At 40.0% G+C, this 57,671-nt stretch carries 57 protein-coding genes, 2 riboswitches and 1 other annotated feature (2 of these 60 cut by a window edge); of the genes, 18 read left to right on the top strand and 39 right to left on the bottom strand.

From position 1 onward, the window contains the following. The 3 genes in view from R2B72_RS03355 to R2B72_RS03345 are tightly spaced (at most 2 nt apart) and all read right to left on the bottom strand, a layout consistent with a single transcriptional unit that may run on beyond the window. Positions 1 to 724, bottom strand: the 5' portion of a protein-coding gene (locus R2B72_RS03355) for an MFS domain-containing histidine kinase (RefSeq protein ID WP_318614810.1). It extends 1,586 nt beyond the left edge of the window; the window shows 724 of its 2,310 coding nt (coding positions 1-724); the start codon lies at positions 722 to 724; the stop codon falls past the left edge of the window. 2 nt (positions 725 to 726) lie between these two features. After that, positions 727 to 903: a hypothetical protein gene (locus R2B72_RS03350; protein ID WP_318614808.1), complete on the bottom strand. Its 177-nt coding sequence runs from the start codon at positions 901 to 903 to the stop codon at positions 727 to 729. Next, complete coding sequence (locus tag R2B72_RS03345) at positions 881 to 1,570, bottom strand: response regulator transcription factor (RefSeq protein WP_318614806.1); 690 nt, start codon at positions 1,568 to 1,570, stop codon at positions 881 to 883. Before R2B72_RS03345 ends, R2B72_RS03350 begins: the two co-directional genes overlap by 23 nt. 175 nt (positions 1,571 to 1,745) lie before the next feature. Between R2B72_RS03345 and R2B72_RS03340 the strand changes: the two genes are divergently transcribed. From R2B72_RS03340 to R2B72_RS03330, 3 genes are read left to right on the top strand one after another with little or no spacing between them, the layout of a single operon-like run. Next, positions 1,746 to 2,651 (top strand): hypothetical protein, encoded by a 906-nt coding sequence (locus tag R2B72_RS03340; RefSeq protein ID WP_318614804.1) that lies wholly within the window; start codon positions 1,746 to 1,748, stop codon positions 2,649 to 2,651. Continuing rightward, positions 2,644 to 3,207: a hypothetical protein gene (locus R2B72_RS03335; RefSeq protein WP_318614802.1), complete on the top strand. Its 564-nt coding sequence runs from the start codon at positions 2,644 to 2,646 to the stop codon at positions 3,205 to 3,207. Before R2B72_RS03340 ends, R2B72_RS03335 begins: the two co-directional genes overlap by 8 nt. Before the next feature lie 26 nt (positions 3,208 to 3,233). Next, positions 3,234 to 4,127 carry a type II CAAX endopeptidase family protein gene (locus R2B72_RS03330; RefSeq protein ID WP_318614800.1) on the top strand — a complete coding sequence of 298 codons (894 nt, stop codon included), beginning with the start codon at positions 3,234 to 3,236 and terminating at the stop codon, positions 4,125 to 4,127. A 12-nt stretch (positions 4,128 to 4,139) separates the two neighbouring features. On the opposite strand, the gene R2B72_RS03325 is transcribed toward R2B72_RS03330, so the two are convergent. Both R2B72_RS03325 and R2B72_RS03320 read right to left on the bottom strand, forming a co-directional pair. Continuing rightward, positions 4,140 to 5,018, bottom strand: a complete 879-nt coding sequence (locus tag R2B72_RS03325) for a DMT family transporter (RefSeq protein WP_318614799.1) — start codon at positions 5,016 to 5,018, stop codon at positions 4,140 to 4,142. A 290-nt stretch (positions 5,019 to 5,308) separates the two neighbouring features. Then, the gene (locus R2B72_RS03320) at positions 5,309 to 5,938 is read right to left on the bottom strand and encodes a nitroreductase family protein (RefSeq protein WP_318614798.1); all 630 of its coding nucleotides are present in this window, start codon (positions 5,936 to 5,938) and stop codon (positions 5,309 to 5,311) included. Between the two features lie 134 nt (positions 5,939 to 6,072). Between R2B72_RS03320 and R2B72_RS03315 the strand changes: the two genes are divergently transcribed. Then, entirely contained in the window at positions 6,073 to 6,405 is a 333-nt protein-coding gene (locus R2B72_RS03315) for a helix-turn-helix domain-containing protein (RefSeq protein WP_318614797.1), read from the top strand. A 117-nt stretch (positions 6,406 to 6,522) separates the two neighbouring features. On the opposite strand, the gene R2B72_RS03310 is transcribed toward R2B72_RS03315, so the two are convergent. After that, the gene (locus R2B72_RS03310; RefSeq protein ID WP_318614796.1) at positions 6,523 to 7,794 is read right to left on the bottom strand and encodes an MFS transporter; all 1,272 of its coding nucleotides are present in this window, start codon (positions 7,792 to 7,794) and stop codon (positions 6,523 to 6,525) included. 351 nt (positions 7,795 to 8,145) lie between these two features. Here R2B72_RS03310 and R2B72_RS03305 point away from each other — a divergent pair, with 351 nt between their 5' ends. Further along, on the top strand, positions 8,146 to 8,466 hold the full coding sequence (locus tag R2B72_RS03305) for a helix-turn-helix domain-containing protein (protein WP_318614795.1): 321 nt from the start codon (positions 8,146 to 8,148) through the stop codon (positions 8,464 to 8,466). 130 nt (positions 8,467 to 8,596) lie between these two features. Here the strand turns inward: R2B72_RS03305 and R2B72_RS03300 are convergent, their stop codons facing one another. The 5 genes from R2B72_RS03300 to R2B72_RS03280 form a co-directional block, all read right to left on the bottom strand. After that, a complete protein-coding gene (locus R2B72_RS03300) occupies positions 8,597 to 9,589 on the bottom strand; it encodes an oligopeptide/dipeptide ABC transporter ATP-binding protein (RefSeq protein ID WP_318614794.1) in 993 nt (330 codons plus the stop codon). Beyond that, the gene (locus tag R2B72_RS03295) at positions 9,582 to 10,610 is read right to left on the bottom strand and encodes an ABC transporter ATP-binding protein (protein WP_318614793.1); all 1,029 of its coding nucleotides are present in this window, start codon (positions 10,608 to 10,610) and stop codon (positions 9,582 to 9,584) included. Before R2B72_RS03295 ends, R2B72_RS03300 begins: the two co-directional genes overlap by 8 nt. A 12-nt stretch (positions 10,611 to 10,622) precedes the next feature. Next, complete coding sequence (locus R2B72_RS03290) at positions 10,623 to 11,546, bottom strand: ABC transporter permease (protein ID WP_318614792.1); 924 nt, start codon at positions 11,544 to 11,546, stop codon at positions 10,623 to 10,625. Further along, entirely contained in the window at positions 11,543 to 12,481 is a 939-nt protein-coding gene (locus tag R2B72_RS03285) for an ABC transporter permease (protein WP_318614791.1), read from the bottom strand. Before R2B72_RS03285 ends, R2B72_RS03290 begins: the two co-directional genes overlap by 4 nt. Positions 12,482 to 12,607: 126 nt before the next feature. Beyond that, positions 12,608 to 14,299 carry a peptide ABC transporter substrate-binding protein gene (locus R2B72_RS03280; RefSeq protein WP_318614790.1) on the bottom strand — a complete coding sequence of 564 codons (1,692 nt, stop codon included), beginning with the start codon at positions 14,297 to 14,299 and terminating at the stop codon, positions 12,608 to 12,610. Positions 14,300 to 14,531: 232 nt separating this feature from the next. Then, positions 14,532 to 14,577: riboswitch (PreQ1 riboswitch) on the top strand. A 7-nt stretch (positions 14,578 to 14,584) separates the two neighbouring features. On the opposite strand from R2B72_RS03280, the gene R2B72_RS03275 reads away from it, so the two are divergent. Continuing rightward, entirely contained in the window at positions 14,585 to 15,067 is a 483-nt protein-coding gene (locus R2B72_RS03275) for a QueT transporter family protein (protein WP_318614789.1), read from the top strand. A gap of 208 nt (positions 15,068 to 15,275) precedes the next feature. Next, on the top strand, positions 15,276 to 15,506 hold the full coding sequence (locus tag R2B72_RS03270; RefSeq protein WP_318614788.1) for an excisionase family DNA-binding protein: 231 nt from the start codon (positions 15,276 to 15,278) through the stop codon (positions 15,504 to 15,506). A 268-nt stretch (positions 15,507 to 15,774) separates the two neighbouring features. Here R2B72_RS03270 and R2B72_RS03265 read toward each other — a convergent pair whose 3' ends face one another. The 3 genes from R2B72_RS03265 to R2B72_RS03255 are packed head-to-tail and all read right to left on the bottom strand — an operon-like array spanning position 15,775 to position 18,958. Further along, positions 15,775 to 16,758 (bottom strand): homoserine dehydrogenase, encoded by a 984-nt coding sequence (locus R2B72_RS03265; RefSeq protein ID WP_318614787.1) that lies wholly within the window; start codon positions 16,756 to 16,758, stop codon positions 15,775 to 15,777. After that, positions 16,716 to 17,633, bottom strand: a complete 918-nt coding sequence (locus R2B72_RS03260) for an alpha/beta fold hydrolase (protein ID WP_318614786.1) — start codon at positions 17,631 to 17,633, stop codon at positions 16,716 to 16,718. The genes R2B72_RS03265 and R2B72_RS03260 overlap by 43 nt, the downstream gene beginning before the upstream one ends. Before the next feature lie 35 nt (positions 17,634 to 17,668). Next, positions 17,669 to 18,958, bottom strand: coding sequence for an O-acetylhomoserine aminocarboxypropyltransferase/cysteine synthase family protein (locus R2B72_RS03255; protein ID WP_318614785.1), 1,290 nt, complete (start codon positions 18,956 to 18,958; stop codon positions 17,669 to 17,671). Between the two features lie 125 nt (positions 18,959 to 19,083). Next, positions 19,084 to 19,199, bottom strand: a riboswitch (SAM riboswitch). 144 nt (positions 19,200 to 19,343) lie between these two features. Between R2B72_RS03255 and R2B72_RS03250 the strand changes: the two genes are divergently transcribed. After that, on the top strand, positions 19,344 to 19,970 hold the full coding sequence (locus R2B72_RS03250) for a glycerol-3-phosphate acyltransferase (RefSeq protein ID WP_318614784.1): 627 nt from the start codon (positions 19,344 to 19,346) through the stop codon (positions 19,968 to 19,970). Positions 19,971 to 19,984: 14 nt separating this feature from the next. Here R2B72_RS03250 and R2B72_RS03245 read toward each other — a convergent pair whose 3' ends face one another. Next, entirely contained in the window at positions 19,985 to 20,248 is a 264-nt protein-coding gene (locus R2B72_RS03245) for a metal-sensitive transcriptional regulator (protein WP_318614783.1), read from the bottom strand. Positions 20,249 to 20,520: 272 nt separating this feature from the next. Between R2B72_RS03245 and R2B72_RS03240 the strand changes: the two genes are divergently transcribed. The 3 genes from R2B72_RS03240 to pepT all read left to right on the top strand — a co-directional run bounded on the left by R2B72_RS03240 (position 20,521) and on the right by pepT (position 22,812). Next, positions 20,521 to 20,742, top strand: coding sequence for a DUF2187 family protein (locus R2B72_RS03240; RefSeq protein ID WP_318614782.1), 222 nt, complete (start codon positions 20,521 to 20,523; stop codon positions 20,740 to 20,742). 143 nt (positions 20,743 to 20,885) lie between these two features. Continuing rightward, positions 20,886 to 21,548 (top strand): lysoplasmalogenase, encoded by a 663-nt coding sequence (locus tag R2B72_RS03235; protein ID WP_318614781.1) that lies wholly within the window; start codon positions 20,886 to 20,888, stop codon positions 21,546 to 21,548. Between the two features lie 37 nt (positions 21,549 to 21,585). Next, a complete protein-coding gene (gene pepT / locus R2B72_RS03230) occupies positions 21,586 to 22,812 on the top strand; it encodes a peptidase T (protein ID WP_318614780.1) in 1,227 nt (408 codons plus the stop codon). 444 nt (positions 22,813 to 23,256) lie between these two features. On the opposite strand, the gene R2B72_RS03225 is transcribed toward pepT, so the two are convergent. From R2B72_RS03225 to R2B72_RS03195, 7 genes are all read right to left on the bottom strand, one after another. Further along, on the bottom strand, positions 23,257 to 24,444 hold the full coding sequence (locus R2B72_RS03225; RefSeq protein ID WP_318614779.1) for a Gfo/Idh/MocA family oxidoreductase: 1,188 nt from the start codon (positions 24,442 to 24,444) through the stop codon (positions 23,257 to 23,259). Positions 24,445 to 24,641: 197 nt separating this feature from the next. Then, on the bottom strand, positions 24,642 to 27,086 hold the full coding sequence (locus R2B72_RS03220; protein ID WP_318614778.1) for a glycoside hydrolase family 95 protein: 2,445 nt from the start codon (positions 27,084 to 27,086) through the stop codon (positions 24,642 to 24,644). A 392-nt stretch (positions 27,087 to 27,478) separates the two neighbouring features. After that, positions 27,479 to 29,137 (bottom strand): extracellular solute-binding protein, encoded by a 1,659-nt coding sequence (locus R2B72_RS03215; RefSeq protein ID WP_318614777.1) that lies wholly within the window; start codon positions 29,135 to 29,137, stop codon positions 27,479 to 27,481. Between the two features lie 84 nt (positions 29,138 to 29,221). After that, a complete protein-coding gene (locus R2B72_RS03210) occupies positions 29,222 to 30,109 on the bottom strand; it encodes a carbohydrate ABC transporter permease (protein ID WP_318614964.1) in 888 nt (295 codons plus the stop codon). Between the two features lie 20 nt (positions 30,110 to 30,129). Continuing rightward, positions 30,130 to 31,110, bottom strand: coding sequence for an ABC transporter permease (locus tag R2B72_RS03205; protein WP_318614776.1), 981 nt, complete (start codon positions 31,108 to 31,110; stop codon positions 30,130 to 30,132). Between the two features lie 295 nt (positions 31,111 to 31,405). Then, entirely contained in the window at positions 31,406 to 33,706 is a 2,301-nt protein-coding gene (locus R2B72_RS03200; protein WP_318614775.1) for a helix-turn-helix domain-containing protein, read from the bottom strand. 566 nt (positions 33,707 to 34,272) lie between these two features. Beyond that, a complete protein-coding gene (locus R2B72_RS03195; protein ID WP_318614774.1) occupies positions 34,273 to 34,896 on the bottom strand; it encodes a hypothetical protein in 624 nt (207 codons plus the stop codon). A gap of 664 nt (positions 34,897 to 35,560) precedes the next feature. Between R2B72_RS03195 and R2B72_RS18615 the strand changes: the two genes are divergently transcribed. Both R2B72_RS18615 and R2B72_RS03190 read left to right on the top strand, forming a co-directional pair. Further along, positions 35,561 to 36,136, top strand: a complete 576-nt coding sequence (locus tag R2B72_RS18615) for a DUF624 domain-containing protein (RefSeq protein WP_412177791.1) — start codon at positions 35,561 to 35,563, stop codon at positions 36,134 to 36,136. 111 nt (positions 36,137 to 36,247) lie between these two features. Further along, positions 36,248 to 37,216, top strand: a complete 969-nt coding sequence (locus tag R2B72_RS03190) for a multidrug resistance efflux transporter family protein (RefSeq protein ID WP_318614773.1) — start codon at positions 36,248 to 36,250, stop codon at positions 37,214 to 37,216. Positions 37,217 to 37,285: 69 nt separating this feature from the next. On the opposite strand, the gene R2B72_RS03185 is transcribed toward R2B72_RS03190, so the two are convergent. From R2B72_RS03185 to R2B72_RS03170, 4 genes are all read right to left on the bottom strand, one after another. Further along, positions 37,286 to 38,380, bottom strand: a complete 1,095-nt coding sequence (locus R2B72_RS03185; protein ID WP_412177790.1) for an ABC transporter substrate-binding protein — start codon at positions 38,378 to 38,380, stop codon at positions 37,286 to 37,288. Between the two features lie 26 nt (positions 38,381 to 38,406). After that, positions 38,407 to 39,195, bottom strand: a complete 789-nt coding sequence (locus R2B72_RS03180) for an ABC transporter ATP-binding protein (RefSeq protein WP_318614771.1) — start codon at positions 39,193 to 39,195, stop codon at positions 38,407 to 38,409. 4 nt (positions 39,196 to 39,199) lie between these two features. Beyond that, the gene (locus R2B72_RS03175) at positions 39,200 to 39,928 is read right to left on the bottom strand and encodes an ABC transporter permease (RefSeq protein WP_318614963.1); all 729 of its coding nucleotides are present in this window, start codon (positions 39,926 to 39,928) and stop codon (positions 39,200 to 39,202) included. Between the two features lie 236 nt (positions 39,929 to 40,164). Further along, positions 40,165 to 40,518 carry a rhodanese-like domain-containing protein gene (locus R2B72_RS03170; RefSeq protein ID WP_318614770.1) on the bottom strand — a complete coding sequence of 118 codons (354 nt, stop codon included), beginning with the start codon at positions 40,516 to 40,518 and terminating at the stop codon, positions 40,165 to 40,167. Between the two features lie 197 nt (positions 40,519 to 40,715). On the opposite strand from R2B72_RS03170, the gene R2B72_RS03165 reads away from it, so the two are divergent. Beyond that, positions 40,716 to 41,387 (top strand): hypothetical protein, encoded by a 672-nt coding sequence (locus R2B72_RS03165; protein WP_318614769.1) that lies wholly within the window; start codon positions 40,716 to 40,718, stop codon positions 41,385 to 41,387. 655 nt (positions 41,388 to 42,042) lie between these two features. Here the strand turns inward: R2B72_RS03165 and R2B72_RS03160 are convergent. Together R2B72_RS03160 and R2B72_RS03155 are read right to left on the bottom strand one after the other, a co-directional pair. Beyond that, complete coding sequence (locus R2B72_RS03160) at positions 42,043 to 43,134, bottom strand: AI-2E family transporter (protein ID WP_318614768.1); 1,092 nt, start codon at positions 43,132 to 43,134, stop codon at positions 42,043 to 42,045. A 191-nt stretch (positions 43,135 to 43,325) separates the two neighbouring features. Then, positions 43,326 to 44,171, bottom strand: coding sequence for a VOC family protein (locus tag R2B72_RS03155; protein WP_318614767.1), 846 nt, complete (start codon positions 44,169 to 44,171; stop codon positions 43,326 to 43,328). A 114-nt stretch (positions 44,172 to 44,285) separates the two neighbouring features. Here R2B72_RS03155 and R2B72_RS03150 point away from each other — a divergent pair, with 114 nt between their 5' ends. Beyond that, positions 44,286 to 44,615 (top strand): winged helix-turn-helix transcriptional regulator, encoded by a 330-nt coding sequence (locus R2B72_RS03150; RefSeq protein ID WP_318614766.1) that lies wholly within the window; start codon positions 44,286 to 44,288, stop codon positions 44,613 to 44,615. 232 nt (positions 44,616 to 44,847) lie between these two features. Here the strand turns inward: R2B72_RS03150 and R2B72_RS03145 are convergent, their stop codons facing one another. The 4 genes from R2B72_RS03145 to R2B72_RS03130 are packed head-to-tail and all read right to left on the bottom strand — an operon-like array spanning position 44,848 to position 46,877. Further along, positions 44,848 to 45,366, bottom strand: a complete 519-nt coding sequence (locus R2B72_RS03145) for a topology modulation protein (protein ID WP_318614765.1) — start codon at positions 45,364 to 45,366, stop codon at positions 44,848 to 44,850. A 16-nt stretch (positions 45,367 to 45,382) separates the two neighbouring features. Then, complete coding sequence (locus R2B72_RS03140; RefSeq protein ID WP_318614764.1) at positions 45,383 to 45,949, bottom strand: nucleotidyltransferase domain-containing protein; 567 nt, start codon at positions 45,947 to 45,949, stop codon at positions 45,383 to 45,385. 2 nt (positions 45,950 to 45,951) lie between these two features. Continuing rightward, the gene (locus R2B72_RS03135) at positions 45,952 to 46,422 is read right to left on the bottom strand and encodes a GNAT family N-acetyltransferase (protein WP_318614763.1); all 471 of its coding nucleotides are present in this window, start codon (positions 46,420 to 46,422) and stop codon (positions 45,952 to 45,954) included. Next, on the bottom strand, positions 46,419 to 46,877 hold the full coding sequence (locus tag R2B72_RS03130) for an NUDIX hydrolase (RefSeq protein WP_318614762.1): 459 nt from the start codon (positions 46,875 to 46,877) through the stop codon (positions 46,419 to 46,421). The genes R2B72_RS03135 and R2B72_RS03130 overlap by 4 nt, the downstream gene beginning before the upstream one ends. Positions 46,878 to 47,384: 507 nt before the next feature. On the opposite strand from R2B72_RS03130, the gene R2B72_RS03125 reads away from it, so the two are divergent. Further along, the gene (locus R2B72_RS03125; RefSeq protein ID WP_318614962.1) at positions 47,385 to 48,827 is read left to right on the top strand and encodes an MFS transporter; all 1,443 of its coding nucleotides are present in this window, start codon (positions 47,385 to 47,387) and stop codon (positions 48,825 to 48,827) included. A 74-nt stretch (positions 48,828 to 48,901) separates the two neighbouring features. Here the strand turns inward: R2B72_RS03125 and R2B72_RS03120 are convergent, their stop codons facing one another. Further along, a complete protein-coding gene (locus R2B72_RS03120) occupies positions 48,902 to 49,237 on the bottom strand; it encodes a L,D-transpeptidase (RefSeq protein ID WP_318614961.1) in 336 nt (111 codons plus the stop codon). Between the two features lie 248 nt (positions 49,238 to 49,485). Next, positions 49,486 to 49,941 (top strand) — a binding site (T-box leader). A gap of 64 nt (positions 49,942 to 50,005) precedes the next feature. Here R2B72_RS03120 and R2B72_RS03115 point away from each other — a divergent pair. Then, the gene (locus tag R2B72_RS03115; protein WP_318614960.1) at positions 50,006 to 51,232 is read left to right on the top strand and encodes an MFS transporter; all 1,227 of its coding nucleotides are present in this window, start codon (positions 50,006 to 50,008) and stop codon (positions 51,230 to 51,232) included. A gap of 214 nt (positions 51,233 to 51,446) precedes the next feature. Beyond that, on the top strand, positions 51,447 to 52,841 hold the full coding sequence (locus tag R2B72_RS03110) for an alkaline phosphatase (RefSeq protein ID WP_318614761.1): 1,395 nt from the start codon (positions 51,447 to 51,449) through the stop codon (positions 52,839 to 52,841). Positions 52,842 to 52,983: 142 nt separating this feature from the next. On the opposite strand, the gene R2B72_RS03105 is transcribed toward R2B72_RS03110, so the two are convergent. The 6 genes from R2B72_RS03105 to R2B72_RS03080 all read right to left on the bottom strand — a co-directional run. Further along, positions 52,984 to 53,751: an ABC transporter ATP-binding protein gene (locus tag R2B72_RS03105; RefSeq protein ID WP_318614760.1), complete on the bottom strand. Its 768-nt coding sequence runs from the start codon at positions 53,749 to 53,751 to the stop codon at positions 52,984 to 52,986. A gap of 131 nt (positions 53,752 to 53,882) precedes the next feature. Continuing rightward, a complete protein-coding gene (locus R2B72_RS03100) occupies positions 53,883 to 54,029 on the bottom strand; it encodes a hypothetical protein (protein WP_318614759.1) in 147 nt (48 codons plus the stop codon). Positions 54,030 to 54,143: 114 nt separating this feature from the next. Beyond that, positions 54,144 to 54,893, bottom strand: coding sequence for an ABC transporter ATP-binding protein (locus R2B72_RS03095; protein WP_318614758.1), 750 nt, complete (start codon positions 54,891 to 54,893; stop codon positions 54,144 to 54,146). 4 nt (positions 54,894 to 54,897) lie between these two features. Then, positions 54,898 to 55,698, bottom strand: a complete 801-nt coding sequence (locus R2B72_RS03090) for an ABC transporter permease (RefSeq protein ID WP_318614757.1) — start codon at positions 55,696 to 55,698, stop codon at positions 54,898 to 54,900. After that, entirely contained in the window at positions 55,699 to 56,667 is a 969-nt protein-coding gene (locus tag R2B72_RS03085) for an ABC transporter permease (RefSeq protein WP_318614756.1), read from the bottom strand. After that, positions 56,657 to 57,671 carry the 3' portion of an ABC transporter substrate-binding protein gene (locus R2B72_RS03080; protein WP_318614754.1) on the bottom strand. 560 nt of this gene lie beyond the right edge of the window, so the window shows 1,015 of its 1,575 coding nt (coding positions 561-1,575); the start codon falls outside the window, past its right edge — the gene reads right to left on this strand; it ends in the stop codon at positions 56,657 to 56,659. The genes R2B72_RS03085 and R2B72_RS03080 overlap by 11 nt, the downstream gene beginning before the upstream one ends.

The raw sequence follows: 57,671 nt of genomic DNA, 5'->3' as shown, positions 1-57,671 counted from the left end.
TAACTTCAGTCGCAACTCTATTCTTAAATATTGAAGCACTTATCTCATAACTCTCCGGCGGATAATCATGAATATTATAGTTGCTGTCCCAATTTGACTCTGCCCGTAAATAGCCTTCCTTCGCATTGAAAGTTTTTTTATAATAGGCCGCTGCATCGACATTTCCTGATTTAAATATTTCTCCTGTTTCGATGTCCGTTAGTTCATAACTGACAGGAAAGCTAAGCCTTTCCTTAGCATTTTGAATATATTGCTGCAGCTGTTCTTCTAACTGTTTCTCTTTACTCGCACGAACCTTCGCCTCTACATATGCGTCCGATTCAAAGTTTTTTCGAATGTCCTCGATTTTCGCATCACGTTCTGCCACCAATTTCAGTTTCAGTTTTTCACTCTTCGCAGCTTCCGCATCAGCAATTTGTTCTACATATTGCTCTTCAATATTGCCAATCTGCTCGGAAAGTGTGCCATAATAATTGCGATGCTCTTCAATTTCAGAACGAGTCACTGTAATTCGTCTTTTCTCCGCTTCTATATCAGGAGGATTCAAAACCGCTACCCCTATATTTTCATAAAAGCGCCACATCTCCCATTTAAAATCACTTATATCAACATAATTTTTACCAATATGCCGAGGGCTTTCTTGAATAAATGATAATAAAGACATTAAAAATACAGCTACTAATGAAGTCCAAACAATTATTTTCAAACTATGATTGTTTTTCACCGTCACACACTCCCTTTCATCAGCCGCGTGAGGTAAGCAATTGCTCTACGCGAACGTTCTATACCATTCCCAACCAAGTCAATGATGTGGGAGAAACAATAGCCAATACTTAGTGCCGCAATGACAAGCGCAACGATTGACCAAACAATTGTGTAATCATTTTTCGATTTTGTAACCAATACCCCACACCACCTTTACGTACCTCGGATTTTTTGGATCCGCTTCGATTTTTTCACGAATTTTACGAATGTGGACTGCCACAATATTTTCCGCATTGTACGCCTCCTCATTCCAAACGCGTTCATAGATTTCATGAATAGAAAAGACACGTCCGACATTTTTCATGAGTAGCTCTGTAATTTTGAATTCGATTGGCGTTAGTTTCACTGGATTGCCATCGAGGGTGATTTCCTTTGCTTCTTCATCCAATACTAGTCCATCAACCTCAATCGTTTTCTGCCCATCATACGTACCAAGTTGAACATAACGACGCAACTGCGATTTAACCCGCGCCATCAACTCCATTGGGTGAAAAGGCTTCGTCACATAATCATCCGCACCGACAGATAAGCCGTGAATCTTATCGGAATCCTCCGCCTTTGCACTCAGCATAATAATCGGGATATTGCGCGCTTCCCGGATTTTAAATGTCGCTGTAATGCCATCCATGTTCGGCATCATAATATCTAATATAAGTAGATGAACTTCATTGGCCTCTAGCAATTCAAGCGCCTCCAGCCCATCCGCAGCCTTTAGAACATCATAGCCATCATTTTTCAAATAAATTTCTATCCCATCACGGATATCCTGATCGTCATCCGCCACAAGCACTTTGAACTTCGCCATCATCCGCACCTCGCTTTTCTAAACTCTATGATACCAATTGTAACAACCAAATCTTAACATTCACCCAGTGTAATTATGAAGAAATTCTTAAGATGGTATTTTTAAGCCAAATAGTCAAGTTGGTGGATATATTATCCATTTGGTATACTTGAACGAATGGAAGGGGGAATATTTCATGAAAGGACGATTTTTTTGGATTGCATTAGGTTTAATAGGGATAAGTTGGATTGCTAATTCTATATACGCCTATTCAAAACAGCTAGATGAACCTATTTTCTTGGATCATTATATCGACATGACATATCAGGATAATCTATATGTGAGTTTTTTCTACTTGACGAATAAAAATGACACATCGGTTATTAGCTCCATGAACGCCGGTGATCTTAGAGCTTACCCAGAACCATCTTATGGCGGTAACGGGAGTCATCAAATTTATAATTACCAGGACTTCGGTCGTTACGTGTTACGAAGCGTGAATGTGACATTTTACAACCCTTATGGAGACCAATTGGATTATGAAACAACAGAAATGGATGTTGTTTTTTCAGATGGCAGAGTCATCACCGCACCGATTGGTCATATTATTACCCGACCGATGAATACGGATAAATCCCCGCTTGAACAAAATTTTTCAAGTAGCAGTAACAATAACTTATACCAAGACCTTTATCAGGCAATTGAACCACTTACAATCGAAGCAGTCGGACATTCATTCCAAGATGATTTGCAGGATGATTTCTTTATTAAGATTCATACACCAAAAAATCCATTCGATTCTAGGGCAGCAGATCTGACATTTCAAGAACCGATGGACAATGAATGGAACGACATACCAGGGTTAAATGTGCAGGATGTTTCTTTTCCGATATATTTAAATGAAGGTGACACACTCAGTATTCACAGCAAATTCTCTACAAATCGTACAAAGGTTTTGTATATGGACACCTATATTGCCGGTACAACGGAATCAGGCAAAGCTTTTTACACAACAAATAGAATTGGCACTCAGCCTTACTTAGAGAAAAAGGATGTCACTGAATTTATCAAGTCAAGAACAAAGGAGGATACTGATGAATAAAGCATTGCGATACCTGTTCTGGGGATATTTCTTCATCTTTTTCCGTATCCAAATTGGCATTGATTGGCTTGCGGATCCAATTGGTTATTTGCTAATTGCTTCAGGATGTTTGCAACTACTCCAACAATACCCCCAGGCTAAAAAAGCAAGAATGGTAGCGATGATTGGTGCTGTCATTTCGATTCCAGCTGTTTTTGTTAATCTCTCAGTACCTAATCTCGGGATGTGGGAAAGTTATTCGGTATTGTTATTTTTCCTTAAACTAATCATCGCTTATTTTCTATTTACCATTCTAAAAAGCATCGTCAACGACTATGCTAATCAAGCACTCATACATCGAACGAAAAATGTCTATTCATTTTATATCGCTGTCCATCTAGCGTCACTTTTACTTATGTCCTTCTCTATGAACATGCCCGAATACCCTTGGCTTACTTTCGTGGCTGCCCTCGCCATAGGCACCTTTATTATGGATATCGCATTTCTTCTACTACTGGGAGCTATTCGGCGTGCGGAACCGCATCAAACAGCCCAGAATCATGACTTTTTCGCATAAAATCATTCATTAATTGGAGGGCTAAAATGTTTAAAAACCAATCGGGTCATGTAAGAGCTGGCTGGCTTATTTTACTAACTTTTGCAGCCATGCTAATTGTTCAACAACTATTTTCACTTCCTGGTATTTTTCTATTGATTTTCACAGAAGCACCTTTTAGTGGAGTATCCGATTCTCAAGACATACTCACTGCCCTCGACACACATCCCTGGATTTTCCTATTGATGCAAGGCGGCGGGACAGCTGGCGCAATTCTAATTACGTTCTTGTTATGGCGTTTTATGAATAAAGGAACCATGAAACAACTCGGCTTTAGAGGTTCTTTGAACGATTTATGGTTCGGGCTCTTTCTAGGAGCATTATCCATCACTGTGATTTTTATTGTATTGATGGCGACTTCCAATGTAACGCTTATCAATTCATGGTCCAACCCTCAATTTTCGCAGTATACAATCACCTTTTTAATCCTGTTTATTCTCGTTGGCGTCTCCGAGGAAATGTTCTTTAGGGGCTATGTCATGTCCACAATGGCCTCTCGGGGGAATAAAAAGTGGGTAATCTACTTGGTATCTGCCGTGATTTTCAGCCTTGCACATATGGCAAATCCAAATGTAAGTATTATAGGATTAGTCAATATTGCGTTGGTCGGAATTTTATTCGCCTATATGTTTGGTGTTACAAAAAGTCTGTGGCTACCAATTGGCTATCATATTACATGGAACTACTTTCAAGGGAATGTCTTTGGATTTGCGGTAAGTGGGACCACTCCCAATGGTATTTATGGTGTGGAAGTAGCTGAAGGACGTGATTGGTTAACAGGTGGTGCGTTTGGTTTGGAAGGTGGTATTCCAGCGACCGCGCTTATCTTGGCAGGTTTTATTGCCACAAGCCTTTATGCCAAATGGCGGCATTACAAATAGACAGGAAGCTAATTACGCTTCCTGTCTATTTTTCTTTCTTCCACCCAACGTTAAAACAAGTATCCCACCAAGTAACAGCGCAACCCCTATCCAAGATGTCATATTCAACTGCTCACCAACCACAAGCACACTCAAAATAGCTGCAGTCAATGGTTCTGCAAGTGACAGCGTAACTGCCGACGACGACGGAATACGTTTTAATCCTGCGGAGAACAAAATGTATGCAATGCTCGTCGTCGCAATCCCTAGATATAGCACGGCCGAAATCCCACGCACTGTCAGCAAACCTTCCGTTTCGAATACAAACAAAAATGGCATCAGCATGAGTGCACTCATCGAAAAGATAACCGCAACGGCGGGCACGGCATCTGCCTTGGCGAGTACGTCTTTATTAACGAGCGTATAGAAAGCAAACAACAGCCCTGCTCCCAATGACATAGCAACACCAATTGGATTGACGGCGATGCCATCTTTATGTAAAAAGAGCAGTGCGCAGCCGATAATGGCAAGTGCTGTCGCAATCAACCATACCCTTGTTGGACGACGCTTTACTAATAACCATTCAATAATGCCTGAAAAAACGGGCGCACTCCCAATTGTGACAACTGTTCCAATGGCCACTCCGGTTAATCGAACCGATGAAAAGAATAAATACTGGAAAACCGCCATCGAAATAGCTGCATATAATGTAGATTTCCACGGCCAATGTCGGAAATCGATTTTACGCAATACAAGTAGAAGTATGAGCAATGAAAATCCACCCACTGCAAGTCTCGACGCCCCTACCGCCAACGGATGAATCGTTTGCGGCATAAACGTCTGTGCAGTGCCTGTTGTTCCCCAAAGGATGGCTCCGAATAGGACAACTACATATGAAATACGCTGTGACACAACAATCCCCCCTTTCCTATGTATAGAAGATACCATATTCATTGAATAGATGAACATGGTAACGATGAAGAAAAGGATGTTAACTCCGTGTGTTGCATCTTAAAGCAAGTAGAAGTCTTCACCAATACGACGGGCAAAAGGTCCTAAAATGACGATAACTCTTTCCAATTGATCGATAACACCCGGCAATTGATCGATAAGTTTCCAGTGATGCTTGTCGAAGATTACAAAATTGGGGCTGTCCAAAAGATCAGTGAAACCTGACTTTTGGACAGCCCCAAGAATTTTTCTTAAATAAAATCTGCAATCTCACCTAGAGGTAAGCGTGAAGAGCCATATGCCGGAGCAGCTGCTTTCCCTAAAGCAATGAGTACAATCGGGAATACGTTCTCTGGAAGATCGAATCTCTCAGCGAATTTCGCTTTATCAAAACCGCCCATAGTTACAGTATCATAGCCTTTTTCTTTAGCAATCAACATCAGTTGCATGGAAACAAGTCCTGCATCAAAGGAAGCGACATTCATTCTGACCTCTCTTGGAAAACTTGGATAGACTGCATGTGTATTCGCAATGGTACGATCTTTAATCGACTCATCCATATGCCCTTCCGCAACGTTTTGTGTATAGATTTGTTCCACTTTCTTATAAGCATCGACATCGCCTAAAATCGCAATGACAGCAGATGCTTCCTCAGCTTGAGCCTGATTGTTGGCAATTGCCTTTAGTTCCTTCTTCACTGCCGCGTCCTGAATCACTAGAAACCTCCAAGATTGTAGGTTACTCGATGAAGGAGCGATTGTCGCCAGCTCCAACATTTCTGCAATTTCTTCTTTCGTGATGGTAGCATTTGGATCGAACACCCTCACTGATTTTCTTGCCTTCATAATACTATATAAACTTGAATCCACTGTTGTAGTCATATTATTTCCTCCTCTTCATCAACTTACTATTAGTAAGTCATTAACTACAACTTACCATTAGTAAGTTTATAATGTCAACCCTAATGCTTCATGATAAGATGGAGGCAAGAGGAAATAGAATGGAGGTTTGATGAATGGACCAACCTCATAATTGTGTAACACCAAATATTTGCAACAATTTCCACGATACCATCGAATTTATCGGCAAAAGGTGGACGGGGATTATTATTTATACATTGATGTCAGGACCAAAGCGTTTTCATGAAATCGTCGAAAGCATTCCAGGGATCTCAGATCGACTGCTAACAGAACGACTGAATGAATTAGTCAAAGAAGGACTTGTGACTAAAAAACAGCTTGACTCTTCCACCAAGAAAGTCGAATACGAACTAACGCCAAGTGGCATGGCCTTAAAGGACGTTCTTATTGCTATTCGAAACTGGGTAGAACAACGGCCAAATCTGTAATCTTGTAGGTTAAATAAAACAGCTTACCAAATAAATGAACCATGAAAAACGAGCTATTCCCTTGAATCGGAATAGCTCGTTCGTTTTAAGTATAGGTAAGGCGAATACACAAAGTATTTATTTCCATAATCCTGCTTTTTCTAGTTTCTTTTTACCTCTAAAAGCTAGAACAATCGCTATTACATTCATGATTAGCATACAAGCAATCGCATATAACGCAAATGTATAGCTTCCCGTTAGTTCAAATACGTAACCATAGCCCGGTATAGCAACAACCCCCGCGATTGCTAATCCAATAACAGCAGAAGCATAGATTTGACTGTATTCTTTATTACCAAAAATCGCTGTTGTCAGAAGTGGTCCTAATGTGCCTAGTGATGCCACTACAAAACCGTAGATGCCGATAGCGAGCCTAAACATCATCGTTTTTTCAGGAACTAGAATCAGAATTCCAACTGGAACTAACCCCAAAAGCATAGCAAAAATTGCTGTATTTTTCGCGCCAATCTTATCACTTAATATACCAAAGGTTAACGCTCCGACTAACACACCCAGCTGCCAGCCGCCCATTGCATTACCCGCAAACGTGATATCGTAACCTAATCCCATTGCAAAGGGCGCAACATGTTGTCCGAAAGCACTAATCGACGTGATAAAGAAGAAGAAAATGAGTAATGCGTAAAATGCACCAGATTTTTTGGCCACCGCAGCTGTAACGCCTTTATTTATATCTGTAGTTGTTTGAGTAGAGGTCTTATCCGTTTTTTCAACTTCACTCACGCCATATGGCTGTAAGCCTTTTTGTTTCGGGGACATTCTAAGTGTTAATAAAACGACTGGAATAACAACCGCCATGACGATGACACCTAAAATCATATAGGTGCTTCTCCACCCTTCACTGGCGATTAAGTTACCCGCCATCGGTTGAAGAATGGCTCCAAATGCACCACCAGAAGCCACCATAATCCCTATTGCCAAGCCGTTATGCTTTTTAAACCAATTATTAATCAGCACTGGACCTGCTATTTGTGTAACAAATGTCGAACCAATTGCCATAGGAACGGCGAACAAGTACCAACCCCATACTGAATTCATGAATCCAAACATGGCAAATGACCCTGCTTCTAAAATTATACTAACCACTAATAACATACGAATATTGTACTTCGCAATCATTTTACCCGCAATTGGGAGGAAAATCATTGTAACAATAGAGGAAATACCAAAGTATAAGGATAAGCTTCCTATTCCAATACCAAGATCCTCTGTAACAGGTGTTAAAAACAATCCACCCGCAGTCATAACGCCCCCTTTTGCGAAGCCAACCATAATGACTAGTCCCAAAAGTACCCACCAAGCGTAGTGAACCTTTTTCCTGTTGTTGCTCATGATGTGTCCTCTTTTCTTTGTATTCCTCATAATCTCTATACTTGTCCTAGAAATGACTCTTATCAATGTAACTGCCGACCTATCCAGCTATTAAATAGAATGGTCTTTGAAGGTCACATACTTCATAGGTGAATGCCCTCCCTCAAAAGAAACTAAATAGAGTGACATTTCATTCATTGGTTACTTTCCGTAACCACAATAACGCATCTATCTACTTGTGTCAATACGATGACATTCATTATGTAAAAACCCACAAAAACTTTATTTAGTAGGAATTGTATGATAAAATAAATTAACATAAAATATTACTAGGTTATTAATTGTTACCTCGATTATAAGGAGGCGTTCATAATGACTTCACAAGACAGTACTAACAAAATTTGCAACAAAGTAGAAGAGTGCTATCACTTCACAGGAAAGAAGTGGGTAGGTTTAATCGTCTATACGTTGATGAGGGAACCAAAAAGATTTAGTGAAATACATACTTTTATACCCGATTTAAGTAAACGTGTACTAACGGAGCGCATGAAAGAACTTGAAGATAGCGGGATTGTCATACGAAACGTTATTCCAGATCGCCCCGTTAGGATAGAGTATTCTCTCACTAAAAAGGGCAATGATTTAGGAATCGCTCTTCAAGCCGTCGAATCTTGGGCTAAAAAATGGCTGTGACTTCCAGATAAGAAGAATTAAATGGATTACCAAAAACCTTCAATCCCCGAGAGGTTGAAGGTTTTTTATTTACGCTATAATCCTCATTACTTCACGTATCTCACTTTCGTAAAACAAGGCTTATTCTCGCTTACGATATTGCCTTGTATTCATCATCGTACAGATGACACGCCACCCAATGATCTTTCGTATACTCCTGAAATGTTGGTTCTATTTCGCTACATACATCCATGGTAAATGGGCATCTCGTTCTAAATCGACACCCACTTGGCGGATTGATAGGACTTGGTATGTCGCCTTCAATGAGGATTCTGTCACGAGTCCGCTCTACTTTAGGATCTACTATGGGTATTGCACTTAACAATGCCTGTGTATAAGGATGTAAAGGTTCTTCGTACAGTTCGTCACTCGGTGCAATTTCAGCCATGCTCCCCAAATACATCACACCCACACGATCACTAATATGTTTAACCATGGACAAATCATGCGCGATGAACAAATAAGTTAAGCCTCGCTCATTCTGAAGCTTTTTTAATAAATTGACGACTTGCGCCTGAATGGACACGTCTAGCGCGGAAATCGGTTCATCCGCAACAATGAATTCAGGATCTACTGCCAAAGCACGTGCAATACCAATTCGTTGACGCTGACCGCCACTAAACTCATGCGGATATCTATTACCATGTTCACTAGTTAGCCCTACGGTTTCAAGCAATTCATTGACACGTGCTAAACGCTCACTTTTGCTTTTTGTTAATCCATGAATATCAAGACCCTCTGCAATAATATCTTTTACCGTCATCCTTGGATTTAAGGAAGCATATGGGTCTTGAAAAATCATTTGCATACTGCGGTTAAATTTCTTTAATTCTTTTTTCGACTTTTCCGCATGAACATCCTCACCTTGAAATTTCACTTCACCCCCACTGGCATCATAGAGTCGCATAATGGTACGTCCAGCTGTCGACTTCCCACATCCCGATTCTCCGACAAGACCAAATGTTTCCCCTTGATAAATATCAAAAGTAAGTCCATCTACTGCTTTTAACACACTAGTACGATCAACTTTGAAGTACTTTTGTAAGTCTTTAATTTCCACTAGCTTCTTCCGGTCTTTATTCATGAGTTTTCACACCTCCAACAACCGCAGATTCTGGCATGTCCACTTTCGGAGAACGCTCATCTAATAACCAGCAAGCTGTTTTTTGTGTTTCTGATAAACTTGTATACGCCGGCATTTGATTTTTACATACTTTCATCGCATACGGGCATCTTGTTACAAAAGGGCAGCCCTCGGGTGGATCAGCTAAATTCGGCGGTGAGCCAGGAATGACTTGCAACTCTTTCCCCTTGCTATCCAACCTTGGCATAGAACCTAACAATCCCCATGTGTAAGGATGTCTAGGATTATAAAATATTTCTTCGACATCACCCGTTTCAACAATTTTCCCGCCATACATGACAGCAACCCGATTTGCCGTATTGGCTACCACACCGAGATCATGTGTAATGAGAATAATTGCTGTCCCTGTTTTCTCCTGCAAATCTCTCATTAATGTCAAGATCTGTGCTTGAATCGTGACGTCAAGTGCTGTCGTTGGTTCATCAGCAATTAGGATTTTAGGGTTACATGCTAAAGCAATCGCTATCATTGCCCGTTGCCGCATACCACCTGAATATTGGTGGGGATATTGATTGATTCTTTTTTCCGCATTCGGAATTCCCACAAGTTTCAATAGTTCCAAGCTTCGTTGTTTGGCTTCCTTTTTCGACATATTTTGGTGTTTGATAAGTCCTTCCGCAATTTGACTCCCTACCGTCATCGTAGGATTGATGGAAGTCATCGGATCTTGGAAAACCATACTAATCTCTTTGCCACGAATATCTTGCATTTGCCTTTCCGATTTCTTTGTTAAATCTTCTCCGTTAAAAAGAATGGAACCCCTCACATATTTACCAGGAGGCATAGGAATTAAACGCATAATGGAATAGGCTGTAACACTTTTACCAGATCCCGACTCACCAACAATCGCCAATGTTTCTTTTTCATTTAATTCAAAAGAAATACCGCGGATTGCTTGTACATCTGCGCCATATGTTTCAAACGACACAGCTAAATCGTTGACTTCTAATAGCTTTTTCACATGTATGCCCCCTTATTTACGTTCTTTTGGATCCAATGCATCTCTTAACCCATCTCCAATGACATTAAAGGCAAGAATCGTCAAACAGATGAAAAATGCCGGGAAAAAGAGTTGGTATGGATAGTACTGAAACGCAGATAGAGCATCATTTGACATCGTCCCCCAACTCGCTTGGGGTGCAGGCACACCCAGACCTAGATAACTTAAAAATGCCTCCGTAAATATCGCAGTTGGGATTGTCAATGTTAATGTGACAAGGATTGGCCCTAACGTATTAGGAATTAAGTGCTTGAATAACAGCCTAAAATTACTCGCTCCAAGAGAACTAGAGGCCAATATATATTCCTCAGCTTTCAATTGCATAACTTGCCCACGTACAATCCTTGCCATACTAATCCAACCAGTAATCGTCATCGCAATAATCATCGTCCACAGTCCCTTTGGCATAACAACCATTAACAATATAACAACTAACAAATAGGGTACAGCATACAAAATATCTGCAATACGCATGAGATATTCATCAACTTTACCGCCGAAAAATCCTGCAATCGCTCCCCAAATAACACCTATGACTAAATCGATTAACGAAGCCATCAGGCCGATAAATAATGATATCTTCGCACCGTACCAAGTTCTCGCAAATACATCCCGTCCAAGATTATCCGTTCCAAACCAATGGTCGAGTGTTGGAGATTTGTTGGCATTCATCAAATTTGTTTTATCATAGCTTTCTCCTGAAATAGGTGTGCCAATAAAAGCCATAATCGCTAACAGAACAATCACAATGACCCCTAAAACGGCTAGTTTGTTTTTTCTGAATCGACGCCAAGCATCCTTCCAATAAGACGTACTTCGGCCCACAATTTTCTCTGCTTCTGCATGATCTATTTCCAATGGTTCAAAATCAGATTTTTCCAGTTGCACCCGTGTCATGATTGTTTAGCCCCCTTTCCGCCTATTTTTATCCGAGGATCAATCAACCCGTAAATAAGATCGACTACCAAAATGGAAACGAGTAAAAGGGCGCTAAAAAATACAGTAGTTCCCATGATAACGGTATAATCCCGATTGGTAATACTGACAACAAATTCATTGCCCAAACCAGGAATGGCAAATATTTTTTCAATGATAAAACTACCTGTTAGAATCCCGGCAACTAATGGCCCCAAGTAGGACACGACTGGTAATATCGCATTGCGCAACGCATGTTTATAAATGACAATACTTTGGGATAAACCTTTTGATTTTGCGGTTTTAATATAATCTGCATTTAACACTTCGAGCATACTTGAACGCATTAACCGTGCGATAAAAGCAAGAGGGGTTGTCGCCAAAGCAACTGCAGGTAATATTGTATGGGCAAATGATTCAAATCGAGCAATTGGTAATGCTTCCAATTTAATCGAGAATATAAACTGTAAAATGGTAGCCATGATAAAACTCGGTACTGAAATGCCCAAAATCGCGATGACCATGACCACATAATCGCCGGACTTATTATGCTTAACAGCAGCGATCGCACCAAACAACACGCCAAATGCTAGGGCAATAAAAATGGCTTCTAGCCCTAAAATAAGCGAGTAGGGAAAACTTCTTTTTATAATATCCGTCACTTGCTGTCCTTCATATTTAAAAGAAGGGCCAAAATCTAATGTAGCAGCATTCACTAAGTATTTAACGTATTGCTCATGCATGGGATCATTCAGCCCATACGCTTCTTTCATTTGCGCTTCAATCGCTGGAGACGTTTTCCGTTCAGATGTAAACGGTCCTCCTGGAGCTAATTGCATAAGTGCAAACGTAATCGTGACAATGAAAAAGAGCGACAGCAATATATAACCGAATTTCTTCAATAAGTATCTAACCATCTGATAACACCTCCGTAATCCATTGTGAACATTCGCTCAGTGGGATAACTTCCTTATGTGTGTACCAAAAAGAGGGGTGACAACAAATCACCCCTATACATCCTATGAAAATCCTTCTAGTACTACTTACTCCTCGATATATCCCCATTTGTACTGAACTAGACCAAGTGGTGATACTTCAACATTTTTAACATACTCTTTATTCGCCCATACGTTAGTGTAATAGTAGACAGGTGATATCGGTAGATCCTCCATAAAGATTGCTTCCGCTTTACGTAACAATTCTTCACGAGCAGCCGGATCTGTTTCGACTCTTGATTGTTTTAACAATGCTTGATAATCGCCATTTTCCCAGTTGGTATAGTTGTTTCCACCAACAGTTTCGAAAATCTCTAAGAAGTTGATGGCATCATTGAAGTCCGCAAGCCACCCCATACGACCAACTTGGAAGTTGCCCGCTCCCATAGAATCAAGATAGACAGCCCACTCCTCATTGTGGAGCTCTACACTGACGCCAAGGTTCTCTTTCCACATATCTTGTACGGCTTGTGCGATGGCACCATGTGCTTCACTTGTGTTATAAGAAAGTTTAACGGGTGGTAATTCCTTTAATCCTAGCTCTTCCAATCCCTTTGCCAAGTATTTCTTCGCTTCTTCTGCATCATTATCATTAAAGTAGCCTTTTGCATTCTCTGCAAAGATAGAAGGTGGTACCAATGCCATCGCCGGTTGTTGTGCGGCTTGCGTAATATTCGTGACAATGCCTTCACGGTTGATGGCCATTGCAAATGCTTTACGAATATTTGCGTTTGTAAATGGCGCTTCTTTTGTGTTAAATGCATAGTAATACACGCCAGCAAGTGTAGAAATATTCAATGAACCATCATTTTTGTATGCCGGAATTGCTGCCAAAGGAATGGAATCTGTTGGTGAACCTAACCAATCCAATTCTCCTTGGTCATACATTTGTTTTGCTGTGTTTTCATCTGCAATCATGAGCATCGTAATCGTTTCAAGTTTAACTGTATCTGCATCCCAGTAATCAGGGTTTTTCTTTAAGACAATAATGTCTTTATGTTTCCATGTGTCCATCAAAAATGGGCCGTTCGTTACATAATTCGCCGATACATCATGTGCCCAATCTTTATTTGCATCCACTACTTGATGATTGACAGGAAAGAACGTATAGAACGCTGTCAATTCAAGGAAGTAAGCTGTTGGCTGTTCCAACTCGACGACCAATGTTTGATCATCCACTACTTTAATACCTATCTCATCTAGCGAACCGCCTTGTTCTTTGGCAGCTTCCGCACCTTTAATCATATACATTTGGTAAGCGTAATCTGTTTCAGCATTTGCTGGATCCAGTACCCATTTCCATGCATACTCAAAGTCTTTCGCTGTTACCGAATCACCATTTGACCATTTTGCATTTGGACGAATTTTGAATGTGTACGTCAATCCGTCTTCAGACATTTCAACCTTTTCAGCCATCGCTTCTTCTACTTTCCCTTGTTGGTTCACACGCATTAAGCCTTCAAATGTTTGATTTAATACCGCACCAGAAGTTGTATCTGTCGCAAGACCCGGGTGCAAAGAAGGTGGCTCTGTCTTAATGTTTACATTTAGTTTCTGTTCTCGGGCTGGCGTTGGTTCTTCTACCTTTTTTGTTTCTTCAGTAGTAGCTTCGGTATTTTCTGTTTTAGCCGGTTCTTCCTTTTCTTTGCTAACCCCTTTTTTTCCTCCATTACAAGCAGCTAGTAATAAACTCATCACAAACACTAAAGCTAAAAGCAAGTACCATCTTTTCGACTTCATAATGAACCCCCTCATATTTTTTCTTGTTCCAGTAAACTGGATTTCTTCTCTCGTAGTACAAGTCATTATATTGCTGATAGTCCAATGAATATTACTAGACTAGAAATATTCTTTGATTCGCGGGCAATACTTCTTTAAAAAGGTTGAAGTGGCGAAGCTACACCTCTAGTAGGTATGCGTTTGAAACATATACAAAGTAAAAAGACTGTGATATGCTGTTATGCAGGCTTTTCGCCACGTGGTTCATCAACCATCCCACGCAAAAAAACTAGGAGGAATTAAATAATGAAAGTCAAAACGTTGGCAACCAGCGGGATTATCGCTGCTTTGTATGTTGCCGTCACTTTACTAGTAGCACCATTCGGATTCACAAATGTGCAATTCCGTATATCGGAGATGTTCAACCATCTCGTTGTCTTTAATAAGAAATTCATTTTCGCTATTGTACTCGGTGTTTTTGTAGCGAATTTATTTTCACCACTTGGATTGTACGACTTGGTTTTTGGAGTAGGTCAATCGCTCATCGCGTTGACGATTACGATTTTCTCTGCGAAATTTATTAGTGGAATCGTCAAGCGGATGTTTTTCAATACAGCCGTGTTCACATTTTTAATGTGTATCATTGCATTTGAACTAAATCTTGCTTTGGAATTGCCGTTCTTATTCACATGGTTAACCGTTGCAGTCGGTGAATTTGTTGTGATGATCATCGGGGTTCCGATCATGCTTGCGTTAAATAAACGACTAAACTTCGAAAAACTTATCTAAACTTTATTCAGTAGGATATAAATCCCTACTGAATAAAGTTAGCGACGTCTGCATGACCTACAAGGAAGGATGCAGTTCAATCCTTCCTCTCTGTAGACCTCAAGCTCAATTCAAAATCTGGACGCAAATACGCCGAGGCGTATTTGAATATCCTCTCTATTTCACTGTTCGCACTTGAGGTAGAGGGGATTTTTTAAGGAGATGCTCCATGTATATAACTATCGAAGAAGCAGCCGAACACTTAGGTATGCCTGTCATACAAATCCAGAAATATGTGCTGGAAGGTCGGATTCGCTCCGTTCATGACGGCGAGCAGTTTTTGATTAATAAAGCCCAATTTGGTCTTTATTTTGAGCAGCTTGAAGCGTTAAAACAGCAAATCGATGACTGGCGCAATGAACCACTTCCTCCAGATCGTGATATCAAGGATGAAGACTGACAACGTACTTGTCCGACAGTATTGCTGTGTTCAAACAGCAGGGAGCTTCGTAAATCGGATAAGTCAAAGGTCCTGAAATGACGATAACTCTACCCAATTGATCGATAAGTTTCTCCAAATGATCGATAACCTTTAGCAATTGATCGTTAATGACTTCGAATTGATCGTTAACCGCTTGTGATTGATCGATAAGTTTTCAATTGATTTCACAACATAAAACAAACCGCCAAAGGAGGATTATCCCTTGGCGGTTTGTTTTATGTTCAACTTATGATATAACAGCTGGTTCGCGTTTGCCGATAATCTGCAAAAAGTCGCCAACCATCGCACTGCCCGTTGGATACATCCCTGCTCCCGGACCGATAAGTGTCAGCGAGCCGAGGTGATCGGTGTCTACAATAATTGCGTTGTCTATGCCATCAACACCGTGTAGTGGATGATCAGAACCAATTAGTACAGGACCTACACTACCCCGCAGTACTCCATTTTCATCAATGCAAATTTCGGCAACATGGCGATAACGTAATTTCCCTTTCGATGCATCTTGCACAGCTTCAGTCGTTACGCCGTCGATGCCAACAATCGGTACGTCCTGCCAATCCGGCTGACGCCCGAATGCCAATGCACTCAAAATCATCAGTTTTCGGAACGCATCTTTGCCACTGACATCATCCGTTGAATCTGCTTCTGCATAGCCTAATTGCTGCGCTTCATACAATGCGGCTTGGAATGGAATCTCTTCCTCTCGCATTTTCGTCAAGATAAAATTCGATGTGCCATTCAAAATTCCTCGAATGCGTCGTACACGATCTGCTGGCAATAAGCTCATAATCGTCCGGATAATTGGTACGCCGCCTGCTGTAGTTGCTTCATAGCGTACTTGAACACCATGGGCTTCTGCATGCTTTACTAATGCTGACCCACGTTTGGCGAACATCATTTTATTCGCCGTAATGACGTGACAGCCTTTTTCGATTGCTTCTACTAGATAGCTATACGCGGGTTCTTCTCCGACAATCGCTTCAAAAATGACGTCGATATCCGGATCTGATAAAATCTCTTGGATATCATTTGTAATCTTTGTTCCTGGTGTCACTAGGCGCTTTTTTGCCGTATCACGTACAAGAATCGATACGATATCAATTGTGTGACCCGTTTCTTGCTGAATGTCTTCCTTTCTTTCATTCAAAATCCTGTAAACCCCTTCGCCTACAGTGCCGAAACCGAGTATAGCGACTTTGATTGACGGCATACCGCCACCTCCAAGAATTGCTTAATAATAAGTCCCCATTTGTCAAACTCCGTTAAAAATCCATCATGCCCGTATGCTGTATTGACTAAAATATAATTGGAGTTGTCAACAAGATGTGCAAATGCCCGAATCTCTTCTATTGGATAAATGAAATCATCGGTGAATGCGAATGCAAGGACCTTTGCTGTTATTTGGCGCGCTGCTTTCTCAATGCCTCCCCGTCCACGACCGATATCATGGGTATTCATAGCACAGAGCAATGCGTAATAACTAATCGGATCAAAATGTTTTACTAAAGTGGGGGGTCCCCCTGTATAATCGTCGTTGCTGAAGCCAGTATCACTGCCGATTGCATGCAAACCAACCCCATACGCACTTAGTGTCGGTGTAACGGCAATCGGTACGAGTACATCCATATCATCTGCATACAAGATACCCCATTCCAGTACCCGCATGCCTCCAAGAGATGCACCGATAACTGCACGCAGTCGATCAATGCCTAATACCGTTAGCGCCTTACGCTCCGCATGTACCATATCACGAATCGTCACTTCTGGAAACAAACTGCCATATGATTCGCCAGTGGATGGATTAATAGATAACGGACCCGTTGATCCATCACATCCTCCAAGAACGTTAAAAGAGATGACGGAGAATTGATTGATATCGACACTTTTCCCTCGACCTACAAGACCACTCCACCAACCTGGATTTTTATCTGTCCCTACGGTTTCTTGATTTCCCGTCAGCGCGTGACAAACAAGGACAGTTTGTGCCTCTGGTCTACCTATTCTTTCATAGGCTAGCTGGACATTCTCTAACAGAATGCCCGACTCCAATCGTAAGCTGCCAATGTTCACAATTCCTGTCCCCATGCTCATCACGCTCCTACTTTTTTTAACGGATATTTTTATACTTTAACTGGAACCGCCTTATCAATGGCCTGTGCAAGGTCCGCAATAATATCTTCTATCGCTTCCAAACCAACAGATAGACGAATCAATTCTTCTTTTACGCCTGCATTTTCAAGATCTTCAGCCGAAAGTTGCTGATGTGTCGTTGAAGCTGGGTGAATAATGAGTGATTTCGCGTCCCCAACGTTCGCAACATGCGACCAAATGTTAACATTATCAATCAAATTACGTCCCGCTTCACGTCCACCTTTAATACCAAATACGATAATCGATCCAAAGCCGTTTTTCAAATACTTTTTCGCATTGTCAGCTGAAGGATGATTTTCAAGACCTGTATACGTCACCCACTCTACTGACGGATGCTGCTCTAAATAATCAGCTACTTTAAGTGCGTTGGCATTATGCTTTTCTACACGTAAATGTAATGTTTCAAGTCCTTGTAAGAAAGCAAATGCATTGTCTGGGCTTAAGCATGGTCCAAAATCACGTAGCGCTTGAACGCGTAACTTTGTTGCAAATGCTGCACCCGCCGCATCGATACCATAACGAATACCATGATACGTTTCATCTGGCTCGGTGAAATCAGGGAACCTTCCTTGTGTCCAATCAAATTTCCCAGCATCAATCACGACACCGCCGATGGATGTCCCGTGTCCACCAATCCATTTTGTTGCGGAATGAATAACAACGTCTGCCCCAAATTCAATAGGGTTCGAACCATACGGTGATGGGAATGTATTGTCAATAAGTAATGGAAGCCCATTGTCATGCGCGATGTTCGCGACTGCTTCAATATCAAGCACATGAAGACTTGGGTTACCAATTGTCTCAGCAAAAATCGCCTTTGTTTTATCTGTAATGGCTGCGCGGAAGTTTTCAGGGTCCGTCGCATCCACAAACTTCACATGGATACCATAGCGTAGCAATGATACCGCGAATAAATTATAAGTACCACCGTACAAATTACTTGCAGCTACGATTTCATCCCCAGCACCTGCGATATTTAAAATCGAAAACGCAATAGCCGCCATTCCTGAAGATAATGCAACTGCTGCCGTTCCACCTTCCAATAAAGCAACACGCTTTTCAAAAACATCGACAGTTGGATTCATAATACGAGAATAGATATTGCCCGCTTCCTTCAAAGCAAACAAATTTTGTGCATGTTCCGTGTCACGAAATACGAAAGAAGTTGTTCTGTGAATTGGCACTGCACGTGAACCTGTTACTGGATCCGGCTCTTGGCCACCGTGTAGAAGAAGTGTTTCGGGTTGAAGTTTTGTCATTGTCATTACCTCCAATATTTTTTAGATGGCTATTGTGTACAGAGGCGTTGGGGATGTTTTAGAAATTAAAAAATAACCCCCTTCGCTTAACGCTAAGAAGAGGGTTACGCTTTCGCTTATTCCTCCTCTTATCTTTCAGACCGTTTGCACGAATCTGTAGGAAGTAGCACCTGTGCAAGTTAGTCACTTGCCGGTTGCCGGGCATCGCAGGGCCTAGTCCCTCCGCCGCTCTTGATAAGAGTTTGATTGATTTAGTTTTCTATCTTGTGAAGTAGTATAGGTGAATTCTTAATACAATGTCAAGTGTTTATTGAATTTATTTTCTGAAACTTAGGTTTACTCTATCATGTTATAATGGATGAATCACTAATTTGGGGGAATTGGTATGTGGTTGTGGGTTATAGGTGTGCTTCTTTGCGGATATGCAATTGGATGTTTGCACGGCTCGGTTGTTGCCCAGAAGATTTCTGGGGTTAATTTAAAAGAAACTGGGGTCAAGAATGCGGGTGCTTCGAATGCTGCGATTGTGTTGGGGAAAAAGTTCGGTGCGCTTGTTGCCGCAATTGATATTGGAAAAGGTGTATTGACTGTACTACTCGTACACTTTTTTGTAGCAAACGCGGAATTACCGGCAGAACATGTCTCATTGCTACTATTCTTGGCAGGTGCTGCAACAGTCATTGGTCATAACTTCCCGTTTTACATGCAGTTCAACGGTGGCAAAGGAACTGCGACGGTTATCGGCGTGCTACTCGCTCTCGATTGGCGCTTCGGGCTCGTTGGATTTGCCTTGTTGGTTATCGTTGCACTTGCGACTAATTTTTTAGTATTTGGCGTTTTGATGCTGTACGTTACATTCTTCACCTTGGCATTTTGGTCCGAGGGCTACTGGCCTGCTGTAATTGCAACTATATTATTCATGCTAGCTGTGTGGAAGCATATTGAGAACTTCCAGCGGATAAAAAAAGGTAGTGAGAAGCGAGTTTTGACAGTGCTTAAAAAGAAAAAATAAAAGAGTACGCTGTTTCAGCGACTCTTTACAAGTAAATCTACTGCTTCTTTGACGATATCCTCTTGCGTTCTTGCATCATTTTCGTCAAGCTGCTGAATGCACTCGATTAGATTAGAGCTAACGATGACGCCAATTGTTCTGTCAATTGCCGATCTTGAAGCAGATAGTTGGGTAATGACATCTTTACAATCTTTTTTGTCATCCATCATTTTCAATATGCCTTTAATCTGCCCTTCAATGCGTTTCAATCTATTCTTTACTTTATCATCGTATTCCATAATGGTTCGCTCCTTTCTTTTTTGCTTCACACACCGATGTTATACCCTGCCAGGTATACTGTCAAGACCTCTGCTTTCACTGTAAGAAATCCCGTCAGAATCGGTATTCCTGCAAATTCCGTAAAAATATGGTATACTAGTTAGTAGACAACTTGTGATCTATCATTTTTTTTGAGTTGTGTTTCATCTTTTACGCCTCGCTTAGGATTTGACCTAAGCATTTTTTTACTTTTAGAAGGCAAAGATGAAAATAAACACTAGGGGGAATTCGAATGGCTTTTCCACGCAAGGAAAAAGATGTATCGGATTTTGTCGCAGCGCGCAAAATCGATGAAGAGATTTCGTTTGTCCGCAATGACCATGAAGTCAATGGTACTATTTTCAAAATTCTCGAGAACTCTGTGATTGTTGAGATTTCATCAATAGACGCCGAACGTATTGGTGCTGCGTCCAATCTTACAGTTGTTGCACATAAGAATTATTCAGTCGTCTGACGATTTTTTATCGACTGCCTGTTACCAGAGAACTTTCCTGGTAACAGGCAGTTTTTTCTTTGGGAGTAAACTGAGTTATCTATAATCTAAGAAGGATTTTCTTTCCCATTTCCCGAAAGTAACAAAAGAAAGGGGTTGAATCCATGATTCAAAAACTATTACTCGGTGCCATTACGATTATGGGTGCCATCTACATTTTCTTCATTCCATCAGATCCAGTCGGATTCAAGATTTTCATGAAATTAATTCCAATGGCACTCATCATTCTGTTTGCATTGACAACCCGAACACTATTTTCTCGTACATATAAACGGATTGTTATACTGGGACTCTCTATCTCTATGATAGCAGACGGCGTCATCTATTGGTTCATGATTGGGCTCATTACATTTTTCATCGCACATATTTTTTACATTGTTGCTTTCCGGCATATGAGTCGCAAACCAATGCCCCTTTGGGCGGCGATTCCGCTTCTTCTGTACGGGATAGCTATGGCTATTTGGCTAGCCGGATCGCAATTCACGGCTGGACAAACTGTGCTAGGCATTGCCATTATCGCCTATATTTGCGTCATTACAACAATGGGCTGGATGGCGATTCGCACACGCTTGCCACTGGCGATTATCGGCGCACTGCTATTCATGTTCTCAGATTCTGTTCTTGCAATCGACCGATTTATTTACGCCATTCCATTCCGTGATGCACTTGTCATGATGTCTTATTATGCTGCTCAGGCATTCATTGCGGCGAGCATTGGTAGCCGTGTCGTCAAGTATTCCGTAAACCGGAACAATCTGATAAGATAGGTGTATGATATTTTCAATTTAGGAGGAATCTTCAGATATGAAAGAGATATTAATCGAACGCCTTGTACGCTATGCCAAAATCGACACACAATCAGATGCAACTAGTTCATCAACACCTTCAACACCCGGGCAATGGGACCTTCTACACGAACTACAAAATGAACTCACAACGATTGGAATGGAAGACATCGTACTCGATGAAAACGGTTATTTGTTTGCAACACTTCCTGCCAATACAGACCGCGATGTACCTGTCATCGGGTTTCTTGCACATGTCGATACGGCGACTGATTATACAGGAAAAAACGTCCAACCACAGCGTATAGACGCTTACTGCGGAAACGATATCCAGCTAAATGAAACCACGAGAATGAAAGTAAGCGATTTCCCTGAATTAAAGAATTACGTTGGCCACACACTCATTATGACGGATGGCACAACACTTCTTGGAGCTGATAACAAAGCAGGGATTGCTGAAATAATAACAGCAATGGAATATTTGATTGCTAATCCAGACATTAAGCACGGCAAGCTGCGTATTGCCTTTACACCTGATGAAGAAATTGGACGCGGTCCTCATAAATTTGACGTTGAAAAGTTTGGGGCGAAATTTGCCTATACAATGGATGGCGGACCACTTGGTGAATTGCAATATGAGAGCTTTAATGCAGCTGGTGCGAAAGTTACTTTCCACGGCGTCAGTGTTCACCCTGGTTCTGCTAAAGATAAAATGGTCAACTCCATCTTAATCGCCAATCAATTCCAAGCTGCCATGCCAGCAGAAGAAATTCCTGAGAAAACAGATGGCTACGAAGGGTTTATTCATCTTATGAATGTCAACGGGGATACGGAAGAAACAACGCTAAGCTATATTATCCGCTACTTCGACCGCGAAACATTTGCAGCGAGAAAACAGCTAATGATTGAAACAGCTGATACGTTGAAAAAGGAATACGGTGAACACACCGTTACACTTGAAATTCAAGACCAATATTTCAATATGGGCGAGAAAATTGAGCCCGTCATGGAAATTGTCGATATTATGGCCGAAGCTTTCAAAACTCTCGACATTGAGCCAAATATTATACCTATACGTGGTGGCACTGACGGCTCACAGCTGTCCTATATGGGGATGCCAACGCCGAATATTTTCACTGGTGGAGAAAACTACCACGGTAAATATGAATTCATCTCTGTCGATAATATGGTCAAAGCGACGCATGTCATTCTAGAAGCCGTAAAATTGTTTGAAGAACGCGCATAACTTTAACTTGAATCAAGTTAAAGTTATATGCCACCAGCGGACGTCACAAATTTTGTAGGGAGCGGGAAGACAACCTAAGTGAGAGGTACATGTGTCAGACACACAGACGAATAATTCACACATTCAAATAATCATATAAAAAGCAAAGAAAAACCACGAAGGCATTGATTTATTTTGTATGATTATACAATTGTATTGTATTTACTTAATAGGTACCTAAAAAATTTTCCTTTGCCTGTTCTTCCCGCATTAAGCGGTTCCAATGACTTCCGTTCTTCCCATGAATATGATTAAATGATAATGTAACCATTGTTTTCAGCTCCTCCTATTTGGTGGGGATGGTAAATCGGAAGTTCTGTGATTGGTACTTCTCCTATACCCTGAAAACAACGTTTTTTTCATTTATCAACTAACTATTTAACATTATAGATACCTCGTATATTATTACACGTTGATATTGACCCTATCAGTTTCTTCCATGATTGCACTTGATTTATGTCTACCTTGATCAATGTGGACAACCTTTCCTCCAGAGCGAATCGATTCCGTCGCCGCACATCCAACTGCGACACTCATTCTTCCTGCAAATGGAGTTGTTAATGGTTGTTCATTAAACAACACTAAATTTACAAAAGACTCACAAATAAGTGGGTCTGCACCACCATGGGTTCCAGGCATTTCTTTCATTTCATACGTAATATCACTCATCTCTTGCCATGATCCAGACTTTCTTGTTTTCACATAAACTTTATCATTCACATCATCATTTTCGATTCGACCTTTTGTTCCGATGAACGTATAATTTCGTGAATAGTCTGGTGTAAAATGGCATTGCATATAAGATGCCTTAATGCCCCCTTCAAGTTCCATGATTAACATACTGTTATCTTCTACATCGATTTCTTCTCGAAATGCACATTGTGTTAATCGATGCAAACTAACATCAGGACATGTATCTTTCTTATCACAATCAGGACAATGTAATTCGTTCGGCATATCCCCTCCGTAATAATCCAGACTGCCAAAAGCGGATACTTTTGTTGCATAGCTACTTGTTAGCCAATGAATAACATCAAGATCATGAGATGCTTTTTGCAACAACAAGGATGTCGTATTCGCTGATGTACCGTGCCAATCGTGATAATAGAAATACCCACCAAGTCCGACAAAGTGTCGGACCCACACCGCTTTTATTTCACCAATCACACCTGAATCAATAATTTCTTTCATCGTTTGGTACATGTTCATATAGCGCATATTAAAACCAACCATCAAATGCTTACCAGATTTTTTTGCTTCATCGATTATTCGGTCGCACCCTTCCGGAGTTATTGCTAAAGGCTTCTCACAATAAACATGTTTTCCAGCTCTCAGCGCTGCCGTAGCCTGTTCTTCATGCATAAAATCAGGTGTTAAGATCGCAACAGCATCGATATCTTCTCTTGCAAGCAATTCTTTATAATCTGTCGTAACAAATGCCTCTTCATTAACTTCTTGTTTGAATCTATCTAGTGCTTCAACAGACACATCTGCTGCTGCAACCACAATTGAATTTCCCTTTGGATTGTGCCAATATTGGACAATTGAGCTTCGTCCACCCGTTCCTATTACTCCAATTCTAACTTGCTTCATTAGGCCCACCTCTTCTTTTCTTTTTATATTACCGTGCAAATATTCCGTTTGTTAAAGTTTTAATAATGCGCTAAGGATATCCTTATCACTTACTTGAATACATTTGATAGGCTATAACCGTCCAGGCATCCTTATGATTTTTGTCCGTTTGTAGGGTCAATCACGCTACACTTTCTGCTGAAGGCTACTTCCATCCCTTATTTATGTGTGAAGGAAGCATTCTCCTTCATATATGCATAATCTTTAACTTTTACTGTTTCTTTCATTGCCTGTTGAAAGAGACACTGACATTGTTGGTTTTTAACCATCTCAAAAGAAATCAAGCCGTCAACTACTTCTATTCTTTTATCATCTTTTCCTTCTTCGCGAACGATTATCGATTGCTCTGATTTGAGTGTAAAGAGATTATCCGCTTTACATTTCACATCCAATGAATAAACTGCCATTCGATTCCACGATATGGATATTTCAAAGCCTCCGCGAGTACGAACGCCGGCTAATGAGCCTTTTACCCATGTCGATGGAATTGCTGGTAATAATTCAATATATCCTTTATGGGATTGGATTAGCATTTCAGTTACCCCTGCAGTAAAACCAAAGTTCCCATCAATTTGGAAAGGGGGGTGAGCGCCTAAGAGGTTGGGGTATAATCCTCCACCGATAAATACTTCTCTTTTCGCTTCCACAATTTTAAAGAGCTGATGAATTAACGAATTTACTCGCTCACCATCTTTCAATCGAGCCCACAGACAAATTTTCCATGCAAGACTCCAACCTGTCCCATCATCGCCGCGTTTATTTAACGTTTGTCTAGCAGCATCTAATAATGGTCCTTCTACTATTTGATTTCCTGGATAAACACCATATAAATGGGAGACATGTCGATGCTGTGGTTCTGCATCTTTATAATCAATCAACCATTCTTGTAATTGACCGTACTTCCCTATTTTCAAAGGGTGCAAGCGATTCCTGGCTTCATTTACTTGATGGATCCATTTCTCATCAATTCCCAAAACATCAGCCGCCTTGATACAATTAGTGAATAAATCCCAGATAATTTCAAGGTCCATCAGTGCACCCTTCGTAACTGAACCTTTCTGTCCATTATCTGCAATAAATTGATGTTCCGGAGAAGTTGACGGTGACGTAATGAGATAACCATTTGCATCTTCTACTAACCAATCCAAACAAAATTGGGCCGCACCTCTCATTAATGGAAATGCCTCTTCTAAAAGGAAATCCCTATTTTGTGTAAAGGTGTAATGCTCCCATAAATGTTGACATAACCAAGGACCTGACATTGGCCAAAACGCCCAGCTCGGATCTCCATGTCGATTATCACCAACTGGATCAGCATGTCGCCACAAATCTGTATTATGATGTGCAGTCCAGCCATTTAGCCCGTAACGCTCACTCACCATTTTCTCTCCATTTACTGACAACTCTTTTATCGCCATTAAAAAAGGACGGTGACATTCCGATAAATTCGTTACTTCAGCAAGCCAATAATTCATTTGCGCATTAATATTTAATGTATAATTTGAAGACCATGGTGCACGCGTTAAATCATTCCAAATCCCCTGTAAATTTGCAGGCTGTGTGCCTTCCCTTGAAGAAGCGATCATCAAGTAACGACCGTATTTGAATAGTAATTCAACCATCCCTAAGTCGAAAGCACCGTATTTCTTCACTCTTTCATCTGAATCAAGCAACTCTGCTCTCTTACTATCTCCCAATGAAAATTCAACACGATTGAAGAAATTTTGGTGATCTTTAATATGCTCTTCTTTCAACTTCTCATAAGATACACTCATAGCTTTTGAAAGAATGACATCATTTCGTCTAGTTAACTCTTCAAAATCGCTCCCCGGTAACTGATTGAAGCCATTAAAAGACGTAACAGTAGAAAAATAGATAACGGCTTTCGTCGCATTGTGAATGGAAAGCTTTCCATTCGTCGACTCCACTTGTCCATCTTCTAAAACAATGCCTATTCTACCCTCGAAATGGATTGCTTGTGTTGCACCAAATTCTCCATAGACAATTGGTTGCTCGTCCTCATGAAAATAGTTAGGCGCACATCTTTCAGGACAAATCCCTTGTATAATTAACTCTTTGTTTAAACTTGACATTCTGTTTTTTAATAAACTATCTACTGTAATCGATAGATTTAATTGTCTTGGGACCGAACTTGCCAATTGAATGGCCAATACTTGATGTGGATGTGAAATAAATGCTTCCCTCGTATATTTCACTTTACCAACTTTATATTTTACAGAGGATAATGCTTTTTCTATATCTAACGAACGTTCATATTTCAACGCTATATCTCCATGTAGATATTGAATCATTAGATTCCCTAATGGCATATACGATTGAGAATATGGTCCAAACATATCCTTCGTTTCGCTTATCGCTTCTTCATATTGCTTTTCATCGATAAGCTTCCTCACTCTTTGTAGGGATACTTTATTGTCGCGGTTTCCATTTTTCAAGGGAGGACCTGACCATAGCGTATCTTCATTTAATTGAAACCGTTCTACCTCAACCCCACCGAAATGCATTGCTCCAATTCTACCGTTCCCTAATGGTAAAGCTTCAGTCCATTCATTCGCAGCTTGCTTATATAATAATTTATTCATCTAAAACTCTCCCATTTTTCTCTCTTTATTTGCTAGTTATCTCAACATTGTACTTATCAAATTAAAAGCCCATCACTTTAAATGCGCATGTCTATTGAGGTAAGAGAAGAAACCAGAAGTAATCAGCCCCCAGCCAGTTGCCTCAATTTAAGTTCTCAAATCGATTAATAGCAACGATTTCCTCTAAAAGGTCCTTTTCAAGAAAGCTTCATTTCTTCTTTATCCCCTGGAATAGCATCAATAATATCTTGTTGACCATAGTTCCGTAAGCCATGTGTCTCTAAATTCTATTTACCTTTTACATCTTCTTGCTACTAATTTCCCTTCTTTATTATCAAATAAAAACGAATACACTTTAGTACAAGACTTCTGTGTATTCGTTATAATTATGGTTACTTATTTTTTTCAAAATCATATGCATTGTTATAAATTTCTAAATAACGATCGACTTGTAAATTTTTAAATCCATCAATATAGTTATTCCATTCTTTATCAATATTTTTTGAACCTGTAGCGAATTGCACCATGTTTTCTTCGATGTATTTATTAATATTAATTTGTAACAAGGCAACTTCTTCTGCATCTTCTGGAGCAACCCAAGCTGCTTTAGCATTAAATTGTTCTTTTGGTTCAAACCCATCATATTTTTTGGTAGCATTGAATAATCTTCGTTCATAGCCTTCTGGTGACCATTCATCCGTTGAAGTACCAATCGAGTCCCTAAAAGCCCTAGTCTGTAATATTGGACCTTTTTCTCCCCAGCCGTAATGAACTTTGTCTTCCTCTTTCATATTAGGATCTTGAGGGATAGGTACGTATTTTGCCTGTTTGCCATTTAAATCGATGTCCTCAGGACCACCCTTCTTCCAATGAACATTCTCTTTTCCATATGTCATTGCCAATGTACCTTCTTCAGAATACAAGTAATTTGCTAATTTCATTAATACTTCAGCTTTTTTGCCTTTCGCCTTATCAGTAATCCCGAAAGCAAAATTATTTACACTGCCATAATCAGATGATGTAAACTGCGCTCCGTCAGGTCCTTTTATAGGTGGCACAACATCGTAGTGTTTAGAGTGTTCGGAGTTTAAGTCTACACCGATTGCCGAGTGACCTGCTGAAAAAGCCCCGAGTTTCGCTTCACCATCAGGTGTCCCCAATTGTTTTAAAGCCTCTGCATTTTGAGTGAATGTACCTTGATCGATTAAACCTTCTTCGTATAATGATTGTACATACTTTAGTCCCTCTTTCCATTCAGGCTGCATCGCACCCAATGAGAGCTTGCCATCATTGACGTTTATATAATTACTTCCATTATTAGGTATAAAAGCTCCCATTAAAAATTGTATCGGGTTATCTCCTACCATCGTACTTTCTCCACTCAATGGAATTTCATCTTTTTTGCCATTTCCATTTGGATCGTCGTTCTTAAATGCTTGTAGCACTTGCTTAAATTCTTCACTTGTCGTTGGCATTTCTAATTTTAAATTTTGCAGCCACTCTGTATTAATCCACATTTTTCCGTATTTCGAACAATGGTAACATTCGCCTACGAGCGGCAATCCATATATATTACCATCTAAAGCTGTCATACCTTTTTCTAAATAAGGAATGTCTTTCATAGCCTTTTGAATATTTGGTGCATGGTCTTTAATGAGGTCATTTAATGGTAGGTAGACGCCTTCTTTACCATATTTCTGTGCTTCTACTTTCGAAATATTATCAATCCATGTTACTAACAAATAGGCATCTGGATAGTCACCACTCGCTAAAGACAATTGACGTTTTTCTTTTGCTGCATCTTGAGTGGCATACTCCCACTTAATTTTCATATTAAATTTCTCTTCAACCATTTTTGTAAATTCATTTTCGCTATAGTCGTTAGTATTGGAAAGCTTTGGTGTAAAAATTGTTACTTCGACTGGACCATTTGGATCTGACTCATCACTTGAAGTACTCTCTGATGATTGATTCTTACTCGGAACACATCCTGCTAAAAGCATGAATACCGATACTAATAGAGTAAGAGTTGTAAATACTCTCTTCTTCATTTAATCATCTCCCTTTTTAGATTAACGTTATATTTATATAGAAAATCACAACGTCCAATAGTTAAAATATAAGCATTCAATTCTTTAGCCTTTAACTGAACCGATTAACATTCCTTTGACAAAATGCTTCTGCACGAAAGGATATAGAACCAAAACTGGTATGCTCGAAACAACAATTAATGAGTATTTCATTAACTCTTTTAACCCTTGCATTTTCAACATTTCTTGAATATTCGCCGATGTGTCAGTGTTCAAAATCAAAATGCTTCTTAAGATGATTTGCAATGGAAACAGTTCTTCTGATTTCAAATAAATCAATGCATCAAAGTACATGTTCCATTTCATAACCGCATACATCAACACAAGTACAGCAATAATCGGCTTTGCTAATGGTAATACAACTTTAAATATAAAACCTATATCGCTACAGCCATCCATTTCACTTGCTTCTACTAATTCATCTGGAATAGTTGATTGGAAGAATGCTCGAGCAATAATAACTTGGAACACTGCTAGCGCTGAAGGTAGTAATAAAGCCCATATCGTATCAATTAAGTTTAAATTTTTTACAACTAGATACAACGGAATTAATCCACCATCAAATATCATCGTAAAAACAAGTAAAAACATGATTAATTTACTTCCATAAAACGTTTTTCTTGATAGAGGATAAGCTAGCATGATCGTGATACTTACACTAATGAATGTCCCTACAACCGTATAGAACAATGAATTCGAGAACCCTTGAATAATTTGAGGGTTCTTAAATATTGAGGTATACCCTAAAATTGTCGGATTTACAGGGAGTAGCCAAACTCTGCCGGATGTCACGGCTGATGGACTACTGAATGAAGCACTCACAATATAAATAAGAGGGTAAAGCACGGCTAATAAAACGAGAACTAAGAACACGTAAATTGCTCCAACAAATATGCGATCGATCATAGAATCTTTTATTCTTGTATTGGCCATTGTTTTCATGGGCTTCCCTCCTACCATAAGCTTGATGACGAGAATTTTTTTGAGATTGTATTAGCTGAAATAATTAATATGAAGTTAACAATTGAGTTAAATAAACCAACGGCTGATGCAAAACTAAAATTCGCACCAAGCAACCCTATTTTATAGACATAGGTTGAGATAACTTCAGATGAATTAATATTTAATGGGTTTTGCAAAAGATAGATTTTTTCAAATCCTAACGACATAATAGTCCCAATATTCAGTATCAATAAAACGATAATGATTGGAAGTATTCCCGGAATATCGACATTTATAATCTTTTGAAGTCGATTCGCCCCATCTACCTTAGCAGCTTCATATAATTGTGTATCTACACCTGCTAGAGCAGCTAAATAAATAATCGTCGCGTACCCGGCGTTTTGCCAAACATCTGACCACACATAAATCGATTTGAAATAAGATGGATTCCCTAAAAAATTGTTGGCTTCAATTCCGAACAAACCTAGAATATTATTCAAAAGGCCAGCGGATGGTGATAAGAATAAGATAATGATCGACACCATAATTACAGTTGAAATAAAGTAAGGTGCATAAGTAAGCGTTTGTGCAAATTTTTTGAAGCGAGCATTTTGGACTTCATTTAATGCTAATGCCAAAATGATTGGACATATAAACCCAACGATTAGTCCATAAATACTTAAACCAAGTGTATTTTTTATTAATAAAGCAAAATTCGGGCTATTAAAGAAGTATTCGAAATACTTCAATCCTACCCAGTCACTTCCAGCAATCCCTTTTACCACACTGTAATCCTTGAAAGCGATTACAACCCCAGCCATCGGAACATATTTAAATGTAATTAGGAAAACTAAAGGGATAAAAATGAGAAGATGCAATTGCCAGTGCTTTTTAATTTTTTTTAATGTGGCCGATTTATTCAATAGAACTAGATTCTTACCATTTATGCTTTTCGAATTTGGTTGATTACTCATTGCTGTTTTTGTACTCATACAACTCCTCCTTTTTTAAAGCGTTTTCAATCAATAGAGATTAAAAATTTTGAAACCGGTTTACCAACTTTTTGTTTCACACCTATTTGATTGATTCATCTTTATTACCGATATCGTAACACTTCTAAAAAAAATAGAAAGAGCCATATTTTCTTTACACGTACAACAAAGAAACCCTTTAACAGCAAAGGTTTCTTCAGTATTATTCTATCTAAACGTACAATAAAATTGCATGGTACAGTTGGTTGAATATAATGAAACATGCAAATTTTAAGTCTATTTAATGATTATTTATTCAAAAAGAATTCTTCATCATGCTTTTATAATCTCTTGGAGTTGAACCTACATTACGTTTGAATGCACGTCTAAAAGCATGAGCACTGTTATACCCTGATTGCAAAGCAATGTCCTCTATCGATTCTTCAGTTTGAATCAATTTTGATTTCGCAAAGTTTATTCGTACTTCTTCAATATAATCTGAAATATTCATACCGACATGCTCTTTAAATATGGACGAAACCATTTTCTCTGGAAAACCAATAGCTTTTGACATTTTGTAAATCGTAAAATCAGGATCTTTAAAATTCTTTTTTATATATACTTTCATGTTATCAATAACTTGTTGCCCACTTACAATCTTTCTTTCAGATATACACTGCGAAATTTCCACTATAATCTGTCTAATTTGCTCAATATCTTTTGTAAAGACACTCTTCCTTGCATTCAGCTCCTCCATCCGATCGTATATTTCATCTACCATTACTTTTTTTAACTCTGTATTTTTCGAAAGAATTCTCAGAATTGTTCCAGTTAAAGATGTAAATAATTGAATACCTGTCTGATTCGTTAATTCCCTTTTTAGGGCATTTTCCGAAAATAATTTATCAAGCAACTCTTTTACTTCATCTGTTTCTCCGTTCATTACTGCATTTATCAAACGAAGTTCAATTTCAATCGGATAGTAATAATCATTATTTCTTTCTTCGTATTGATTCACATATATATATAAAGCAGCTTCGTGGTCAATTGATTGAAAAAGCGGTAAACTCATCTTTGCTTCCTCAAAAGACTTGTAAATATCCGAAAATTGTTCAAACGGCCGCCCGAACCCGATATTCACTTTTAAGCTATAATTCTCTTCTAATCTCTTAATCAGCAATTCGAGAGCCTCTTTCACCTTTTTTTCCTCATGATGAGTGATTTTTTTGTAATAAGAGAAAAGAAATACTACTTTATCCACATCTAAATTGTATTGTAGGGCTTCTCCTCGAAAGATGTCAGTTAATTCATTTTGAATGAAGAGTTGTGCTACATTCATTTCATCTAGCATGTTCTTATCGATTGCATTCATCACATGGACAATTTGCACGATACCAACATAACCAAAGGCTCCTTTTATTGGCAAATTTGCTTGTTCAATTAATATTATCGCTTCTTTTGAAGTGGAATACTCACCTGAGACTAGTTTCCTTAGAACCGTATCTTGCAGAATGGGGCGCTGATTTTGGATTTGATTCCTCAGTCGATCATTATTCTCTAGCATTTCTTCTATATTGGTATGCAAATAATCATAAGGATCACTTACCTTTTTTGTTTCTGAAAGGGGAATAATTCTTAAGAGACGATTAAGTGGAATACTATGCTGATAAGAAAAAAGAATGGCAATACATAATCCAATGACTATTGTCGTAATTGCAATTAGAAATGCAATTGTTTGGATATATTTAATATCTTCCGCCAATTTCTCTTTAGAGATAATAGCTACATATGTCCATTCATTAAGGTTAGATTTTGATTTAATATACATGAATTTCTTATTACTTTCATTAATCATTCGTTTATTTGAAGTCTTATCATAAGAAATCATACTTTTGTCTATATTATCGCTAACCATTATGTTACCTTCTTCATCAAGAATAAAAGCTGATCCATCGTATTGTGACGAAATTCTATTTAATATAGATGCGATTTCTTTCTCTTTTATCATCACAACTATGTTTGCTTTTTGGCTTTTTGTAGTATTAAATGGAATTGATTGAACATACGTAATGATCGATTCTGACTTATTCCCTATATTCACTTTGTTTGAAGGTATATATAAACGCGTATGGTAGGTTTGATTAATATCTTTCATCCAATCATTATAGTTTAGTCCATCGTAACGATGGCTTTTATAAAAGTCATCTGTACGAACGTAGGTTGACTCCGGGGATATAATTGTATCAATTTGATTAAAATATATATAAAAGTCCTGGTAAATTGTGTTCGTATACTGATAATTTTTTATACTATTAAGAACCTTATATGTGTCATATACAGTATTCTTATCCTGGTTAGACTTTCTATTCATCAATTCATTAATTTCGGGATTTAAAGATAGTTGGTAGACGAATGTTTCCAATTCCTCATTTTTTCTATCGATAATGTCCCTCGTTTGATTCAACAAGTTTTTACTCTTCTGCGTTGCATTTTCATTGATTTCAAAAATACTTACTTGATAAACGATAAAACTTGTTACTAGTGGAATAACAAGAATCAATATATATGATAGAAATAACTTTCTGAAAATAGTTACTTTCTCAAAGGAATTAAACATATTAAACACCTCTCCCTTTCTATATAGTAGTATTCAAATACATCTAATAGACATATTATTACATATATAATCAGTATTTTGAACTACCTACCTATCACCTATGTTATCGCTAACAACTTATCCGTTTTTTTATCGAGTGTAATTATTTTTCAACCTAATAGCTGAGTCAATTTCATAATAGAACAATCGGCTCAACATCCGAAAAAGGGTTTATTTCTACTCCAGGCGGACGCTTTCCGCGAGCATGGCTTATCCACTACTCTCAACGCTTCGCTTTTGTTCGCAAAAGCCGTTCTTCGTGACGGCTTTCGCTGGAGTCACCGCCTTGGGCTCAAAACAACATTAGTTGAACGTCATATTAACGTACATTTAAATTAGCGAATTTGTAATCGTTCGTCTTTCTAATCAAAATAGGTAATTATGGAATAGATTAAACTTGTTGAATATCCTGAATTTATAAATCGCACTTTTTATTTATGTACTCGCTCTCAAATACTTTAAAACACACAAAATTCGCCAAAACAAAAGTCTATCAAAATAAAGATTTCTTTGTATATTTTCTGTTTTCATTCATTGAAAAAGTTGACGAATTCTTTTACCTTGTCCAACCGTTCCGTATTTGCCATGACAACAAATAGAAGGGGTTCGCTTTTTGTAACAATAGAAGATAGATAAGGGACGTTTGAGACATCTATTCCGGTTATTGTTCCAGGATCTTTAACCGAAGGATATTTTCTCGTTTTCCAATCATCGAATACATGAAAATTACTCAAATCATACAAATTACCATCTTCATTAAATTGTTGAAAGACATCTTTATCTACAAGTAGAACATCCACTTCTTTTCCTGCTATTTCAGCTGCGAGCTTTTGGATTGTTAATAAAGAATCGGGATTGTTTGAGACATCGCTCATATTGATTGCTCTAATAGAAAGCATCTCTTTATCATTTTTAATTAATGATTTTTCTAGCTCTATCTGTAATCCTTTTGTTTGTTCGCTCGTAATATCTGCTTTAACAACGCGAACAGATAAAATTTCTATTGGTTGATTCGTAAAAGTAATGATTGCCATTACAAGGAAGAAAGCAATAACAATCGCTCCAATTACATGAAATGAATAATATTCAATTATATGCTCTAATTTTTGTTTAAACGTTAGCGATTGAAGTTGTTCCTTTAACTTTTTCAAAAAACTCTCTCCTTTTTTGCTTGAATATATCATATAAATGAATTAATTTCATAATAGATCTAACAACTTCATAATACGAACAAGGTTGATTTTCGCTTCAGGCGGACGCTTTCCGATGGCACGGCTTCAGCCGCTTCCCTCACTCCGTTCAGTCCAGGGTCTTCAGCTTGAGCTGTTCCCGCAAGAGTCGATGCCTTACTCTACATTCAAAGAAAGTAGTCACAAATGATACTAACAATAAACCGATTAGGTCGAAAAGTGTTCGTCTTTTTATATGATATTGGTAGTTATGAAATTGATTCAAATAATCCACTATTTAAAATGCTTACACTTCAAATGAATATTAAGTTCAAAAATACTCTTTGCAATTTATTAAATCATCATAATCTATTTCTTTTCGGACCTATTATGAAGATGTCTTCACAATAGAATTATTGGGGTTGTACGGTATTTCTCTTTAATATTTATTCTCATTTTCATATAAACTAAAATTGTTTCAGTAACTTTCTCTAATACCGCTATTGTCTGCCATCACTATAACTCTAATTTCATTGTATGTATACTTAGTTTTTGCTACACTATTGTTACTTATCAGATATTATAATTCTTTTTATATGGGGTGTTAAAAATTTTTAGTATAGACGGAGTTTTGTATCGCTTAGGAATGTGGTTATACCATTTCATGTATTTAAATATCTTATTTATCATTAGCTGTATTCCCATTATTACGATTTTCCCAGCAATTGCAGCACTTTTTGGGGTAGTTAGACAATGGAAAATAAATAAAGAAGTAGCAATTTTTTCTCAGTTCAAGAAAATGTTTATTGAAAATTGGAAGCAAAGCTACCTTGTCGGTACTCTATTCACTGTAATCAGTTTATTACTAACAGTTAACTTCTTATTTTTATCTCAAATGACTTCACCATACAAAACAATTATTTATGTCGCTACTTATCTTGTTAGCTTCATGCTTGTCCTATCATTCTTAAGCATTTACCCACTTATGGTCAACATGACCACAACATTCAAACGTTTATGCATTTCTAGTCTCCAAGTCGGTCTATACAAAATTAATTTAACTATCTTTGGTATGATAGTTCTTGGTGCATGGACGATACTTTCATTGCGATTCTCATTCTTGATTCTCTTTTTCTTTTTCAGCGTTTCTGCTTATCTTATTTACTGGATCGCCGATCTTAAATTCACAAAGTTAATTCCACAGGATACTTTTGAAAATTAGTGAAAATCGAGCCCGTCATGGAAATTGTCGATAATTTGGTCAAAGCGACGCATGTTATTCTAGAAGCCGTAAAATTGTTTGAAGAACGTGCATAACTAGGGGGCAATGAGTATGAAGGAAATTTGGATTGGAGTCCTTTCCTCGGTATTTTTTGCAGTGACATTCATTTTAAACAGATCGATGGAATTATCGGGGGGGAGCTGGCTTTGGAGCTCCTCTCTCCGTTATTTCTTTATGGTGCCGTTTTTAATCGCCATTGTGGCTTATCGTAAAGGGCTTGGTGATGTGAAGAAAGAAATGGTGTCGAAGCCCGCTCCGTTTTTCATGTGGAGCGTAACGGCTTTTGTACTGTTTTATGCACCGCTTACTTACGCGGCCGCTTATAGTCCTGGCTGGCTGCTAGCTGGCACATGGCAATTAACGATTGTGGCAGGTGTACTGCTTGCTCCATTTTTCACACTGATTGTGAACACAGCAAATGGGGAAACAAAAATCCGGCAGAAAATTCCACTGGTGTCACTTGGCATTACACTCATCATTTTTGCCGGTGTCGTAGTCATTCAAATTCCACACGCGCAAAGCGTTGAAATACGGACGCTTGCGCTTGGCATTATACCTGTCATTTTGGCCGCATTCGCCTATCCACTTGGCAATCGCAAAATGATGGAATTGCTCGGCGGTAGACTCGATACTTTCCAACGTGTACTCGGCATGACACTTATGACCATACCTGTCTGGATTGGCTTTGCCACCTACGCATTCTTGACGGTTGGACCACCTTCCATGAGTCAGCTCATTCAATCGTTCATTGTCGGGGTCAGTTCCGGTGTCATTGCGACCACATTATTTTTCATGGCAACCGACCGAGTACGCGGTGACCAAGGGAAGCTTGCGGCCGTGGAAGCTACACAGTCCACGCAACTCATTTTTGTAATGCTTGGTGAAATGATGATTCTTGGCATTGCGCTTCCGGGTGCGCTGTCTCTTGTAGGAATTGCTGTCATCATTGTTGGCATGGCGTTGCATAGCTTGCAGACTGCCTTGGTCAAGAAGAAACAACATATGAAAGGCTGTTCCTGAAGTCGGATTTTTTCCGATAGACAGGAACAGCCTTTATTAATGGGGTAATTTTGTTTGGTCGACAATCACTCAACGCTCATATTTACCAATCGTTTCGACCGCTTTCTCTGTGATTGAGGTATCAATCGCTTTGTTTAAATCTACATCTCCGAGGATAGCCCCATTCGCTTTATACATATCATATTGCTTCTTAATATCATCAACGAACATCTTTCCATCCGGGTCAAGTCCCGTAACGTTTACTTTATCCCATAGCGCCGGGTCTTTTAACGCTGTATGCTTCGTCATGATGTCAACCACTTCGTCCTTACCAATGTCTTTAATAAAGGCATCGTTATAATCACGAACACCTTTCAAGTAGGCAGACATGAACCGCAGTGAAACATCCTGCTCTTCAGACATGAATTGAGGAGAGCCGAGCACCATTGCAATTTGAGATTCAGGCGCATAATCTGTCGTATCTCCAAATCGAACGTGAATGCCTTTGTCTACACCTTGTGCAATAAGCGGCTCGATATTCAGCGCTGCATCGATTGTTCCCGCATCAATTGCACCTAGCATACTACCGAAGTCCCCCAGCAGCACGAACTCGACGTCGTCTCCTGTCAAACCGGCATGTTTAAGCATTTCCTCATAAATATAGCCATCAATCGAATTGCGTGACGATACCGCAATTTTCTTGCCTTTAAAATCAGGATAATCTTTTATGACATCGACCATATGATTACCGATAACAAATGTGAAATACGATTTGCCAGGCACGTTATGTCCTTTGTCCGCAATAATTTTAACATCAATTCCTTGTGCAATTGCATTGAAGAACGACGCCGTTGAAACGCCACCCGCAATATCAACTTCTCCCGCCGCTAACGCCGGTAACATATCATCACTGTTTGCGAATTGTGCAAACTCTACTTCAATATTGTAGTCCTCAAAATACCCTTTTTCTTTTGCGATATAAAAGCCTGCACCCGATGCCGCACCATCTTCTGCAATGATAACTTTTACTCGTTTGTCGAGTGGCGCCAAATCACCAGAAGGATAGTCCTTGGCCACTGCATCCGGTGCCTTATCTTCCGGCGCTGGCTTCACTGTTTCTTTTGGAGAACAAGCCCCAACAACTAAAGCCACCGCGAATAACGCCATTAACCATCCGCTCTTCATCCACTTCGCCATGGAATCTCTCCTTTTCATTGATCTTCTCTCCTAGACCGTTGCACTTCTTCTTGCAGGTGTTTCCATACTTCTACAAACTGTGCGGCCATCAATGGATTTTCCCGGATATCCTCCATTTTTCGCGGACGCGGCATCTCGACTTTGATTTCCCGAATAATTCTTCCAGGCTGTGAACTCATAAGTAAAATACGGTCACTTAGCAATAACGCTTCATCAATACTATGCGTAATGAAAAGAACCGTTTTGCCCGTTTCTGACCAGATAGATAACAATTCCTCCTGCAAAATGAATTTGTTCTGTTCATCGAGCGCAGCAAATGGTTCATCCATCAACAAAATTTCTGGGTCGTTGGCAAACGCCCTCGCAATACTCACGCGTTGCTTCATGCCCCCTGACAGCTCTTTCGGATAAAGGGCAGAAAACTTGTCGAGGCCTGTTTTTTTCAAATAATACGCTGTTCGTTCTTTGATGATTTCCTTCGGCATATGACGCATTTTAAGGCCAAACGCAACATTCTCCTCCACCGTGAGCCACGGAATGATGCCCCTTTCTTGAAACACCATCGACTGAAGAGGACGATCCTCCCCATCAGTTGCAATGATGAATTCTCCAATACTCGGATGTTCAAGTCCTGCTAAAATACGCAAAAGTGTTGTTTTCCCACAGCCACTCGGGCCTACAAGGCAGACAAATTCTCCGTCCTCAATTGTTAAATTAATATCATCCAGCGCCGTAACACTCGCTTGTTTTTTATAAAATGCCTTGGTCAAATTACGGATAATAATTTTGTTTTTCTTTCCCATCTGTTCACCTCCACGGTAACATCTTCTTCTGAATTCCTCGGAGCACTAGCGAGAACAGATAACCGAAAAATGAAATGAGGATGAGACCCACGTACATTTCTTGGAGTAGGAACGCTTTGTACGAAGTCCAAATGAGATAACCAATTCCGGATGTAGCCCCCATCATTTCAGCAGCTACAATTGTAAGAAGCGCAATCGCCTGCCCCATCTGAATGCCCTCCAGCATAACCGGCATGGCACCTGGCAAAGCAATTTTAAAGAAGAAATTCGCTCTTCCTGCCCCATAATTTTTCGCTACATCCAAGTAGATGGAATCAATATTAATGACGCCGGCAACCGTATTGATTACGACAGGAAAAAAGACACTTCCTGCAATGGTCACAACTTTCGACAAGTCCCCAATCCCGAAAAGAATGATAATAATCGGTAGCAAAGCCAGTGTAGGGATTGGCATCAACGCCATCACAATTGGGGAAATAAAATGCCTAATTGGCGAATAAAGCCCCATCAACAAACCAACGATAACACCCGGTATCACGCCGAGCAGGAATCCAACGAATATTCGATACAATGACACACCAATATGCTTAGCCATTTCACCACTAGCTATCATCTCGACAAACGTGCTGACGATGGCGGATGGGGGCGGGAAAAAGCGAATATCCAGTATTCCCGTCCTCGACATGAATTCCCATAATAACAACAGGAATACCGGCGAAGCGATTGTTAACATCTGTTTAAGCCGTTCCTTCGTTTGCCTTTGCTTCCATTCACGCTGTTCGATTTCATGCGGATTATAGCGCACAGCCTTGTCATCTTCTTTCACCGTTCACCACCTCTTCATTCAAATAGTATGTGTCTGCCTAAAAAAGTGTGTTGGGCAAGCGCGGAGAAACGGCTATCTTTGGAACTTTTGAAATAAAAAAATCCATGGAGCTTAGATTCCCCATGGATTTCAATTAATGCTAGTTATCCCCGCCAAGCGCTCATACCGCCCGTCACGTTTAAGACTGTTGTAAACCCGGCCTTCTTCAACATTTTTGCCGCTCGCGCACTACGCATACCACTTTGACAAATGATGACAGTTTCTTTCGATTGATCGAGACTGCCCAGTTGTGATTCGAGTGTATTCAACGGCATATTTTTAAATTCTTTCAGATGGCGACCTTTGTATTCACCAGGCGTTCGTACATCGATGAACTGCTTTGTTTTATCCTGAAGCATTGTTTTCAAATCCTCTGTCGATATGTTGCGCACGCCTTTCGCAGGCATCATTCGCCAAACAAAAAATCCCGTAATAAGTACAAATAAAATCCATTCCATTGTCGTTTCCCCCTCAGTTAACTTCACTCGAAATATACCATTAGGGGTATAATAAAACAATACATCTGCTTTCTAGAATGCTTTCTATTCAAAACTACAAACCGGACTGAACTCTCGATCAACTTGTCGTTTCAATTATCCGAACATATAATAAAGACATGACAAACTTAACCGCGGACCAACTCAGACAATTAAATATGTACAGCATCTATACGGAAACGCCTGAACGAAAATTATTCACACTCGAAACACTTCTTGATACCGATAAAATCGAAGATACATTAAATATTATCCAGGCAGTGAGCGGCAGCCCAAACCAAACAGTCGCCGCTTCGTACTTCATGCGCCGCCTCGGCATGTTCGTCGCTATGCAATTTACCAATCTAGCAACGTACGATGAAGTATGGGATGGAGAGAAAGACCGTCTTGCCTTCGGCGCAAAAGAAGAATACAAAAAGTTAGCTATTAGCACATTTGCCTTCGCAGAAGATTGGCGTTATGTAGAAGACAACGAACGCCGTGATGTTATCCGCCGCATTTTAGTCGAACAATGCAGCGCTGTTATCAAGCAACTTCGCACCGTCGCATCTGTATCCCCGCTAACCTTATGGGAAAATATTTTTGGCTTTCTTCTCTGGCAATACCATGTATTGCTGTCGAACACTGGTACCGCTGAAGAAGCCCGCGCCGATCTAGACATGCTACTAGACGACGCCCTATGGGAAAGCATCGCACCCCGCTCTTTATTTGCCAGCTATTTAAAAGGATGTGAGCCATCTGCACTGCTCAATACCGAAGTCCGAACAACATGTTGCTTCTCGAAAGATGTTCCTGGCCTCATCCAATGTGGATTTTGTCCGTTGAAATAAAATCATTTCCCTCGATAACCTGTATACCAGACCTTCAACGAATAAATCGTCCCACTCGCCGCACCACCATAGAAAAATCCCATAAAAATACCGGCGGGTAAATTACCATTGTGGCTTATGAAAATGGATAGGATAAGTCCAATGATTGTAGCAGCTGTTGAAAACCAACTTTCAGGGAGTTTGAATAAGACTCACAACAGCAAGATGCCCAGAAGAATAGTAGGTATCGCCCATAATGCATCCCAAATGTTTGTATGGATTAAAGGAAATTCATTCCACATGACATCAGTCCTTTTTTCAATAGCTTGGTCAGTTTGTGGGTGGTTTCATACCTTTCGAGATGCTGAAGGTGCTCTGCAATCTAATTTAATAAATAGTTTCCCTGCACATGAGCATTTAAATCGCCACCTACATACAACTCAGGGTAATTTTTACAATATAGCATATATGCATCGTTTTCTTTACTATAACAATGAATTGATATTCTCTAGTAAAAAACCTCGAAAAATGAGGGATTGCCAAAATAGCTCGTTTTCCCTATTTTGGTATTCATTAAAACTGAACTTTAAGTTCACTATAAATCCCCGTCAGATAGACGTCAGCCATCCTAAAAAAACAAGCCCTCTAACATGTCTATGTCAAGGGGCTTGGTTCATTACACATTCTTCGTCGCAGCTAACTTAATTTCCTTACGTCTATCATAAATATTTTTCAAGATGACTTTCCCAACTGCGTAAGCAGGAATCGACAAGAGAATACCGAGGAAACCGGCAATATTTCCTGCTGCCAAAATGACTGTAATTACCGTCAACGGGTGAATATCAAGTGTTTTCCCCATGATATTCGGCGTAATTAGGTTACTATCTGTTTGCTGTGCAACAAGCGTGATGATACAGACCCAAATGACCATTTGCGGATCCGGATCCAAAAACGCGATAATCAGTGCTGGCGCAAACGCAATCCACGGACCGATAAACGGAATGACGTTCATGAAAAACGCAAAAATGACAAGCAATAGCGAGTAATCTAGACCAATAATTAAATAACCGATAAACATAATGGCCGCTAGAATAAGACTAATCAGTAGCTGCCCTTGGATATACGTGCGTAGAACTGTATTGATATCATGTAATGTTTTCTTAACCCATACTTGCCGTTTGCCCGAAAAGAAATTGTAGATAAATGGTGCAAACTTCTCGTGATCCTTCAACAAGAAGATGAAGAAAAACGGAACTAGAATAAGGGTGAAGGCTGTTTGGAAAACGGATTGGAAAAATTGCACGATTAGTTTTCCAAAAACGACAGCAATAGATTGGACAGAGTTTACAGCCTTGTCAATCATATCGTTTAATTGTTCTGGGAAGTCTTCTCTATGCTGCAAAACATCGAGAAGATTTTCTGACTGAATGGTAATCTCTTTTGCAATATACGGTGCACTTTTCACTAAGTTATTCACTTGATTAATGACTGGAGGACCAATAATTGAAATGAATAGCCAAACCACTGCCGCAACACTGATCAATATAGCTAAAATACTTCCCCATCGCGGTATCTTACGTTTTTCCAAAAACCGCTGCAATGGCTCCGTTACATAAAAAAGGACGGCACCAAGTAATAGTGGTACAAAAATTGTTTTTGCAATAATAAGTAGAGGGGCAAAAATCCAATTTATTTCCATGAAATATTTCAAAATAAGTAAGGCCAGTAAAATACCAACGCCTGCTTGGAACCATAATTTTTTCGTCAATAAATTCACTCCGTTTCGGCACAATGTATTTTGCATTCGTTATGCTTAAGTATACGTTGTTTTACGGATGACGTCGAAATAAGTTTCAATATTTTTTTAGGGGGAGTGAGAGAAAGAGGGATATTTCTATTGATAAGAAAAGGGACTCAAACCAATCCGGTTTAAAGTCCCTATTCCTATTTACAAAAACCTCACTCAACCCGCAACACAATTCGATTGCCGGAAGGATCTTCCGTTATAAATCCATTCTCGTCAGCTACTACCTTCACCTTTAACGCTTCTACTTTCGCAATCGCTTCATTCAACACTGCCTCAGTCGGATAAACAAGCGCAAATGATTGAAGCCCAACACTACCTTCTGAAGGACGTGGTACACCTACGCCATTCCACGTATTCAAGCCAAGATGATGATGGTATTTTCCATTCGACATGAACAGTGCTTGCGGATAGTTTGTGACCACTTCAAAGCCGAGCGCATTGTAGAACGTTTCCGTTTCAGGCAAATGAGCCACATGTAAATGAACATGCCCCATAACCGTACCAACAGGAAGTCCATCCCACATCTGCTCTCCACTTTCTGCAATAATACTTTCTCCGTCTAGCGGATCCGTACTCATCGCTACACTTCCGTTGTCCCAACTCCAAACAGCCGGATCACGGTCTGTATAAATCTCAATGCCATTACCGTCTGGATCTGACAAATAAAGCGCCTCGCTCACCAAATGATCCGAAGCCCCAATTCGTACCTGATGCTGGATGAAATGCTTAATAATAGCCCCTAAATCAGCTCGCTTCGGCAACAACAATGCAAAATGATACAAACCAGTTTTATGCGCCTCTTTCGGCGTAACATTTTCTGGTTGTTCAATAATGAGCAACGGTGTCTTACCGTCTGCCGTCAATACTACTTTATCTGCAGTTGCCTCAAGTACTTTAAAGCCAATCACTTCTTTATAAAACTGGACCGATTTAGTCAAGTCCAAAACGTTGAGATGTACTTCCCCTGTGTATATATGTGGTGCTGTATGAAAATTCATGAATATTCCTCCTAACAGTATTTTAGTAAGTTACTTACTTTATGTAACTAACTTTATATGTTACAATGACTATTGTCAACATTTTAAAATCCAAACCAAAGGAGCGATAATCATATGAACGAATTCGAACTATGCCCCCGCTTCGAAAAAGCCGTTTTCATTCTAAGTCAGCGCTGGACCGCCCTTATTCTGTATCAATTAATGGCAGGGCCACAGCGCTTTTGCACAATGACAGACAAGCTTGGCGTCAGTGGAAAAACATTAACAGAACGACTAAAGGACCTTGAACAACAAGGCTTTGTCATTCGCGATGTGTACCCAGAAACACCGGTACGAATCGAATACTCCTTAACCGAAAAAGGCATGTCACTTACGCCGATTATGAAAGAAATTGAAAACTGGTCATCAATGTGGATTGAGCAGGAAGCCATTGTAAAAGAATAATGTCGATATTGTTTGAGGCGCATCTTAAAGCAAGCCTTATAGATGAGTAAAAGGTCCTGAAATGACGATAACTTTGTTCAATTGATCGATAACTGTCGGCAAATGATCGATAACTCGACCCAATTGACCGATAAGTTTCCAATTGTGCTTGGCGGGCAATTTTTTGGTGATATCTGAAACGGAGGCAGTCCAGAAGGTTAGTAAAACTGACTTTCTGGACTGCCCCCGTTATTTACTTCTTCATATATGTATCCAAAAACCCTTGAATCTGGCGTTGCGTTTTCAAATAATGAACAGTCTTCCCTTCTTCCGCATAACGTCGCATTCGCTCCATCATGGTCTTTTTCCGTGCGCCATATGTCGTGACAATAAATTCCAGAAACGCCTTGTCCATCTTCTCCTTGCAACCTTCACCGATATCTTGTCGTGTTTGTCCATGATATTGCACTCTTCGCTTCAGCACCCGATACAAGCAGACACGAAGCGGGAGTTCCAAGTAAATAACAGTATCCACATGTAGCTCTCGAATATGGACTGTCCCCGCGTAATTCCCTTCCATAATCCATCGCTCCTGCGCAACAACCTGTTGTTGGGCTGCCAAAAACTCCTCAGGCGAGGCCTCTACCCAATTCGGCTTCCAAAATAACCGATCTAAATGCGTCACTTCAATGCCCGTCAATTCACCTAACCTGCGCGCAAACGTCGATTTCCCAACACCTGCCGAAACCCCGATGACCATTACTTTATTCATACCGCCGCTCCCTTCCTCATAATTCCTGAATCCACTTATGTTCCGGAACGTGAACCCAAAGCGCTTTACGCAACCACTCTTTATCCTCGACCTTCAGCAAATCCTTCACCGCATCAAAATCGGCATGATCTTTCTCACGTGCATTTTTCGCTTTGTATAGTAAGACGACCGCTGGATGTAGATAAGGGACCCCTTCATTTGGCACAAGAAAAAGTGAACTTTCCGGAAATGAAATCGACGATTCCCTTCTAAATATCCACTCACCATCCTTCGTTTCATTCAGCAATACTTCTAACCGTTCACCTACCCGTTGTTTATGAACACCATGAAGCTCATGAACCGGCAATTCCAGCCATTCTTTTTCCCAGCTAATTAATTCACCCTTCACAACTTTTTCAAATGACCAATCTGGCAACGCCTTTCTCAGCGCCTGTTGGTCTTCTCGAAATAGGGCGACCTCAATATCCGAATGGGGACGCGTTTCTTCCCCTACGAATAAATCAATCGCCCATCCACCAGCAATTCCCCATTTTCCGTCGAATTTCAACATCCATTCATTTACTTTTCTACATGTACTGAACATGGTTACACCTTCCTCATCGTCTGAAAATCAGCAAAATCCGTCGAAAACTCCATTTCCTTCACAAATCCAATCTTCTCATATAGATGAATGGCTCTTTGATTAAACTTTGCGACAGTAAGACGAACAGGCACAGTACCATACGTTTTATAAAGCGACTCCAATACAAATGAAAAGAAAAGGAAACCATTGCCCTTGCCTGTTAATGTAGGGGCCATGCCTAGCCCGACATCTATAATATTTTCCGTATAGGCGCCCACTTTTGTTCCTGCTGGCACTTGGGCAGAAGAACCTGCACAATAAAAGCCAATCACCTCCTCATCGTCATTCACAACGACAGAATAGTTGTCCTCCAACAATTCAGTGATTGCCTCAACATCATACTCATTATTATAAAAATCATAAGGCGGATCATAGCGCCAGTTTAGAATTTCTAAAGCAAATCCTTCATCCATATTTTTACGCTCTAATTTCATTTTCGAGCACCTAACCCAGATAAATACGGTTCCATATACCTCCGATATGACGGCAACAATCCTTCCGGTAGCCGTTTAAGCGGAAAATACTGAACGTCAATCGACTCCGTTGAATCCACTTCAATATCTCCCTGAATATCCCTTGTCACATAAACAGCTGTCACAGAATACAGTTCATCCCCATTCGCTACTTTCAAAAAGTAGTCTTCCCCCGAAAAGATACCCAACAATTCCAGTTCACCAATCATTAGGCCCGTCTCTTCCTTTACTTCACGCCTCGCTGTTTCCTCCATACTTTCACCCAGTTCCATCAAACCGCCAGGCAACCCCCACCCGCCGTCCGTTCGATGTTGTAGCAATACCTCATTTTGAGCATTTAAGATAATAGCAACAGCTCCCGGTAATATAAGCGGTCTATTGCCGACAAACTTCCTTAATTCCCTTACATAACTCATATAAGCAACCCCACTCATTTTTCTACCAATTGTAAATATTCGTGATTATCATCACAAACCCTTTTAATTCATCTGTACGGAATGAGATTTCTCTCTCCAATATATGTAATAAAACAATCTATTTATTAAAAGTAAATCAATTTCATAATTACCTACTCATTTTAAAAAGACGAACAATTAAACGTTTTAACAATTAATCATTCGTTAATAACACATTCCGTTTTTGTTCACAAAATTGTCAATTGAAGAACCTAGCTTAAATTATATAACAATAAAGCCATACACACGGAAAACGCCCATCCAAAGCGGAAACAAGCATTGTTCGGATTTAGAGTTTTACTATCCTTTCAAGATATTTATTTAATTCCCGCTATTACGAATAAATTTTAAATAAAAGAATCATATTTCTCTCCTTCACCCCTCTAATTCATTATGCTAAAGTAGGAAAATACAAACGATAGATGAGAATGAAATTACATAAAACTGCTTTCTATTTTAAGGAGGAAGATCGTGTCTACAAGCTATCAAGGTACGAATAAGATGATTACAGGGATTGTATTCGGGGTCATTACATTTTGGCTTTTTGCACAATCCATGGTAAATGTTGTTCCAGCTATTCAAGAAGATTTAGGTATTTCTTTGGGCGTACTCAATATCGCTATTAGTTTAACCGCATTATTCTCGGGTATTTTTGTTGTGGCAGCAGGAGGCCTTGCCGATAAATTCGGACGCAAAAAAATGACCTATTTCGGACTGTTCTTAAGTATCATTGGCTCTCTTTGCCTCGTATTTGCCAACGGTGCCGCACTGTTAATTATCGGACGCATCATCCAAGGATTATCAGCTGCTTGTATCATGCCTGCTACGATTGCGTTAATGAGAACGTACTTCGAAGGCGCAGCAAGACAACGTGCGCTTAGCTATTGGTCTATCGGTTCTTGGGGTGGTTCGGGTGTTTGTTCTTTCGCAGGAGGTGCGATTGCAACTTCTATGGGTTGGAGATGGATTTTCGTCTTTTCCATTGTTTTTGCTTTACTTGCGATGTTTTTACTAAAAGATACACCTGAAAGTAAAGTCATACAGAAAGATTCTTCCCGTTTCGATGTGACCGGATTAGTCGTCTTTGTGTTTACTATGATTGGACTAAACGTCGTCATCACACGCGGTGCTGATTTCGGTTGGACAAGTCCTCTGACAATCGGCTTAATCGCTGCAACGGTAATCGGCATGCTGTTTTTCATCAAAATAGAAACAGGCAAGTTACATGCGTTAATTGACTTTAATTTATTTAAAAATAAATCGTATACAGGTGCTACGATCTCCAACTTTTTGCTGAATGCAGTAGGCGGGACGCTCGTTGTCGCCAATACCTATGTGCAAGTTGCAAGAGGATTCACGGCATTTCAATCAGGTATGTTATCAATCGGCTATTTGGTGTCAGTCCTCATCATGATTCGTGTCGGTGAGAAAATGCTACAAAACGTTGGGGCAAGGCTACCGATGATTATCGGTTCCGTCCTGACAGCAATCGGTATTGGCACCATGGCATTGACATTCTTACCAGATACAGCTTATATCATCATCGTTTTTGTCGGGTTCATCCTATTCGGCACAGGACTCGGGATGTATGCAACTCCGTCCACTGACACAGCCGTATCGAGTATTCCGGAGGATAAAGTCGGTTCAGCATCAGGCATTTATAAAATGGCAAGCGCGCTCGGAGGTTCCTTCGGAGTCGCCATTTCCGCTGCCATTTACGGCACCATGACGCTGTCAGGCAATATTGAACGAGCAGCATCTGCTGGCATTATCGCAAACGTGATTTTTGCAGTGCTGGCGTTAGCGGCGATTATGGTCTTGATTCCAAAAGCGGCAAACGAACCTGTGGTGCAGAAGGCTGTTGTCAACAAGGGATACACAGATCCCGCGAATGACAGCGGTAGAATGTGAAAAAAGCAGACTCAGAATGGTTACTACTAACCATTTGTGAGTCTGCTTTTTAATTGTACAGAAAAAGTTAATACTCATTTATGAATAAAAACAATCGTTCCAATCCGAACCATAGACGCTAATTCTAGAACATCTTTATTAAGCATTCGGATACATCCATGCGACACACTTTTTCCAATAGACACAGGATTATTTGTTCCATGTATCCCATAATGAGGTTTTGATAACCCTATCCAAAATGCCCCAAAGGGTCCGCCAGGGTTGCTTTGTTTATTGATAATCCTATATGTCCCCATTGGTGTCGATGTAACCATTTTCCCTACCGCAATTGGATATATGTCGAGTGGATGATGACCATCATACAGTCTTAATAGGTGATGAAGTGTGGAAATATCGATCCAGAGATTGATGAGATCGCCCCCAGAGAAAAATGATTGTGTCGTTTATTGTATGAAGGCAGATACTGATGTGCGAGGCTCAAAATTATTTAGTCTTTTATTGTCAAATTCAAAGTCCTAACCCAACTCGAAGTCGTTTAAGAATCCGAAATCCGAATTGCGTATCGTTATTCCACACTTATTAATTCGCTAACTTTTCACTTTCATTAAAAAAACTACCTATTTACAATTATTCCAACCAATGCTATCATTTTTAAAAATCAAATGCGATGACGAGAAGAGTAAATAGCGTTCATTCTTTGCAGAGAGCTCCGGTTGCTGAAAAGGAGTAGGAATGAGTTATTGAAACAAGTCTCTGAGCATCATTTTGGAACCAGTACTGGGGATAAAGTGACGGGAGCTCCCGTTATTGAGCTAGGGTATACGCATCTATCAATTACGCCTCGGCGTAATTGCGTCCAAATTTTGAATTGTGCCCACAGGATGTGGGTATGCAGTCGTTGCGACAGGACGTCGCGAACTTAGACTGCCTGCAATTGACTCCCTTCAAAATTTGTGACATCCGCCGGAGGCTTAACTTAAATCAGCATTTATCATATCACTTATAGAAATAGTGGATTTCTGCTGAATTAAGTTAAACGTACCTGATAAGGTTACGGTGGCAACATCGTAATAAACTAGGGTGGCACCACGACGGATATAATCTCGTCCCTAAGACTTAATGGTCTTGGGGGTGGGATTTTTTTGTTGTCCTAAAAATAAGGGGGTCATTACATGAGGATGAAAAGCATAGTAGCATCTTGGAAATATCCTTCCATACTATTATTTGGAATTGGTGTTTCCAATGTAGGTGCTTGGATTTATTTAATCGCACTCAATTTAATTATTTTAGAAATGACGAGCTCTCCGCTGGCAGTCGCTGCCCTGTATATTTTGAAACCTTTGGCGGCGTTATGTACGAACTTTTGGTCAGGTAGCATGATTGACCGGTTAAATAAACGCAATCTTATGGTCATACTCGATCTATTTCGTGCACTATTTATTGTGTCGTTACCTTTTTTATCTTCTCTTTGGTCCATCTATGCAATCGTTTTTTTGATAAATATCGCAAGTTCTATGTTCGAACCGACGTCGATGACCTATATTACAAAACTCATACCCGTTGAGGATCGCAAACGATTTAATGCATTGCGTAGTTTAATCGATTCAGGAGGTTTCCTCATAGGTCCAGCTATTGCTGGTTTGTTATTTATCATTGGCACACCTAATTTTGCGATTTACATGAACGCAATTGCTTTATTTTTATCAGGGTTGGTTACTATGCTGATGCCTAATCTTGAAAAACATAGCTGCGCTCATACTTCGGATGAAAAATTATCTTTTGACGTTGTAAAGAAAGATTGGATGATTGTGTTAAATTTTAGCCGCCGCTACGCTTATATCATGTTCGTCTATTTCCTTTTTGGTTGTGTGATGGTCATGACTTCAGCTATCGACTCACTTGAAGCCGCGTTCGCTAAAGAAGTACTCTCCTTATCCGACAGTGACTATGGTTTTTTAGTCAGCATAGCTGGAGTCGGGATTGTTATCGGCTCAATTGTCAATGCTATGATTGCTAATAAATCGTCGACCTCTTTACTAATCGGTTTAGGATCCCTATTCGTTTCTGCCGGTTACATTGTTTATGCTTTTTCTAACATCTTTCTTATGGCGGCTATCGGATTTTTCATCCTTTCATTCTCTTTAGCCTTCGCCAATACCGGCTTCCACACATTTTATCAAAATAATATCCCTGTCCATATGATGGGGAGAGTTGGCAGTATTTACGGATTAATCGAGGCTGTTTTAGTCATCATTACAACAATTATTGTTGGTATAGCAGCCCAACTGATTGCTATTCAGTACGTCGTTATTATAGGAACAATCGTAATGCTATTGATATCAATTACATTGTTGTGCTTTACCATCCAACCTTCAAAGGCAAAATTGTATCAATTAAATCCATAAATGACGAGGAGCTGCTTCAGAGTCAGTTCTAATTGCAACTTTAGAATCCTAATTGCAACTTCAGCATTTTAATTGCAACTTTCGGATTCTAATTGCAACTCCACCAAAACAACTTTATCCACTCTTAACACAAATTCACAAAGCATTCATACGACATTAACAATCCCACTTTATAATTAGCTTTGTTAGTAAAAATATTTCAGGAGGTTTTTCAATGTTGAAAAAGAAGATTTTTAAAAAGGTTCTTCCATTCGCTGTTCTTTCCACGGTTCTAGTTGGAAGCTTAGTCGGGACAGTCGCTAATCCAAGCGTCCAAGCGAATAAAGCTGTTGAGAACAACAATCCTGAAATCAAAAATGTGATTTTCCTTATTGGGGATGGCATGGGCGTTTCCTATACCTCGGCTTATCGTTACTTGAAAGATGATCCAACTACACCTGTTGTTGAACAAACTGAATTTGACAAATACCTTGTCGGACAGCAAATGACTTATCCTGAAGATGCAAAAGAAACTATAACAGATTCAGCTTCCGCGGCAACAGCAATGTCGGCCGGCGTCAAAACGTATAACAATGCCATTGCTATGGATAATGACAAATCGAATGTCAAAACGGTTTTAGAGGCCGCTAAAGAAGCCGGGAAATCGACAGGGTTAGTCGCCACTTCAGAAATTACACATGCAACACCTGCTGCATTCGGCGCTCACAATGAAAGTCGTAAAAACATGGATGAAATCGCCGATGATTATTACAATCTGCTTATCAACGGTGAACATAGCATCGACGTTCTTCTCGGTGGTGGGAAATCTAATTTTGAGCGCGCTACTGTAAATCTTGCTGACTCTTTTAAACAGGATGGCTATAGCTATGTCACAACGAAAGCGGATTTATTAAAAGACAATAACGACCAAGTGTTAGGATTATTTGCGGCTGGCGGGCTTCCGAAAATGATTGACCGCTCTAAAGAAATTCCATCACTTGAAGAAATGACAACTTCAGCCATTGATCGCTTGAGCAAAAACGATAAGGGCTTCTTCCTCATGGTAGAAGGGAGTCAAATTGACTGGGCTGGCCATGACAACGATATTGTCGGTGCAATGAGCGAAATGGAAGACTTTGAAAAAGCATTTAAAGCGGCTATTGAATTCGCCAAAAAGGATGGGCACACATTAGTCGTGACAACTGCAGACCATTCAACAGGTGGATTTTCTATCGGAGCAGATGGCAATTATAACTGGTTGACTGATACTATTAAAGCTGCCAAACGAACACCTGCCTTTATTGCAGATGAAATCGCTAATGGTTCAGATGTAGAAAAAACTTTAAAAAAATATATTAACCAAAAACTTTTACCCCTAACAGCAACTGAAATCGTCTCTGTTCAACTAGCTGGCGAAAAAGCTAGCGATATTGAGACAGCTATCAAAATAATTTTTGACAAGCGCTCTTATACAGGCTGGACAACTGGTGGACATACTGGCGAAGACGTACCTGTCTATGCTTTTGGCCCATCCAAAGAACGCTTTGCAGGGCTAATGGATAACACTGATCACGCCAAAATCATCTTCGATATTTTACATGTAGCTAACCCAAATAAAGATAAGCGCTAACTCCACCTAAACAAAAGGCTATCCAGAAAGTTGGTTTTCACTAACTTGTTGGATAGCCTCATTTTCATTTATCACCAAAAGACTGCTTTCTATACTTCGAGAAGCACCACTGGAAACTTATCGATTATTTCAGGACTTTGCCTCACCGCTTAGACTCAGCAACATTGTCGACCGCTCCTTTTCCTAGCTGCGAAGCAAATAGTTGTCTTGAATAAGCATGTGAAAATACAAATTCATCTTGTACCTTGACGCTCTGTTCGACAATTTGTCCGTCCTTCATGACATATACACGGTCACACATATACGTAACAGCCTTCAAATCATGGGCGATAAATAAAATCGCCATCCCCATTTCACGATTCAGCTCAATGAGTAAATCAATAATCTCCCTTTGAATCAATCGATCCAGATTGGAGATAATTTCATCACAGACGACTAACTGTGGTTCAACAAGAATCGATCTAAGCAAGTTAACACGTTGGCGTTCACCACCGCTTAATTCGGAAGGGCGTCTTGTTAAATAGGTTTCTGTCAGCTTCACTTTTTTTAGCATCTGGCGAATATATGCCTCTCGATCCCCTTGCCGATTACGTAGCGGCTCCAGCAAAATTTCACGCACCGTCCATGATGGATTGAGGGCAGCGGAGGCATTTTGAAAAATAAGCTGACATGCCTCGTAAAATGCTTTTCGTGAAGATTTTGTAACAGGCAATTCGTTGAAGTAAACCGCCCCCTCATCAAACGGCTCCAGTTGCATAATGACACGCGCAAGTGTACTTTTCCCACTGCCACTTTCCCCAACCAGCCCGATGATTTCACCTTTACCAACTGTCAGATCGACCTCGCGCAAAGCTTGTTTAACCTTGCCTTCACTTTTATAATTTTTTGATATATTGTCTACTCGTAACATAGCAATCCCTCATTTTTAGCAATCCATTTGAAAAAAGTATATCCTTCATCTATAATGAATATAATAAAAGAGAGAAGCACCGACGCTTCTCCCTACAACCTTACCGTCAGGGTGATGGTTGTCAAAGTATTTTATTTCTTTAAGAACCACCCATTACGCTTCCGACGGCGCGGGGTGGTTTTCTCGTTTTCAAGTACGTTCTTTCTAAAGTGGTATGCGCCCAATTCACGCACAATCCCCTTCATGATTTCCCGTAAGAATTCAAGGACAATCTCCATAGTTATCACCTCCTTTCCCTTTAAGGAAAGAAGCATGACAACCAACCACCCCGACAATATTTGGTTGTATTTCTATACTACCATATTTCAAGTCATTCCACTTCTACATTTCCCCTAAAACCGACTCTCCAGCAACCGCTTCGTATAGCTATGCTGTGGTTGTTCAAACACTTGCTTTACAGCACCTGTTTCTACAACTACTCCCTGTTGCATGACAACCATTTCATGCGCTGCCTCTGCAACAATATCCAAATCATGAGTAATCAACAGAATGGTCGTGCCCAACTCTTCATTCAAACGCTTCAATAGTTTGATAAATTCCTTTTGCAACACCATATCCAGAGCGGATGTCGGCTCATCAGCAATTAACAAATCTGGCTTCACATACAATGCACAAGCAATCATGCAGCGTTGTAACATACCGCCGGATAATTCAAATGGATATTGCTCAAATATGTCCGATGAAAGGCCAAGATCCGCCAAAATGACCGCCATTTCCATTCGAAACTGCGCAACAGTGGCTCCCGTTCTTTCACCCGAAAATGCATACAGCTGACGGCCCATTTTCACGGAAGAGTTAAAGCTATTAGCGGCATCTTGAAAAATCGTAAAAACAGCCGATTTCCGTATGCTCGCCATCTCTTTATCCGAAAGAGTGATTAAGTTCCTTCCATTATATAAAGCTTGTCCTGTTGCCTTAGCCCCGGCGGGTAACAGTCCTAGTAATGTGGCGACCGTCATACTTTTCCCACTACCACTTTCGCCAATAATCGACGTGATTTTTCCACGCGGAACAACAAACGAGCTTTCTTCCACAATTCGCTTGCCATTGACTTCAATCGATAAGCCATTTACATCAAGCATCCCATCACCTCCGCTGCGGATTTTTCAACCCTTCTCCTATAAAATTAATAGCAAGAATCGTGATAAAGATCATGATCCCAGGAAACAGGCCAATCCACCAGGCACCTATCAGAATATCGTTTTGTGCATAGTACAGCATATTGCCCCAAGACGGAATGGCAGGAGGAATTCCAATCCCTAGAAAACTAAGCGAAACTTCGATGAATATGGCTCCTGCGAAGTTAAACAGCGTCACAACAAAGATCGCAGGGACACTATTACGTAGCAAATGCCCAATAATAATCTTCCACATTGGTGTGCCAAACATGTTAGCCATTTGCACAAATTCAGCTTCCTTCAAACGCAGAAATTCAGAGCGCACAATACGCGCCGTCACTAGCCAGCCCGTCAATCCAATAATGAGCGCCATCCCCCACATGCCGCCTTGCATAACAGTTTGAAAAGCCAAAATAATAATAAGTGAAGGAATTGTAATAAACGCTTCCAACAAACGCATCATAATCGTATCGATAAATCCACCTATATAGCCACTAATTCCACCATATAGCACACCAAGAACAAGTGACAACAGCACAGATACACTCGCTACCGTCAGCGTCACCTTACCACCTGCTAATAATCGTGAAAAAACATCGCGACCAAGATGATCTGTCCCTAAAAGATGACCATCGCCAGGAGCACCATATACATTATCCATGTTCATATCATTCGGTCCGTACGGTGCGACAACACTAGCAAATACCGTCATCAGGACGATGAACCCTAAAATCGCATACCAAAACAGCAAAGATTTCCGTGTTTTCATTTACCGTACGCCACCTTTCCGTAACTTCGGATTCAATGCGTACATAAGTAGATCAATAATGAACAAACTGATTACAACAATCAAGCCCGTCCATAAAATGCCGCCCATCAGCAGTGGAAAATCCTTCGTCATCGCCGCTTTGACTGTCAATTGTCCAAGCCCTGACCACGAAAAAAGTGATTCCACGATAATTGAACCGCCAAAGAATGAAGGAATCGTCATACCGATATAATTCAAATAAGGCATAGATGCATTACGTAAAATCCCTTGACGAATTTCCTTTTCCGCAACACCATTTGCCCGTGCGACCATTACATAATAATGACGACTTTCTGCTTTAATGCTTTCCTGAAGAAAGCGTGCATAAATACCAACATGCGTCAAAATTAGTACAGCTGCGGGCATAATTAGATGCCGTAGCTTATCCACCAACCCTCCATCTCCGCCAATTTCCCCCGTCCCTGATGACGGAAAAATACCAAGTTTGACTGCGAAAAAGGAGATGAATAAAATCCCAAGCCAAAAAGCCGGAATAGAAGATGTTGCAATACTAAAGGTCGATAGCCCTCTATCCCACAGTGAACCTTCTTTCATGCCCGCCACTGTGCCAAGCCAAATGGAACCGATAATAATAAAAAACAGTGTGACACTAAATAATAGCAAAGTATTCGGCAATCGCTCCATAAGAATAGTAGCAACAGGTCTTCCTTCTTTAGAGGAATAGCCTAAATTTCCCGTTAGCGTTTCTGCCAGCCAAACACCGTATTGCACAAGTACAGGTCGGTCTAATGCAAATGCCTGCGCAATACGTTCCTTTTCAGCTGTCGTCAATGTTTGGGCATTGCCACCGTAAAAAGCCGTTGCCGGATCTCCGGGAGCTGCATGCATGATGAAAAAAGACAGGAAGCTCACGATGAGGAGGACAATCGTCCCCATCACCATTCGCTTCCCGATCCATTTAGCGGTCATTCCACTTCCACTCCTCAACGTTCCACAGGAAACCAGAGCCATGATGACCAAGAATCCGCTCTTTTACGCCACTTACGTTTTTATTTATGCCGTAAACTGCATCCTCATATGCGATAAAATCAAAAGCAGGATCTTTCGCAAGTTCTTCTTGGAATGCCATATAGATTGCTTTTCGCTCTTCAGGATCTATCGTAGTCCGTCCCTTGTCGAGTAGTTCATCTATCTTCGTATTTGAATAGCTTCCAAAGTTATAACCCGAGCTTGTTAAGCTCGACTGATCCGTGTGAAACAAGATATGCGTATGGTGATCCGCATCGTACGGGCTACCCCATCCAATCATGAAGGCATCCGCATCTTCAATCGTAATCGCACTCCAGTCAAGCGCAGCTACCTTGACATCAGCACCGATTTTCTTAAATCCTTCAGCTACATAGTTAGCCATATTCACACGGACTGTATCCGATACGGGGGCAGTAATCGTAAACGCCAATTTTTCACCATCCTTATATCGGAAGCCATCTTGCCCTTCTTTCCAGCCTGCCTCATCTAGAAGCTCTTTCGATTTTTCAATATTGTATCCATACTTCTCTATGTTTTCATTATTGAAAGCATGTTTTTGAAGCGGTGAGTATGCTTCCGTACCGTATCCTTTCAAAATTCCTTTGACGATTTGCGCACGATCTGTTGCATAGCTAAATGCTTGTCTCACACTTACATCTTTCCATAAGTCTTTGCGCATATTAAACAAAATGGCTCGGTAGTCGGCGGATTCAATATCGTAAATCGTGATGTTCTTTTCCTTTTCCAGCTTTTCCACCTGAACCGGATCCAACAGCGCGATGTCAACCTCTCCTGATTTTAATTGCAACGCACGAACATTACTATCTGGAATGAATTTAAAAATCACCTTTTCAATAGAAGGTTTCGTTCCATGGAAATCAGTATAAGCTTTTAGGGTTAAACTAGTCCCACGATCCCATTTATCAAACATGTAAGGACCTACA

The organism is Sporosarcina sp. YIM B06819, from assembly GCF_033485175.1.
Lineage (GTDB): Bacteria > Bacillota > Bacilli > Bacillales_A > Planococcaceae > Sporosarcina.
Note: the sequence above shows the minus strand (reverse complement) of the source record. Positions and strands in the feature narration are given on the sequence as shown.

What these genes read in the sequence shown, in the direction of transcription:
- R2B72_RS03255 (WP_318614785.1), bottom strand. Translation starts at nt 18,958, where the DNA reads ATGACAAAACTTCAACCCGAAACACTTCTTCTACACGGTGGCCAAGAG.
- R2B72_RS03180 (WP_318614771.1), bottom strand. Translation starts at nt 39,195, where the DNA reads ATGGGAAAGAAAAACAAAATTATTATCCGTAATTTGACCAAGGCATTT.
- R2B72_RS03100 (WP_318614759.1), bottom strand. Translation starts at nt 54,029, where the DNA reads ATGGAGATTGTCCTTGAATTCTTACGGGAAATCATGAAGGGGATTGTG.
- R2B72_RS03155 (WP_318614767.1), bottom strand. Translation starts at nt 44,171, where the DNA reads ATGAATTTTCATACAGCACCACATATATACACAGGGGAAGTACATCTC.
- R2B72_RS03165 (WP_318614769.1), top strand. Translation starts at nt 40,716, where the DNA reads ATGTACAGCATCTATACGGAAACGCCTGAACGAAAATTATTCACACTC.
- R2B72_RS03150 (WP_318614766.1), top strand. Translation starts at nt 44,286, where the DNA reads ATGAACGAATTCGAACTATGCCCCCGCTTCGAAAAAGCCGTTTTCATT.
- R2B72_RS03200 (WP_318614775.1), bottom strand. Translation starts at nt 33,706, where the DNA reads ATGTTTAATTCCTTTGAGAAAGTAACTATTTTCAGAAAGTTATTTCTA.
- R2B72_RS03300 (WP_318614794.1), bottom strand. Translation starts at nt 9,589, where the DNA reads ATGAATAAAGACCGGAAGAAGCTAGTGGAAATTAAAGACTTACAAAAG.
- R2B72_RS03235 (WP_318614781.1), top strand. Translation starts at nt 20,886, where the DNA reads ATGATTCAAAAACTATTACTCGGTGCCATTACGATTATGGGTGCCATC.
- R2B72_RS03105 (WP_318614760.1), bottom strand. Translation starts at nt 53,751, where the DNA reads ATGTTACGAGTAGACAATATATCAAAAAATTATAAAAGTGAAGGCAAG.
- R2B72_RS03340 (WP_318614804.1), top strand. Translation starts at nt 1,746, where the DNA reads ATGAAAGGACGATTTTTTTGGATTGCATTAGGTTTAATAGGGATAAGT.
- R2B72_RS03285 (WP_318614791.1), bottom strand. Translation starts at nt 12,481, where the DNA reads ATGGTTAGATACTTATTGAAGAAATTCGGTTATATATTGCTGTCGCTC.
- R2B72_RS03170 (WP_318614770.1), bottom strand. Translation starts at nt 40,518, where the DNA reads ATGGAATGGATTTTATTTGTACTTATTACGGGATTTTTTGTTTGGCGA.
- pepT (WP_318614780.1), top strand. Translation starts at nt 21,586, where the DNA reads ATGAAAGAGATATTAATCGAACGCCTTGTACGCTATGCCAAAATCGAC.
- R2B72_RS03345 (WP_318614806.1), bottom strand. Translation starts at nt 1,570, where the DNA reads ATGGCGAAGTTCAAAGTGCTTGTGGCGGATGACGATCAGGATATCCGT.
- R2B72_RS03270 (WP_318614788.1), top strand. Translation starts at nt 15,276, where the DNA reads ATGTATATAACTATCGAAGAAGCAGCCGAACACTTAGGTATGCCTGTC.
- R2B72_RS03245 (WP_318614783.1), bottom strand. Translation starts at nt 20,248, where the DNA reads ATGGAATACGATGATAAAGTAAAGAATAGATTGAAACGCATTGAAGGG.
- R2B72_RS03290 (WP_318614792.1), bottom strand. Translation starts at nt 11,546, where the DNA reads ATGACACGGGTGCAACTGGAAAAATCTGATTTTGAACCATTGGAAATA.
- R2B72_RS03135 (WP_318614763.1), bottom strand. Translation starts at nt 46,422, where the DNA reads ATGAAATTAGAGCGTAAAAATATGGATGAAGGATTTGCTTTAGAAATT.
- R2B72_RS03175 (WP_318614963.1), bottom strand. Translation starts at nt 39,928, where the DNA reads ATGTTAACAATCGCTTCGCCGGTATTCCTGTTGTTATTATGGGAATTC.
- R2B72_RS03320 (WP_318614798.1), bottom strand. Translation starts at nt 5,938, where the DNA reads ATGACTACAACAGTGGATTCAAGTTTATATAGTATTATGAAGGCAAGA.
- R2B72_RS03280 (WP_318614790.1), bottom strand. Translation starts at nt 14,299, where the DNA reads ATGAAGTCGAAAAGATGGTACTTGCTTTTAGCTTTAGTGTTTGTGATG.
- R2B72_RS03240 (WP_318614782.1), top strand. Translation starts at nt 20,521, where the DNA reads ATGGCTTTTCCACGCAAGGAAAAAGATGTATCGGATTTTGTCGCAGCG.
- R2B72_RS03095 (WP_318614758.1), bottom strand. Translation starts at nt 54,893, where the DNA reads ATGCTTGATGTAAATGGCTTATCGATTGAAGTCAATGGCAAGCGAATT.
- R2B72_RS03260 (WP_318614786.1), bottom strand. Translation starts at nt 17,633, where the DNA reads ATGGGGACAGGAATTGTGAACATTGGCAGCTTACGATTGGAGTCGGGC.
- R2B72_RS03110 (WP_318614761.1), top strand. Translation starts at nt 51,447, where the DNA reads ATGTTGAAAAAGAAGATTTTTAAAAAGGTTCTTCCATTCGCTGTTCTT.
- R2B72_RS03315 (WP_318614797.1), top strand. Translation starts at nt 6,073, where the DNA reads ATGGACCAACCTCATAATTGTGTAACACCAAATATTTGCAACAATTTC.
- R2B72_RS03215 (WP_318614777.1), bottom strand. Translation starts at nt 29,137, where the DNA reads ATGAAGAAGAGAGTATTTACAACTCTTACTCTATTAGTATCGGTATTC.
- R2B72_RS03210 (WP_318614964.1), bottom strand. Translation starts at nt 30,109, where the DNA reads ATGGCCAATACAAGAATAAAAGATTCTATGATCGATCGCATATTTGTT.
- R2B72_RS03220 (WP_318614778.1), bottom strand. Translation starts at nt 27,086, where the DNA reads ATGAATAAATTATTATATAAGCAAGCTGCGAATGAATGGACTGAAGCT.
- R2B72_RS03115 (WP_318614960.1), top strand. Translation starts at nt 50,006, where the DNA reads ATGAAAAGCATAGTAGCATCTTGGAAATATCCTTCCATACTATTATTT.
- R2B72_RS18615 (WP_412177791.1), top strand. Translation starts at nt 35,561, where the DNA reads ATGTGGTTATACCATTTCATGTATTTAAATATCTTATTTATCATTAGC.
- R2B72_RS03225 (WP_318614779.1), bottom strand. Translation starts at nt 24,444, where the DNA reads ATGAAGCAAGTTAGAATTGGAGTAATAGGAACGGGTGGACGAAGCTCA.
- R2B72_RS03090 (WP_318614757.1), bottom strand. Translation starts at nt 55,698, where the DNA reads ATGAAAACACGGAAATCTTTGCTGTTTTGGTATGCGATTTTAGGGTTC.
- R2B72_RS03330 (WP_318614800.1), top strand. Translation starts at nt 3,234, where the DNA reads ATGTTTAAAAACCAATCGGGTCATGTAAGAGCTGGCTGGCTTATTTTA.
- R2B72_RS03275 (WP_318614789.1), top strand. Translation starts at nt 14,585, where the DNA reads ATGAAAGTCAAAACGTTGGCAACCAGCGGGATTATCGCTGCTTTGTAT.
- R2B72_RS03140 (WP_318614764.1), bottom strand. Translation starts at nt 45,949, where the DNA reads ATGTTCAGTACATGTAGAAAAGTAAATGAATGGATGTTGAAATTCGAC.
- R2B72_RS03190 (WP_318614773.1), top strand. Translation starts at nt 36,248, where the DNA reads ATGAAGGAAATTTGGATTGGAGTCCTTTCCTCGGTATTTTTTGCAGTG.
- R2B72_RS03310 (WP_318614796.1), bottom strand. Translation starts at nt 7,794, where the DNA reads ATGAGCAACAACAGGAAAAAGGTTCACTACGCTTGGTGGGTACTTTTG.
- R2B72_RS03085 (WP_318614756.1), bottom strand. Translation starts at nt 56,667, where the DNA reads ATGACCGCTAAATGGATCGGGAAGCGAATGGTGATGGGGACGATTGTC.
- R2B72_RS03335 (WP_318614802.1), top strand. Translation starts at nt 2,644, where the DNA reads ATGAATAAAGCATTGCGATACCTGTTCTGGGGATATTTCTTCATCTTT.
- R2B72_RS03145 (WP_318614765.1), bottom strand. Translation starts at nt 45,366, where the DNA reads ATGAATAAAGTAATGGTCATCGGGGTTTCGGCAGGTGTTGGGAAATCG.
- R2B72_RS03205 (WP_318614776.1), bottom strand. Translation starts at nt 31,110, where the DNA reads ATGAGTACAAAAACAGCAATGAGTAATCAACCAAATTCGAAAAGCATA.
- R2B72_RS03265 (WP_318614787.1), bottom strand. Translation starts at nt 16,758, where the DNA reads ATGCCGTCAATCAAAGTCGCTATACTCGGTTTCGGCACTGTAGGCGAA.
- R2B72_RS03305 (WP_318614795.1), top strand. Translation starts at nt 8,146, where the DNA reads ATGACTTCACAAGACAGTACTAACAAAATTTGCAACAAAGTAGAAGAG.
- R2B72_RS03250 (WP_318614784.1), top strand. Translation starts at nt 19,344, where the DNA reads ATGTGGTTGTGGGTTATAGGTGTGCTTCTTTGCGGATATGCAATTGGA.
- R2B72_RS03185 (WP_412177790.1), bottom strand. Translation starts at nt 38,380, where the DNA reads ATGAAGAGCGGATGGTTAATGGCGTTATTCGCGGTGGCTTTAGTTGTT.
- R2B72_RS03130 (WP_318614762.1), bottom strand. Translation starts at nt 46,877, where the DNA reads ATGAGTTATGTAAGGGAATTAAGGAAGTTTGTCGGCAATAGACCGCTT.